Here is a 44030-nt window from a genome sequence, read left to right on the forward strand (position 1 = left end):
CAAGGGGAAAAGTGCTCAAGCGGTAAATAGGGAATGTTTCTAATGCCCGTGGAAAGAGGAAAAGCGCACTAACAGTAAATAGGAGAAGTTTCTAATGCCCGTGGCAAGGAAAAAAATCCCCGAGCGGGCAATAGGACAAATTTCTAAGTCCCGCTCTAAGAGAAAAAGAATTGCTATTTACTCATAATAACAATTTCTTCTATTATTTATAGCTTTAAAATGCTTCTTAAGAATTCTCCTAATTGTCTTTTTTGAAATTACACGACACCAGTCATATACAAGGTTGGTAGTGATTTTTATATCAGGAAAAAGAAGCTTAAGTTCCATCACGCTTCGTAAAACAGCAGATTCGATTTCTTCTTCAGCCCCACATTCATCACAAGTGGCATTCGGTTCACTGACAGAAACTTTCAAGGACCGGCAAGTACAACAATTGAGCCCTTTTTTCAGCTGCCCATATTCGTATTTCAGCAGTCTCGGATACGGGGAATCTACTTGATGCAAGGAATCTAATAGCTCAGCCAATTGCTTATGTCTATTAGTAAGATTCCTAGTAGGCGTATTTAATTTTTTTAATAAGGAATTCAGTTGTGTAGGAAAAATCAGGGGTTCATTTTTGGGTGCTTGATAAAGCATAAATTCGGGGTTAATAAAGACAACATTTGATTCTATAGGTATCCTGAAGCTATGTTTTTGCAGTAACTGGTGAAAAAGAGAGTCACAGCGTTTTAGCTGATCAAGTGAGTTCGTGATTTTCGTACCATTCTTGGAGTAAAACTCACCGTTTTCAAAATAATAATCGCCTTCATTATTTTTAACATCAAAAACGTACAAGGTATCTTTAATAATCAACGTATCAATTTGAAACTTATTATTATTAACCTCCAACAATAAGTCATTTAATATATAACAATTACTCTGAATTTTTTCGGTCAATAAATCAAACATCACTTCCCCTTCGTATCCTTTTTTTAGATTATAAAAGTTCCTCTTATCGACCTCTGGTAACTCCATTCGAGCATTTAAGCACCTTAAAATAATTAATTCCTGCCGTTCTGTACGAGGTTTAAAAGCCATAAAGCACTTCCCTTCATATTTTATCCAACTCTACTTTTATTTTAGTGAAAAATTCTCACTTGTTGGTAAAAAGTGTATGAACATTTCTTGAAGAATTTACAAGTTGTTTGTCGAAATAGGGTGGAAACGCTTGGAAAATATGTTACCCTTAAAGATAGAATAATAGATTGAGAGGAGAAGGGAATTGAAAAAAGTTTTATTCCGTAGTTTTGTAGTTGTATTTTTATTACTGGGTTTCTTTCATAGTAAGGCTTCAGCGGCAACTAATACTGCAACACAAATGAGTGTTATATCAATTAACGTACCTTTCTTTAAAGAGAATCCAAACTTGGTAAAATCAGAACAACTGGTAGATTTGTCTTTTAATGCTAAAGTTACTGTCCTAGAAGAGGTACGTAATGCAGCAAAAATTGAGTTAGAGGACGGCAAGGTTGGCTGGGTTTACAAAGAATATTTGAGTAACGATCTATCAAATCAAACATGGATTGTGAAAAAATGGAGGAATTTGAAGGACGCACCTGGTTTCTCTTCAAATGTTATTGGTCAAATTGATGATCACTCCAAGGTAACGGTCCTGGGCTATGATGCGACTACTCATTACTATAAAGTTCAAACGATGATAGACGGTAAGCTGCAGCAGGGCTGGATATATGGATGGTATATGGATATCAATGACCAGCCAAGAACCACGGATGGTGGTAGCAATGTCATCCCTTATGAATTTGAAAAAGAAGGAAAGGTTACTAACTCTATCTCCTTATTTACACCCTTAGACACTTTTTCAAATATAACGGCAAATGAAATTAACCGTTTTATTGATTATAAAACACAGGAACCGAGCAGCAAAATGAAAGGGATGGGTGCAGCCTACATTGAAGCACAAAATGTTACTGGTTTAAACGCTATCTATCTTTTAGCACATTCGGGTCTAGAGTCTAAATGGGGAAACTCTGATATAGTTGGTACCAAAAACAACTTTTATGGTATCGGAGCAGTGGATTTTGATCCCATGGCAAATGCACATAAGTTTGACACTCCAAGCAAAGGGATCATCAATGGAGCAAATTATATAAAAAATCATTATGTTAGCTGGGATAAGACCGTAGAAGACCCAACATATCCGTTTTATTCGCAGCCCACTCTTGATAATATGAGATTTAATAGCGGTTATCACCAATATGCAACCGATCCCGCCTGGGCTGGAAAAATTGCTAATATTGCAAAAGAATTTTATGAATTTACCTTTGCAAATGGTGAGAAAGTCAAAAAGAGCTGGTATAAAGAAGGACAGAATAGTTATTATTTTGATCAGAATGGAAAAATGCTAACTGGAAAGCAATCACTTGACGGTAAATTTTACTTTTTCAATGATAATGGATACCTCAAAACAGGTTGGCAAAATGTCGGAGGTAAGTGGTTTTATGTCTATGTCAATGTTAACGGTAATGGTACCTATAAAACAGGCTGGTTCCTCGACAAAGACAAAAAATGGTACTATTTAAACACCCAATCCGGTGCCATGTTAACCGGGTGGCAATATATTAATGGTAAATGGTATTATCTAAACGCGTCGGGAGATATGAAAACGGGCTGGTTATTTTCAGGAGGAAAATGGTATTTCCTTGACCAGAAAAATGGTGATATGAAAACCGGCTGGTTATACACAGGCGGTAAGTGGTATTACTTAAATAATAGTGGTGCCATGCAAACCGGTTGGATTAAGCTCGGTGGAAAATGGTACTATCTATACAAAGATGGCCATATGGCTGCAAACACAACCGTGGGCGGATATCGTCTAGGAAAAGACGGTGCTATGCTATAAACAGGGAGGAATCACCTTTAGGTGGTTCCTTTTTCGATTTTAATAAAATAAAACAGCGAGCAAAGTCAGAAATTCTGTTACATTTCTGCAAAAAAAGGATGGAAATCTGTCAAGGAGGTAAAGAATATTTGACAAACTTCGTACCTCCATCAAGAAAACTCTTACATACTATGGGGTAAAGGTCACGAAAAAAATATGCCCAAATACCCGTATTTTTACCATTTTTCAGAAAAATCTAACGAAATAGTCGAAAAAGGTCAGTTTTTGAAACATTCCTGTAATAATATTAAAAAATAACTGTAAATTAAAACTAGTAACTTTTATGAGATACTATAAATAACAAAAGAGAGAGAGAAAGAGAAACACGGAGGTTATCATGAAGAAATTAATAGTCAGTGGTCTACTATCATGTTCTTTACTCTTGGGCGGATTAATCAGTGGACAAAAAACAGAAGCAGCATCATTTGGAGATAAGGTTACGGATATTGCTCTTGATTATATTGGCGTTCCATATGTTTGGGGAGGCACAACTCCAAGTGGATTTGATTGCTCTGGATTTACAAGCTATTCTTACAAACAAGCAGGTGTTACTTTACCACGAACAGCTTCTGAACAATACACAAAAGGGCAAGCGATTTCAAAAAGCAATTTAGTTGAAGGCGATTTAGTATTTTTCAGTACATATAAGTCTGGGGCTTCGCATGTTGGAATCTACTTAGGAGATAACAAATTTGTGCATGCAGCATCTAGTGGTGTTAGAATTAGTTCTTTAACAGAATCATATTATTCTAGGACATATATTGGTTCGAAACGAATCGGTAACTATAACAACGGTTGGGTACTATCTGACAGAAATTGGTATTTCTATAAAAATGATGTAATGCTAAAAGGCTGGATCAAAGATGGCGGATCATGGTATTACTTAGAATCAAACGGGAAAATGAAAACCGGTTGGTTATTATGGAAAAATGATTGGTATTATTTAGCTTCAAGTGGTGCGATGTTAACTGGTTGGATTTATTCAGGAAGCCACTGGTATTATCTTAAATCAGATGGTGCTATGGCGAAAGATACAATCATTGATGGATATCGCATTGGCAATGACGGCGCTTGGATTGAATAACGAATATATACAAGAGAAAAGCGAAACCAAATCACAATTTTGGTTTCGCTTTTTTGTGTAGAAATTGATACTTTTACCTATTTGTATTTTTGTTAAAATATTCAAGATTCTACTATAATAAGGAAATAGTTTGATATATAATGAATCTAGCATAAAAAGGGGGTTTAATAGAGAGATGAATAAAATAAGTAAAGTAATGCTAGCTTCTGTTTTGACGCTTTCGTTCATGACACCATTAAATACGAAGGCAGCAGGACTTACTAGTTCGCTTTTACCAAGCAAGTCAGCTGGAGTTCAAAGTGTTAAGTTGTCTAAAGTATCAATAAAACAAAAGGCATTAAATGAATTGCTTGAATCAAAGACAACCGTTCAAATGCAAAAAACGGTACAGCAGGTGGCGTCTCCTAGTGCGATTACACAGGTGGCAAGTGATGTAGTTAAGTTTACCGATGCCAATTTGGCAAAGGCCGTACGCGAAGCATTAGGTTTAAAAGCTACCGATTCCATTACAGTGGGCAAACTAGCTAATCTTACTGATTTAGAAGCATCGGGTTTAAATATTACTGATTTAACAGGGATAGAAAACGCTGTTAACTTAACGTATTTGTATCTTTCAGATAATAATATTAGTAATCTCTCTAATTTAAATAAATTGACAAAATTAGAGTATGTAAGTTTAGATAATAACCAATTGGAAAACAGTAGTCTAGCAGCTCTTAATGGATTATCTTTGTTACAATATTTAGATCTTTCCGGAAATAATATTAGCAATCTGTCTGTTTTAAATAACCTACCAAAATTAGAGTTTCTTGGTTTAGCAAATATCCTGCTTGAAAACAGCACACTTAGCACTCTAAATGGACTACAATCATTACAGTATGTCGATCTTTCCGGAAATGTTATTAGCGACGTGTCTGGGTTAAGCGGACTATCACATTTACTAGGGTTAGGACTATCTGAAAGCAACTTCAGCAACCTCACGTCTCTTAGTGGTCTTACAAACCTACAATATGTGGATCTAACAAATAATAATATCATTGATATTACCCCATTAAGCAATCTAGTGAATTTGACTGACTTATCACTATGGGAGAATAGTATTGAAGATATTTCGCCATTATCGAATTTGAAATCCTTGGAAAGTTTGGATTTGGAATCTAATAATATTACGAACCTACAGCCGTTAAGCAGCCTTGCTAATTTATCTTACTTATATATTTCCTCTAATCCAGCATCTGACCTTACTCCTTTGCTGGATTTAGCAAGTTTGTCATTTATCATGTTAACTGATATGCCTAATCTTGACCTCACTGAGGGTTCGGCAGCTATGCAGGTAATTGAAGAATTGCAAGCTAAGGGTATTGACGTGAGTTATGATGGGAATTACGACCCAGGACTGGAATATGGCTGGACGACAGATGATGAAGGAAACCTTTATTATTATGATGAAGATGGTAATATGGCAACCGGCTGGTATGAAATTGACGATGTAAAATATTACTTTGACCTTGAGAGTGGTGTGTTAGCCATCAATAAATGGATTCAAGATGGTAAACAGAGGTATTATGCTGACTCAGACGGTATGATAGTTACAGGTGTTCAAAAAATCAACAATGTCTATTATTTCTTTGATCAAGCAGGAGTTATGAAAACCGGTTGGGTATATGATGGTTATCATTGGTATTATGCAGATAGCAAAGGCAATCTGAAAACGGGTTGGCTTTATCTAAAAGGCATATGGTACTATTTAAATCCAAATGTTAACTCCTATGGTCAAATGGCTACAGGTGTCCACATGGTGGGAAGCACACCATATTATTTTGATCGTAGTGGAGCAATGAAAGCAAATGGCTGGGTTTATGACGGTACTTATTGGCACTATGCTAAAAGCAGTGGTGCATTATACAATAAGACATGGTTTTTAAATGGTGGAAAATGGTACTATTTCAACAATTACGGTGACTCTGTTGTAGGAAGAAACTTGATTGGCAAGACATATTATTACTTTAATAAGAGTGGAGCCATGGTAACTGGTTGGGTCAAACAAGCGGGTACAGCTTATGACTATCGTTATTATAATAGCAATGGTGCTGAACTGCGTGGATGGTTAAAGTATAAAAACGCTTGGTACTATTTTACTAACAACGGATTAATGGTGCATGGAACATATCTAACTATTGGTAAGGAAGTCCATTATTTTAATCCTAACGGAACATGGGCAGGATCAAAGCCGATAAAGTAAACATATATTATGAGTGCCCATCCTTATAAAGAGAGGCTGAAACTACAGCCTCTCTTTTGGTATGTTCAGATTTTAATGGTTTCCATTTGAAGTTACATTTATGTGAACAATTGGGCATATAGGTCGAAATCCGACAACATTCGCCCCTCAGAGTTTCTTTTATAAAAGATTTTTGTTAAAATGAGTTGGATGAAAATTTATTACTCGTACTTTTTGGCGGCTAGATTGAGCCATTAAAGTAAAATATAAGCGTAGAGTACATTTAATGTTAGGTACGAAAGGAAGTCACTTCATGAATAAAATTTGTGTTATTGGTCTCGGCTATATTGGTCTCCCTACATCTGTTATGTTTGCTAACAACGGTATTCATGTTCACGGTGTGGACGTAAATGCTGTGGCCGTAGAAAAAATTAAAAATAAACAGCTGCATATTGAAGAAAATGGACTCGAAGAAAGGCTGATTGCTGCAATTGATAGTGGAAACTTAACCGTATCAACGACTCCTGAAAAATCAGATATCTTTATTATCGCCGTCCCTTCTCCAATTAATCCGGATAAAACTGCTGATATGAAATATGTTGAAGCAGCTACAAAGTCGATTGTACCGTATCTTGAAAAAGGAAATCTTGTCATCCTAGAATCAACTGTGCCGCCAAGGACGGTTGAGGATGTTATGATGCCAATTTTAAAAGAGAGCGGACTCGAAATGGGAACAGAACTTTTGATTTCCCACTCGCCAGAGCGGGTTATCCCTGGCCGCGTCTTCGAAGAGCTTGTTAACAACAGCCGAATTGTAGGTGGCATCAACCAAGAGTCTTCAGAAAAGACACGTGATTTATATCGTGCATTTGTAAAAGGAGAAATCTTCTTAACAGATGCAACAACAGCCGAAATGGTTAAAGTAATCGAGAACACGTATCGTGATGTAAATATTGCTTTTGCAAATGAGCTAGCACGGGTCAGTGAGAAACTTGGGGTCAATGTGTGGGAAGCTATTAAGCTAGCCAATCATCATCCTCGTGTAAATATTCACCTTCCAGGACCTGGTGTCGGTGGACACTGTATCGCTGTCGATCCATGGTTCCTTGTAGAGCAGGATCCGGAAAATGCTCAAATTATACATCTTGCTCGAAAAACGAATGACTCTATGCCGCTTTTTGTAGCGAATAAAGTAAAAACAATTGCTGAGCAGCAGCAAATTAAAAATCCTAAAGTGGCAGTATTGGGTCTATCTTTCAAGGCAAATATTGATGATATGCGTGAAAGTCCATCGGTTGAGGTGGTTCATTATTTAAATGAGATGAATCTTGAGCTTACTGCATTCGATCCGCATATTAAGGAGAAAAATCTACAGCAGCAATCTCTGCATCTAGAAGAAGCCTTGGAAAATGCAGATATCCTATTAATTTTAACGGATCATGAAGAATTTAAGATTTTAGATCCAAAGCAAACCGCCAATCTGGTTCGTTCCAAAATTGTCTTAGATACAAAAAATTGCCTACCACGTGAATCATGGGTTAAAGCAGGTTTTGATGTTCGCGTTTTAGGAGATTCTAAGCATAAATAATATAAAACATGAACTACGGCTTTAACTTTTAAGCCGTAGTTTATATATGTAGTCCAAATTTGATGGGTGGTACGTTATGAAAGAGAACTTTCTTGGGGTTGATGTTTGTAATTACGATTATGACAAGCTTGCCTCGTTATTAATGCAGGATATTGAAATGAAAAAAAAATCATTTATTGTGGCCATTAATCCGGAAAAAATAATGAAGTCACAAGAGGATGAGGAGCTAAAGAAGCTTTTAAACAGTGCAGACTATCAGATTCCAGATGGGATTGGAGTCATTTTAGCCTCCAAACTAAAGGGTGGACAGGTGAAAAGTCGTGTAACGGGAATTGACATGATGTTAAGACTTTGTCAAACTGCCGCAACACAGGGGAAACGGATTTTTCTATACGGTGGTAAGCCGGGAGTGGCTGAGGCAGCTAAGGCTAAGCTGGAACAACAATTTTCGGGTATCCAAATTGTGGGCACTCTCCATGGATATGAAAAAGACGAGCAAGTGATTTTTGATACAATTAATCGGCATAATCCGGAGATTATTTTTGTTGCTTTAGGCAGCCCGGCGCAAGAATATTGGATTGTTAATCACATGAATAAAGTTACTCCATACGTATTTCAAGGTGTCGGCGGCTCTTATGATGTCATTTCTGGGAATCTCAAACGTGCACCTGAGCTATTCCAAACCCTTGGCCTTGAATGGTTTTATCGTCTTGTGAAAGAGCCATGGCGCTGGAAAAGACAATTAATCCTACCAAAATTTTTATTAAAAACATTAAAAAAATAGCTTTTTATAAGCATTCCAAAAGAGAGGGCATCCTAATGACGGATACCCTCTCTTTTGAATTTTAGGCCGGTTTTCCAAATCGGCTTTTTACCTTATTTAAGAATAATGCAAGAACCTCGTCCTTTGTAAGGAATAATATAGCGGCATATACAGCAACACAAACGATTACGGTTACAATGAACAATGGAATATAGTGAGAAATAACCAACTTTAATAAATAGGCAACTGGTATAAAGGTTAATGAAAATAGAAAGTACTTGGTCTTGGTTAAGGTAAACAAGCTATAGTTTACCTTTAGATACTTCCTTATGAAAATATATTCCATTGCCACTAAGGTAAAATTAGAAATTGCAGTGGTAAAAATGGCTGTTGTAGGGTTGAAATGGTTCAACTTGATTAATGCAGTATTTAATAAAAGATTAAGAATCCCGCAAATAAACACTAGCCTAACAAGGATATTCTCTTTTTTCTTCACATAAATAATTTGATTTGAAAGAATGGACTCAGTTCCCAATGAGATCATATAGATAGCAAACACTTGAAGTGTGGTTTGCGCATGAACGTATTGATGACCTCCATATAAAAGAATGCCAGCCTGGGCTGTAACAAACAGTCCGATAGATGCCGGAAATAAGAAAGCAAAATAAACTTTCGAGATATTGTTTAACAGCTTAACATAGGAATCTTCATCTTCCGTTCCGGTTAAATAGGATAATCTTGGCACGGTTACTTGAATGATACTTAGCATTAATGTGTTAATGATGCCCATAATCTGCTGAGACATAACATAGAAGGAAACCGTTGCTTCATTAATAAATTCACCTAGCATAAACCGATCGAGCTGATTGTATAAAATATTAGCGTTTGAAAAAAAGACAACTAATAAAAGGGGTTTAATATGTTTTTTAATAGTGATATTCGAAAAATCAAGTTTAATTTTCCTCTTAATATAAATAAAGCTGACAATATTATTAAGGAACGTCGTTAGTATTAGTAGAAAAGCATAGTGTGTATAATCAGAAGAGCTTTTTACAAGAGTAAATAATAGTGAAATGTAGACGATTTTAATCAATATCGTCTTAATGGTGATGAAATTATACTTTTCACTCGCTTCATTCACCCATTCTACATAGAAAATATTCCCAATTAAATTCACCGAATAAATCATTAATACTGGAAAAATAGCTCGGTCGCTATATCCAATAAAACAAAATAGCAAGTAAGCGACTAAGGAAAGAATACTTGTTCCGATACTAATCGTAAGCATGCTAGTAAAGAATTGATTTACCTTTGTCTGATTATCTTTTATACGACTCATTTCTCGCAAGCCATAGTTATAAACTCCAAACACTGCAAAAATAAAGAAGTAGTTAAAAATGGTTTCCGACAACTGAACCTTTCCGATGGAGTCAGCTCCAAGCGTCCGGTATACATAGGGTCCTACTAAAATAGGTATAATGATATTAAAAATATTTAATAACATTTTATAAATAATGTTTTTAACCAAGGATGATTTTTGCATAAAAACACCAGCTTGCCCTTTCTTTTATGAAGACTCCGTTTGTTTATTCCTTACCCATTGTAAGATCAGCCATATGGCTTTGCCGTTTGCTTTCTTCTGGGATTTCCATGAAATCATCCCCATAAAGAGTTCTTAAATATTGACTAGGTTGGTGAGGAACTTTAAACCACTCGTTTTCAAAAACACCTTCTTTTAATGGGAAAATATCATGAATATTAAAATATGCACAACCGAAATAGGGTGTTTCAACCCCGTATGTCACATAGTCTGACTTTGTGTTAACACGGGAATACATATCTTGTATTTGCAACTTGTTAATAACTCTTCTCAGCTTATTTTTAATATTGTTCGCTTCTGAAGGGTATTTAATGCTGGCAATTCGATGAACTATTTTCTCTTTAACTGACGGTTTATTTGGTCCAGAAACAAAATCATAGGGAAAAATATCAATTGAAATACCTCTCCGTTGAATGCCATGCCAATCCACCCAATCGAAATCTTCAAGGTAAAGAATTTTCAACCAATTATGTTTGCCGTGTGTATGTACTGTTTCTGATTCTACTTTAAATTTTGAAGGTAGCTTAGCTTCGACGACTTGTTTAAATCTGTTATAGTCTTTTCTTAACATACCAATATCAGCATCGTCATCCCAAGGGATAAACCCTTTATGTCTTTCTGATCCGAGTAATGTACCATCTGTTATCCAGTATGGAATATTTTCTGTCTTACAAATATGATCAACTGCTACCAGCATTTCTAGCATTGTATGCTGTGCCCGTTTTAAAGGACTATTTTGTTCAGAATCAACTGCCAATTTTCATTCCCTCCTGCATTTCCATGAGATGAACTAGTTTACTCCTAACAGTTAATTTTACACAAGCAAGGCTGCCAAATCAACAGGGAGACTTTTCTCCCAAAAGTTTACTAGTTAATAATACTGAAATTTCTCTCAAAGCATATTTACGTATAAAGAGAAGTAGTGTAATGTAACTATTTGATGAATAGTATTCTATTAAAAATGTACAATTACAAGTAAATAGAAAAGGGAGAAACTATGTGGGGGAAAATTAAACAATCCATCCTTTCTTTTGTCATTACGGCTATCTATGTTTACCTAGTTATTTTTGTTGTCGAAGCGATTTATCGTGGCAACTTTCATGAATCATATATATGGATAAAAGGAAGAACCAAGCCTTTTACCTATAACTTTATTTATCTCTTTTTACTCTTTAGTATCTTAAGAGTATTTCGCAGAAAGTTATATATTCTATTTACCTTTTTAATGACCGTTCCCATAATTGTTCTAGCTGTTGCAAGCAGAATTAAGTTTGAAATCCGCGGAGAGCCTGTTTTACCACCTGACTTACTTCTTAGCTCAGAAGCGGTTAATATGGCAGAGTTTTTTTCAACAAGCTCGCTGACGTGGATTATTGTTGGACTGGCCGTCCTTATTGCTTTACTGGTATTTTTGATAATTAAAGTACCAAATGAGAAAAAGAAAAATTGGCTGCAAATTACCCTCTCAGTCATGGCGATTATTGCTTTAGTTAGCTTGTATCAATTCGAAGCGAAAGAGCAATCTACAACGATGAAATCAAAGCTCCATATCGCAAAATGGGTTTGGAATCAGAAACTCACAACGGCACAAAGCGGTGTCATAGCCGGGTTTATTCAAAACCTTGATTTAATGTCGATAGAAGCACCAAAAAACTATAAAAAAAAGACGATAGAAGACATTATTCATCAAACGAAAGTTCCGACTTATGCTGATTCGGAAAAACCGAATGTCATTGTTATTATGAGCGAAGCTTTCTGGGATCCCACTTTACTAACGAATGTAAAGTTCAATAAGGATCCACTCCCGTTTTTCCATAAAATGCAAGAGGAGCAATCAGGTGGAATGTTGTCTATTCCAGTGTTTGGAGGGTCAACAGCCAATACAGAATTTGAAGCATTAACCGGTGTATCCACACAATTCCTACCAGCTGGCTCGGTGCCTTATTTAAACTATGTTACAAAGCCAATTGCAGCATTACCTAATATTTTTCGTCAAAATGGATATGAAACAACAGCTATCCATTCCTTTCATAATTGGTTCTATCAACGGGGATTTGTATATAAATATCTTGGCTTTGATCGCTTTGTGAGTTTGGAATATATGAATAACCCAACACGGGATGGGAATTTCTATCATGACAAAGTGATGACTGATGAGATACTTAGAAAAATAAATATGGGGAATCAACCTAATTTTATTTTTGCTGTTACAACTCAAAATCACGGGCCTTACGCCTCAACTGGAAAAAAGACCTATGCAAATGTGGAAGCCGAACTAACTAATGGAAATAAGTTCTCGTCTGATACGGAAAATATCCTTGAGGTTTATTCAGACAACCTTACAGAAATTGACAAGCAGTTGGAAAGACTTATTACAGAGTTAAAAAAGACAAATAAGAAGACAGTTGTTGTGTTTTTTGGCGACCATCTACCATTACTAGGAACAGATTATAAAGTCTATCGTGAAGCAGGATACTATAAAGAAACGAATACCTATGATGAATATCAAAAAATGTATGCAACACCTCTGCTTGTTTGGGATAATTTTTCTGGGAAAAAAGAGGATTTACACATCGGTTCTTCCTTGTTAGGTTCCATCGTAATGGATCGTGCAGGAGTACAAGGGGATTACCTAACAAATTATTTATTGGAGAATTATAAAGAAGGAAGTTTAACTAAGATAGTTAGACCTGACTTCTTAGCCAATGAGGGCTTGAAGGATGATGTTGTTCGGAATATAAAATTATTACAGTATGATTTGCTTTTTGGGGAACAATATGGGGTAACCGATAAAAAGAAAATTCAACCGAATCCTCACTACCGTTTAGGATATAAGGATCCAGTAATAAAGAAGGTTTCAATCGAGTCAGTAGACGGAGTTAAGTTTCTTGTTATTCATGGTGACTATTTTACAGGTCTATCCTACGTCTATGTGAATGATGAAAATACTAGAAAAGAATCATTTGATGAGAATACCATTCGTGTGAGAATGCCTGAAAAAAATGAACATCTGAAAGTTCAAGTGAAGGTGCTCGATTCTAATTCTAAAATTCTTTCTGAGAGTAACACTTTTGTTGTGAAAAAATAGTTTGCAAAAACCCTGGTATTATTTAAAATTACTTAGGGTTTTTTTTTGGAAAAAAACAGAAATGACGAAAAGGGAATTTTTATTAGATTTCTTGTCGACAGCTTGGTATACTAATAAAATGAAAAATCCCTATCTCACAAAAATCGTTAAAATGAAATTAAAGGGCGTGTACGGATTGAACTTAAGTATTAATAAGAGACATTTGATGGAAAGAATGTTGATTATCTTTATTGCTTTACAACCGGTTTTAGATTTACTTACAAGCTTTTCACTCCATTATTTAAAAACCAGCTTAACGTTTGGTTTAATTGTTCGAACTCTAATGTTTGGGGTCACAGCCGTTTATATTTTTTATGTATCAATAAAAAATAATCATAAGAAAATTCTCATTTATTTCGTAGTTTTAGCTGTTGCACTTGTATTAAATTTATATGTTGGTTATCAATCAAAAACCACGTTTAATTTAGTTGAGGAAATAAAGTATATTACAAAGACCATTTATTTTATTCTCATGCTCTTCTCCTATTATTTTGTTTGGGATTATATCAAAAATAGAAAAACGGATATCCTTCTAAATAAAATAGTTGTGGGTATGTTAGTCGTAGGAATCGTGATGATTGTTTCTTTATTAACAGGTACAGCCATTAAAAGCTATACTTATGGTTTTGGATCAAAGGGATGGTTTTCTTCAGGAAATGAAATAAGTGCGATTATGGCGATTTGTTCACCTATGGTAATTATTTATTCCTTTAATCATACCGATACTTGGAAGGATTTTTATAAATGGTTACCATCTTTAGTATTACTGGCCTCTTCTTTGATTGTTGGAACAAAAGTTGGAATGATATCTTCCTTCTTCTTCATCACTGTTACTATTATCTTAATAGCATTGCAGTTATTTATAAATTCTACTAATAGAAAAAAACTAATTGTTAATGCGATATTATCCATTTTTGTATTAGCATCTTTAGCTACTCTGTCGCAAAATACTGGTGCAGTAGATAATTTAAAACAAAATAACCAACGACTTGAAGCAAAACAACAAGCAGAGGAAGCGGAAGCAGAAACTGGGGATGAACCACAGCAGGAAACTACTTCAACCGTAAAAACAAATAAGATTATCAGATTACTTTTAAGTAGTAGAGATATTTTCTTAGTGAAAAAGAATAACGAGTTCAAGCAGGCAAATGTAGGACAAAAATTATTTGGCCTGGGTTACTCTACAACAAATGAAAATGGTTATACAAAAATGATTGAAATGGACTTTTTTGATTTATTTTACTCCTTTGGGATCATTGGATTCTTAATATACTTAATTCCTATCTTATACTTTATGTACTCTTTTTTAATGGCTATTACAAAAAAAGGAAGATCGTTTTTTAGCTTTGAAAATATTTTAATGTTTTTAGGTCTTATAATCGGAATAGGGATTTCAGTTGTAGCAGGACATGTATTCTCTGCACCTGCGGTTAGCATCTATATTGCAATCATAATGGTCTATCTCTATAAAAATAATCAATATAAAACGTCAGTTTAAAACATACATGAGTTAGCTTGCAGGCTATGTCTTTAACGTAAGATGTCTGCAAGCTTTTCGTTTTGTAAGCAGAGAAGGCTTCTTGTTTAACAATTTATGTTATGAAATAATAAATAGTAAGATGAGAAAATGATAGAGAGAATGTAAAACCGACTATTAGTAAAGGAGAATGCTTACATGAATAGAGTAAGAAAAGCCATTATTCCTGCAGCTGGCTTAGGGACACGATTTTTGCCAGCGACAAAGGCGATGCCAAAGGAGATGCTTCCTATTGTCGATAAACCTACCATTCAATACATAGTGGAAGAAGCTATTGAATCAGGCATTGAAGATATTATTATTGTTACAGGTAAAGGAAAAAGAGCAATTGAAGATCATTTTGACCATGCTTTTGAATTAGAACAAACCTTGCTTGAAAAAGAAAAATTTGCACTCCTAGAAAAGGTACAAGCATCTTCAAATTTAGTTGATATTCACTATATTCGACAAAAAGAGCCAAGAGGTCTTGGACATGCTGTCTGGTGTGCAAGAAATTTTGTTGGTAATGAACCATTTGCTGTCCTTTTAGGTGATGATATTGTTCAAGCAGAAACACCATGCTTACGTCAGCTCATTAATGAATATGAAAAAACACTTTCATCTGTAATTGGTGTAATGAAAGTGGATGACGCAGAGACACACCGTTACGGGGTCATTGATCCATTGGCTCAGGATGAGAGAAGATATCAGGTCCGACAGTTTGTTGAAAAGCCAAAACCGGGAACATCCCCTTCTAACCTAGCTATCATTGGGAGATATATTTTAACCCCTGAGATTTTCATGTTCTTAGATAGACAGGAAATTGGTGCGGGTGGTGAAATCCAATTAACAGATGCCATTCAAAAGTTAAACGAAATCCAACGTGTTTTTGCTTACGAATTTGAAGGAAAACGGTATGATGTTGGTGAAAAGTTAGGTTTTATTGAAACAACTATTGAGTTTGCCCTGAAGAATGAAGAAATTAAGGATGGCTTACTAGAGTATATGGCTGAAAAGTTAAAAGAATATCGATTATAAAGCGTTCAGAAATAGCAATACCACGGGTATTAAAAGTAAAGAGGTAAAACAAATGAAAAAAATTAGAGTTCTACATGTTTGTGATGCACTAGATAAAGGTGGTTTAGAGGAAGTTATCTATAACCTTGTTAAAAATACAAATAGTCAGGAATTTGAAGTAGGTGTCGCCTACTTTAAAGGCGGGGTGGTTGCAGATAGACTGAAAGAAAAGGGCTTCAACTGTCAGGAAATTAATGAAACAAATAAATATTCTCGAATTCAACAGCTTAAAAACTATATAAAGGAAGGGAAGTTTGACATTGTTCAAGCTCATTTCTGCTTTCATGGGATTTTAGCTGCAAAACTAGCAGGAGTAAAAGTAATCGAGACAACCCATAATACGTACCACTTTTTCGAAAATCCGTGGGGGAGAACAAAGTATAGTTTTTATCTCAACCTAGTGAATTCTGTCGTTTCGGTTTCTAAGGCAGTAGAAAACTTTAACTTAACTAATTTCAAAGTGTTGAATAAAAAGAAATGTACAGTTATTAGAAACTCTATTGATTCCGAAAGGATTATTCCAACTGAACGGTCGAAAGAGGATTTGAAAAGAGAACTAGGGCTGCCTGAGAACGCGTTTGTCATTAGCACGCTATCACGTCTAGATGTTCAAAAGGGCATAGAATACTTTATTGAAGCCGCTAAAATGTTAAATCAAAAATATGAGAACCTCGTATTTTTAATACCAGGGGAAGGCGCGGAACCCTATAGCCAGACATTGAAAAAACAGGCTGAGGGCATAAATAATATTCGCTTCATTGGACATGTTTCTAAAGTGAACGAATTGTTTAAGGTGATGGATGTTTATGCGATGACGTCATTATGGGAAGGTGCCCCGCTTACGTTACTTGAAGCAATGGCGTATGGGAAACCTGTCGTGGTTACAAATGTAGGGAATACTGCCGAAGTGATTCAAGACAATATGAATGGATTTATTGTAGAGAAGAAGGATGTAAATGCATTTGTAGAGAGGCTAAGTAGATTCATCGAAGATCCTACAAAACGCTTCGAACTTGAACAGCAAGCGCAGAAAGACTTTAACGAAAAATTTAGTAATCACATTATGATTAGTAATTATAAACAGTTATATCTATCCTTACTAGAAGGATAGAAAAAAGAGGCTGACTCAAAAGCAAAGGTGTCAGACCCCACAATTCAATATCTAGTTAAAACCTAGTGAACTCTAGTCTAGATATTGTTTTTTTAGTGGTGTCAGACCCCTTATGAGTCAGCCTCTTTTTCTTAGGATGTTTTGGAGGTGAGTAAAGTTAAGATTTCTCTAAAACGCTCGTCCCATGTTGTTTTTGCTAAAAATGCATCTAAATCTTCGAATGGCAATTTTGACTGAAGTAATTGCTCGTAATCATGTAAGATGGTTTCTTTTACTTCAATTTCATTGTGGCAATGGGTAACTAAAGGGTAGGTCCCGATATGTTGAATACCGGTTGATACCGTCGGTAAACCAAAGTACAAATACTCATAAATCTTAATGGGATCAACTGCATCAGAGAGTTTACTTGGTTTAAATGGAATGATGCCAATATGCCATTTCTCCACGTATTTATTCAACTCACTAGGATGTACTTTTCCGTAGAATTCACAGTTAGAGAGGCCTTTGATTTTAGTTAATATATCATCTGGCGCACCGTGACCGATAAAATGAAAAAAGAAATTTTCATTTTTAGCTAGGTTAAAAATGAGGTCCCAATCAAACCATGAAGGGGTTAAGTGACCAAAATATCCAATATGAATTTTTTGGTCCGCACTTTTTTGTTTTAACGAGACATCTCTTTTACCAGATAAAGCCGCATTGTATCCATTACCAATGACATAAATGTCATTTTTAATAGAATAAAATTTGTCCTTCAACGGCTGTGAGACAACAGTTACTAAATCAGAACGTTGTACAAATGCCTCCTCGATACCACGGTTATACCATGGAGCATCCCCTGTTTTATAAAACTCTTCCCATTCATCCATTATGTCATAAATAATTTTATAACCAGATTGACTTAGTTGGTCGATGCAGCCGTAGAAAAGCTTTGCGGGGAAAGTCGTCAAATAAGTTTTATTAGTGATTTCATCTACCATCTTTAATTTTTCGATATCATATATGAAGTCGTAAACAGGTACTTCAAAGATATTCTTATAAACCATTTGATAGCTCTTTTCAAGCTTTTCCTGATCATCCCATTGCCATGCTACAAAAAGAACAGCAAACCCCTGGTCTGATAAATATTTTGCTAGGTTAATCGTGCGTTGGTTATACAATTCTTCAAATTCACGACCTGAAGTTACAATGAATAGACCTTTAATTTCTTTATTTTTGTGAAGATCTAAAACTTTTAAATACAGATCGTGAAGCTGAGCGTTATTACGTTTGAATACTTTGTTAACACCCATTTTAGTAAATAATCTTCTTTGTGCTTTTTTGAAGGTATTTTGCAACCCATTTTGTTGGAGGGATCTTAAACTCTTCCGGATGACATGTTTTACTGACATTTTCTTGCCCCTTTATATAATAGTGGTTCCATTATACCTCATTTACTGGGGATTTAAAATTGTGTAAGGTTATCCCAACTTCTTTCGGAGAATTCCAAGATAATACCAGTGTCCCTGTGCATTAACCCACCCAAAATTTAAACGTTCATTTCTTTGTGTAAGTGGAATTGTTACGGTCTTTATCCATGTTCCATCACTAAATTCTCTTGCTTTTATCTCTACTTTGTTATCATACACATTAACGAGATATCCTTGGGATTGAGTATAGTTTTCTTTGCCAGTAGGTGTATAGGTATAGGCAACCGAACTGGTATTTGCCATTGTAATCCCATCCTGATAAATGCTTTTAGGTTCATTAATTGGGTAATGAGAATGCCCTGTAAAAAGAATAACCTGTGGAAACTTCCTTAACAAGGCTAGGATTTTTTGGTCTTCAAGCCCAGCACTCCATTCGCTTCCATAGACTGTATTTGAGATTGGTTGGTGGAAGAAGACAAAGATGGGTTTGCTGCTCACTGCATTCATTGATAATGTAGTTTCTAACCATTGAAACTGTTGATCAGAAATATACGCAGAATCTCTTTCAGAGGCTCCGTATTCAGCGATCATCGTATTCTCTGATTTTTCACCAGCAATCGTAATAAAATGATACCCCTTTATCCATTTATCATAATAAAGATTTGATACGTTCATTTTACTTAGAAATCTTTTCTTTAGCACCTCATCTGATATGGAGGGGTGTAATTGAGACTCCAGCCATTCATGATTACCTATAACCATAAATTCCTCAGCCGTAGGTATTTTTTTAGCTTTTAATATAGAGTTAAACACATTATATTCATTTACCCTTCCGAAATCGGTCATATCTCCATTTACTGCAATAACGTCATAACTTGGTGCGACGGTTTTCAAATCATCCATTGCATTTTCAAATTTATTAGTAAATTTTGGAATATCTAAATCAATATGTGTGTCGCTAATGACAGCAACCTGTAAATTGGGTTTAGTGCTAGCTTGTACGTATTGACCTGTGGGTTCAATCATTCCAGCTAGGAATAACCCAGTGGATAATAAGATTTTAAACATAATCTTTACCTCACAACAAAATTTATTATTTATTATTTATGAATTATAAATTCCTATTCTTAACTAATTCTTAAGAGCGATTCGAATGAGTATTTATGATTCTCATAAATGAGCATATATAGGAGTAGCTTGTCCTTATAAGGAAAAAAGAACTAATTTTAGCCTAAGCCCTTACCAAATGCTCCTATTTTGCATAAATAAATAATAAAGGAGAGGATAAGCCATGAAGATTATTCAACGATTAATTCCTGCTTCCCATACTGAGACACGCCCAGGTATTAAAATGAATCCCAAATATATTACCGTTCATGAAACTGATAATACAAGCGTTGGCGCAGACGCAGAGGCACATGCTAGGTTGCAAGAAAGGGGAAATAGCCGAACCGCCTCATGGCATCTGCAGATTGATGAGAAGGAAATTATCCAGTCCATCCCATTTGATGAAGTAGCGTGGGCCGCCGGAGATGGTCATAATGGGCCTGGAAATAGAACTTCTATTCATATTGAAATGTGTGTGAATAAAGACGGCAATTATGAACAAACAGTCTCCAATACTGTAGAAGTGGTCAAATATTTAATGAATCGATTTAATATATCTATTAATCATGTCGTTCCTCATAAACACTGGACAGGTAAGAACTGTCCAAGAAATTTATTACCTAGATGGGATAGCTTTATTAAACGGTGCCAATCTACAACTAATGGTTGGGTAAAGCAAGGTGCCCAGTGGTCTTACTACAAAAATGGTGCTAATCAAACAGGCTGGGTAAATGATAAGAACAAGTGGTACTATCTTGATTCAAATGGAGTCATGAAAACAGGCTGGATATTGGATAAGAACAAGTGGTATTATTTAGATTCTGAAGGGGTCATGCAGACCGGTTGGAAGAAAGTAAAAGGAAAATGGTATTACCTTGCGTCTAATGGAGTTATGAAAACAGGCTGGGTAAAGGATGATAATAAATGGTACTACCTAAATTCTGATGGTGTGATGCAAACAGGATGGATTCAGGATAAAGAAAAGACCTATTATCTAAATAGTAAAGGAGAAATGGTTATAGGTAATCAAACGATAGAAGGAAAAGAATATACCTTTGAAGAGACAGGTGCGCTGGTTGAAGCAGCAGCTCCTATTCCTACCCCTACTCCTGCCCCTACCCCAACTAACGAGACCCCCAACCCAGATGAAGCAGAAGCTCCTGCTCCAACTAACGAGACCCCAGACCCAGATCAAGGAGAGCAAACCTCAGTAGGTGGGGATGCAGGGGAAGCAACAGATGGTCCAGCTGGAGCTAGTGCTGAAGCATCTACTGGTCCCAAAGGTCCAAATGTAGTAAATACAAGCAATAATTCAACCGCATAAAAATAATTGAAGGCTGACCAGAAAAGGTCAGCCTCCAATTTGTTTTTACAAGTACAAAGATGAAATTAATTTTCTAAAGAGTATTGCTCTTTAAATGTACTCTCTTGCTTTAATTGTTTGACATTAAAATGGGTAATTTGATTTTCAAAGTTACGAAGCTTTAGTGCGTAATCTTTTTCCGATTGAACAGGCTTATGTTTTGCCATATAATCAATAATCCAATTATTAATAAAGTTATAATAATGAACCTGATCACCTTGGTAATTAGCAAAATTAAACGTTACTTCTTTCATATCTTGAAAATCATATATTTCTACATTAGGATAGCTTTCAACAAGTTTAAATACTTCCTTCTTAAACTTTAATCTTTCTTTAAGGTAATTGGCATTCGTTTTGTAAAAGCTCACATGATTATAGATTGGATATGGTGCATAGAACAATGTAAATTTTGTGTTTGGGTGTGCTTTTACAAGTGAAATGACATTTTGCTTAAAGGACTCAATTTGTACCGATGAATATTCGTAACTAGGTAACTCTTCTATGGGCTGTACATATTTTAATCTAGTTTTAATATGGTCAAACGTTTCTATTGGAGCAACCTGGCCAAATTTATAAAGAGGCTCAATTTCCCTCCGGCGCTCGTCCCCTACTTTATTGGCGAGTAAATTGTTATACAATATTTTGATTGGATACGAACTTATTAAGTAACGGATATCATTGAATTTCCATTTATCGTACATATAAGTTGGGAAATCACTTGGCGGTCCAGTAACCCAATCTGGTTCCCCTGCAAAGGAGTAATAATTAAGCTCCCAGATGACACGTTTTAAATCGGGTTTATGTCGAAACGCTGCTTCAGCAACCATTGATTGTTCCTTAGCAGTAGATGCTGGTAAAGAGGCATTGAAGGATTGAACGCCAAGTATATCATCTACATAACTCTCGCGGAAATTCCGCCCCATCGACGTTGCCGTAATTAAAGTATTGTAATCTTGATTTCTTAATAAACCTGGCATTTGGTAACGTTCGGTTGCAATATACTGCGGACGGTAAAGAGCTGTTTTTCGATAATAAAATAGCGGATCAATGATATACATAATGACAGAAACAAAAAGTATGAAAACAGAAGCCATTAAAGCAACTGTAACAAGGAATTTCTTGTATGACATGGTGTAAACTCCTTAAAATTTGAAATATAAAAATTCGCTTACTCTGCTCAAATATAGCAGTGAAATCACAGTAATAAGGCTAAGAAACACAGCTGTTCGGTAATTAAGTTTAAATGAGTTTAAGCGTTCAATAGAGTTTTTAGCAAATATAACAATAGCTAATACAAAAGCAAATAGGATCACCAATTTTAAATTAAAATAATAAGTTCTCGGAACAAAATGAGTCCCCACTGTAGCATTTAATATTGATGTGATTCGTGCTGGAAAATGGAACGTTGCCAAACTAAACATCTTTGTTAACATTAGTTTGGCCGTAGTTAAATCTGGTGAACGAAAGAATACCCATGCGATGTGGACAAACATAAACGTAATAAACCACGATATGAACTTAGGAAGCGTAATATTAAAGGTTTTCCAAAAGCGGAAAATAACACTGGCGATTCCATGCATTATCCCCCAAATGACAAAGTTCCAGCCTGCTCCATGCCAAATACCGCTAACAAAAAAGATAATAAAAAGGTTAATATAGGTCCTGGCATTTCCTTTTTTGCTGCCACCTAAAGGAATATAGAGATAATGAGTAAAGAATCGTCCTAAGGTCATATGCCATCTGCGCCAAAACTCTTGAATATCAAGTGACTTATATGGTGAATTAAAGTTAACAGGCAATTTTATATTGAAAAATAAGCCTAAACCAATGGCCATGTCACAATAACCGCTAAAGTCAAAATACAATTGAAATGTATAGGCTAAAGTTGTAACCCAGCTGTCATACAGTGTTAATTGTGCAATGTTGTTATATCCGGTATTTGCCCATTCTGCAAATGTATCCGCAATGATCACTTTTTTGAATAGACCAATTGAGAAAATATATAAACCTGATGTAATATTGTTCAATTTGATTTTATAATTTGTTCCATCTCTTAGCTGATCAATGATTTCCCGGTGATGGACAATGGGTCCTGCAATTAAATGTGGAAAGAAGGTAACAAAGAAAACATAATCGAGTAGGGAATACTCTTTTGTTCCCTCTCTGTAGGTATCAACAAGATATGCAATCTGCTGAAAGGTAAAAAAACTTATTGCTAACGGTAGTGCCAAATTTAAAAGTGAAATGTTCGTGCTAAAAACAGTATTAATGTTGGACATGAAGAAATCGTAATACTTGTAGTATCCAAGCAAACCGATATTAAACAAAATACCAAGTGTTAAGATTGTCTTTTTCAGAGCTTGCCCTTGAATTTTGTTCAAAATAGTTGCTAATGTAAAATTTACTGCAATGGATGAGACAATAATAGGTAAATACTTTACATTCCAATAGCTATAAAAATAAAGATTCGCAATGACGAAAAAAATTTTTGCGATATTTTTGTTTTTTAAGTTCAAAAGCAAGTAATACGAAACGAATACTATTGGAAAGAAGACCAATATGAATATGTAGGAATTAAATAACAAATTTTGAACCTCCTAATGATAAAATTAGACAATGACGATATTATATCACAGAGGGGGAAGTACTTGCATACTGTCGAAATATCAGATATTTTGACGACTAAACAGAAAAAACAACATTTATGTAACCTTTGCCTTGTGTTTTTCGTCATATTTCATGGTATATTAATAAGAACGGATTGTGCAGTCAAGCAAAAAGATTTAGGAGAACGTATGAAAAATAAAGTAACTGTCATCTCAAATATGTATCCGTCAAAAGAGCATAAGAGCTGGGGCATTTTTGTGAAGAACCAAGTGGAGGCATTGCGGAACAAGGGATTATCTGTTGATGTCATTGCCATCGACAATCCTAATAAGGGTAAACTGAATTTGCTAAAGAAATATGGGAAATGGTTTCTAACGTTTGCCTTTCATTTACTTTTTAAAGGAAGCAGAACTTCTGTTGTTCATGCACACTATGTGTTTCCAAGCGGCTGGCTGGCAAAATGGTACAAAAAGTGGTTTGGAGCTCGTATGATTGTCACTGCGCATGGTGGAGATATTGATAAAATGGTAAAGAAAAACCGGCGTATCTATCAAATGACGAAAAGTATTCTTGTCGATGCCGATCAGGTAATCGCTGTTGGTGAGGAACTGTATGCGACATTAGAGGAGGACTTTGGTGTTCCAAAAGAAAAGCTTTCTCTTATCAATATGGGTGTGAATTTAGATGTCTTTAAACCATTCAACAAAGCAGAAGCACGTGAACGCTGTGGAATGAAAGAGAATCAAACACCACTCTTATTTGTTGGTAATATTATTGAACAAAAAGGTTTGAATGAGCTTGTCAAAGCATTCGCCAAATTAAAAGAAGATAATTCAGATTATGCACTATACATAATTGGATCCAATAAGGACCAAAATTATTTCCACAAATTACAGGCAACTATTAAACAAATGGGTATAACAGAAAGTGTTCATTTTCTTGGTACTAAAAGCCAAGCTGAGGTTGCTTGTTGGATGGCTGCTGCTGAGGTATTCATTCTTCCTTCACACATCGAAGGATTTGGACTTGTAGCAGTAGAAGCGATGGCTTGTGGCACACCAGTGGTTGGAACGAATGTAGGTGGACTGAAGTACTTGCTTGACAACGGAAATGGAGTTCTTGTTGAGGTGAACAATGCGGATTCCTTGAAAAAGGGAATTGAATCCATTTTAGAGACAGAGGAGCTTAAGGAAAAGCTAGTTCGTAATGGACTTGAAAAAGCAAAAGAAAATGACCAAAACCTCATGACAGAGCGTATAATAAACCTCTATCTGATGGAAAGGCAAATGGGCTGATGGGCATGCCCTTTTGTCATTTTCTACTATTAAAATAGTAAATTATAGGTTGGAAGAATTGGTGGAATATTTAGTAAGTTGCTTGAATCATAAAATCTATTTAAAATATATTTTAGCTATGTTATAATCCACATGGTACGATTGAAGCTATGCATGTAAATATGATTGTTAAATAGATAACTAACTTTCAAGAAACCAAGATGGTTGCGAAATTTTGCCTGTTTCATGGTGGAAGAGATAGGCTAAACAGTTCCGAGGAGGATCATGATGATCTACATCACCTTAATAGTATGCTTTTTTAGTTCCATACTTCTTACGCCTTTAGTAAAGAAACTTGCGTTTAAAATTGGGGCAACAGACCGCCCAAATCATAGAAAAGTTCATCAGAAAATTATGCCCCGACTTGGGGGTCTTGCGATATATTTAAGTTTCATTGTTGGTTTGCTAGTACTTCGTCCAGGTGGACCATATGCAACTCCTATTATTATCGGAAGTATCATTATTATTGTTACTGGAATCCTAGATGATATTATGGAGCTTTCAGCAAAGGTGAAGTTTATTGCGCAAATTGCTGCTGCAGGAATCGTTGTTATATGGGGCGGTGTCCATGTTCAATTTATCAACCTTCCGTTTGGCGGACAAGTTGAATTTGGTTACTTCAGCATCCCGTTAACAATTATCTGGATAGTTGGGATTACCAATGCCATTAACCTGATTGATGGATTGGATGGCCTTGCTGCAGGTGTTTCTTCTATTGCACTCATAACAATATCAGGAATGGCTATTATTATGGGTGATGGATATGTAACAGCTGTTGCTTCTATCGTACTTGCAAGTACATTAGGATTCTTAATTTACAACTTCCATCCTGCAAAAATCTTTATGGGTGATACAGGAGCCTTATTCTTAGGATATATGATTTCTGTATTGTCATTATTAGGATTTAAGAACGTTACTTTGATTTCTTTTATCGTTCCAATTATTATTCTTGGAGTTCCGATTTCTGATACATTCTTTGCGATTATTCGCCGTATTGTGAATAAAAAACCGTTATCTGCTCCAGATAAGTCACACTTACATCACTGTCTCCTACGTGCAGGATTTACACACAGACAGACGGTATTGATGATATATGCAATGGCTGCATTTTTTGGCTTAGCGGCAATCATCTTCTCTCAAGCAAAACTACTAGGTGGCTTCTTCTTCATCGTCATTCTCTTGATTATGATTGAGTTGTTCGCTGAAATGATAGGACTTGTGGGTAAAAACTATCGTCCATTGATCAAAATGATGCGGGTTCTACTAGTAACAACCGTTCGAAATAGATAAATAGAAACCTAAAGCCTGACCGATTATGGTCAGGCTTTTTTTAAAGGTAAGAAAGTAAAAAATTTGTCACAGCCTCAGTCCTTGATAGTGTGTCTGTGACAAGCGAAAGAGTGCACGACCGGTAAATAGGGGAAGTTTCTAATGCCCCTTGCAAGGGAAAAAGTGCTCAAGCGGTAAATAGGGAATGTTTCTAATGCCCGTGGCAAATCGAAAAATGCTCGACCGGTAAATAGGGAATGCTTCTAATGCCCGTGGCAAGGGGAAAAGTGCACGACCGGTAAATAGGGAATGCTTCTAATGCCCGTGGCAAGGGGAAAAGTGCACGACCGGTAAATAGGGGAAGTTTCTAATGCCCCTTGCAAGGGAAAAAGTGCTCAAGCGGTAAATAGGGAATGTTTCTAATGCCCGTGGCAAATCGAAAAATGCTTGACCGGTAAATAGGGGATGTTTCTAATGCCCAAGGCAAGGGAAAAAGTGCTCAAGCGGTAAATAGGGAATGTTTCTAATGCCCGTGGCAAATCGAAAAATGCTCAAGCGGTAAATAGGGAATTCTTCTAATGCCCAAGGCAAGGGGAAAAGTGCACGACCGGTAAATAGGGGATGCTTCTAATGCCCAAGGCAAGGGGAAAAGTGCATGACCGGTAAATAGGGGAAGTTTCTAATGCCCCTTGCAAGGGAAAAAGTGCTCAAGCGGTAAATAGGGAATGTTTCTACTGCCCGTGACAAATCGAAAAATGCTTGACCGGTAAATAGGGGAAGTTTCTAATGCCCAAGACAAGGGGAAAAGTGCACGACCGGTAAATAGGGAATGTTTCTAATGCCCGTGGCAAATCGAAAAATGCATGACCGGTAAATAGGGGAAGTTTCTAATGCCCAAGTCAAGGTTGCCTGGCTACTAAAAAATATGGACTTTTGTACACTTAAGTGGGACTAGGTCTCTGTCGGAGCTCTGCTAGATCGACAAGTCATTTTAATCGGGGCTCATCAAGGCGCTTGCGCTTTTTTTATATTAAAAAATGTGTGCATGACACCCAAAACACCATAAAAAAACCGTATCACCTATGTGATACGGCCTGAATTTACATTTAATTATTGTCAGATGAACTATCATCTGTGTTATCAGTATCAGTGCTTTCACTTTCCAAACTTGTTGATTCAGTATTGCTAGAATCAGTACCAAGATGTGCCTTTAAAATTGACTTTGTTTGTTCTAAATTCTCATCATCAAGCTTATAATAGTAAACTCTGTTAATATAGGTATCTTCACCTTTTAAATTTAACGTATCAATCGTTAACCCGCTACCTGCTAAACCATAGTCTATTAAAGATTTCATATCCTTAAAGGACATGTTGGTTTGCATATTATCGCCGACAGCTTCGATCATGTCGGTATGTTTCGAAAAGGATTTAATCGATAAAGCTTTTTTAACAATTGCTTTAATAATCTCCTGCTGTCTCATACCACGCATAATATCTGTATCCTTATGACGAGTTCTTGCAAGTGCAAGTGCTTGCTCACCCGTTAATGTTTGGAATCCTGGCTTTAGGCGAATCGCATTATGATGGTCCTCAGAATCTTTCTCTGAAATAGCATATGGGACTTCAACATCAATACCGTCTAAAGCATTAACTACGTCAATGAATGCATAAAAGTTTACTTTTACATAATAATCGATTGGTATATCAAGCATTTCTTGGACGGTCTCTATCGTCATTTTTGGCCCGCCGTATGCGTGGGCATGTGTGATTTTATCAAATTTGTCTTTTCCAGGAATATACACATACGAATCACGAGGAATACTCAACAGTTTTACAGATTTCTCTTTTTTGTTTAAGGTTGCAACCAAAAGAGCATCAGAGCGAACGGCATCTCCATATTGTTTTTGACGGCTTTTACTTTCGTCAACACCGATTAGTAAAATGGAAATATTATCCTCGCTTGGATTAACTGCTGAGGTCCTTTTAGAAACAGTTTTAACTGGCTTATAGGACTTATTAACTACTGACTCAGCTTTTTTCAATAAGAATGTCGCATATCCAGCTCCTCCAAGAGCAACGATTAACAGTGGGACAATAATCCACATAAATATGCGCTTTTTTCTGCTCTTTTTCTTCTTTTGACTCATTCGCTGAGTACGTTGAAATTCAGGCATCACATTTCTCCTTTGTTATATGTCATTATCATAATTTGTAAGTTTAGTTTAGACCAAATTCCATTTTACAGGTTTTTAGTCACTACGTAAATTGAAACTTTTTGTCGAAAATTGAAAAATGATTCTTCTATTATGATACAAACTTTGCATAACCTACTCTTGATAGACGTATGTGAACTTGTATTAGTTACATGTTATATCAGTAAAGAAATTATTGATTAAAATAAGATAAAATAATATGATTCTAAAAATTTAGTAGATAGCAAATTTACAAACTAGCAACAAATATTTTACAAAAAGGACTATCAATCTTTTCGAAAAATTAGTAGAATAGTCTTGCAATACAAATATTTTTGTCGAAGGGCGGAAAAAGTGTGAAGAGAAAGATCAAACGAAGCATGAAAAGAAGAATGCTTAATAGTTCTCTAGCTGTTGCACTAGCACTTACTACAGTTCCACTGAATATATTCCCACAATCAGCAAAAGCAGCTGGAACAACTGGTAATACTGCAACACTACGTATCTTAGAAACAACTGACCTTCATGATGCTGTCATGGCTTATGATTATTACCAAGATACTGATAAGGGTGTCAATTACGGTTTAGCTAAAACTGCAAGTTTAATTGCACAAGCTAGATCTGAGGTTGATGCAAGTAACTCTATGTTGTTCGACGCTGGTGATTTGTTACAAGGGAACCCGATGGCAGATTATGTTGCAAAAGTAAAGCCTTTAACTGAATCAGAAGTACACCCAATGTTCAAGGCTATGGATATTTTAAACTATGATGGTGGTATCGTTGGAAACCACGAGTTCAACTATGGACTAGGCTACTTAAACACTGCATTAAAGAATGCCCCGTATCCGGTTGTAAACGCTAACATCTTTGTGGATGACCATGACAGTGATCCAACAAATGACAAAAACTATTTCACACCATACCAAATCATTCCTAAAAAGATTAAGGATAAAAATGGTGTTGAACAAACAATTAATGTTGGTGTAGTTGGTTTTGCTCCACCACAAATCCTTCAGTGGGATAAAGATAACCTAGAAGGCAAAGTTATCGTAAAAGATATCGTTAAGACAGCTAATAAATATGTAGCAGAAATGAAATCTAAGGGAGCAGATGTAATCGTTGCAATTGCTCACTCAGGCTGCGATGTTACAAACGATGGTCAAGAAGAAGCAGAAAATGCTGTGTTCTCACTAAGTAAAGTATCTGGCATTGATGCCCTTCTATTCGGACATGCACACTATGCATTCCCAGGTGGTAAAGAGTTCCACGTAGGTGGAAAACTTGATCAACCAGATTTACCAGGACTAGATAACACTCAAGGTACAATCAACGGTACGCCTGCAGTTGAAGCAGGATTCTGGGGTAATAACCTAGGTGTTCTTGACCTAGAATTAGTTCAGCAAGAAGATGGAACATGGACAGCAGATCGTACAAAATCTAAATCTGTAACTAAGCCTGTAACTGCTACAACTGTAGCTGATGAAACAATTGTAAATGCGGTTAAAACTGAGCATGAAGCAACACTTGCTTATGTACGTGGAAAAATTGGTGAAACTACTTCACAAATGCACAGCTATTTCTCACGTGTAATGGATGATCCAACTATCCAAATCGTAAACAATGCTCAAACCGACTATGTAAAAAATTGGATTAAAACGAATAAACCAGAATTAGCAGACGTTCCTGTTATTTCTGCTGGTGCACCTTTCAAAGCTGGACGTCAAGGTGCAACTGATTATACAAATATTCTAAAAGGCGATCTTTCAATTAAGAGTGCTAATGACCTTTACTTGTATAACAACACGTTAAAAGCAGTTGAGTTAACTGGAGCTGAAGTTAAAGAATGGTTAGAAATGTCAGCATCACAGTTCAACCAAATTGATCCTAACAATGCAGACGCACAAGAACTAATCAATTACAGCTTCCAACCATATAACTTTGATGTAATTGATGGTGTTAAATACCAAGTGGATGTAACAAAGCCAGCTCGTTACAATTTCACAACTGGTGATGTTGTAAGTGCTGATTCACATCGTATCATCAACTTTACTGATATGAATGGAAACCCAATTGATCCTGCTCAAAAATTCATTGTTGCAACGAACAACTATCGTGCAACTGGCGGTGGTAACTTCCCGGGAACAAAGGGTGGAAATGCAACAATCGTTGTTGATTCTCCATATGAAAACCGTCAAATTTTGATGGATTACATTAAAGAACAAAAAGTTGTTAACCCTGTAGCAGATAACAACTGGAAAATTGCTCCTGTTGGGGGAGTTGCAAAAACATTAACATTTAAATCTTCTCCAGCTGCTAAAGATGTTCTAACATCAGCTCCAAACGTAAAAGATGTTGCTCCATTATCTGATGGTTCTGGTTTTGAACAGTACTCTTTAGACCAAAACGTACACGTTCAATTATTAGGAATCAATGACTACCACGGTCAGCTTGATACTTGGAGATCTATTAAAGACTCAACGGGTAAAGTAGTAGATTACTCTGGTGGTATTGAATGGTTAGCCGCTTACCTTAAAGAAAGAGAAGCTGCGAACCCAGCTAATACACTAATGCTTCAAGCCGGTGACCTTGTTGGAGCGAGCCCGCCAGTATCTGCATTACTACAAGACGAACCAACAATTCGTTTCATGAACGAACTTGGTTTTGATGTAGGTACAATTGGTAACCACGAATTCGATGAAGGCGTAGCAGAAATGAAGCGTCTAATCAATGGTGGAGATAATCCAAAAACTGCAAAATATGAAGAAAAATATGGTAAGTTCACTGGTTCAACGATGGATTACGTTGTAGCAAACGTAGTTGACGAGAAAACAAACGAACCAATTTTACCTCCATATACAGTAAAAGAAGTAGATGGCGTTAAAATCGGCTTTATCGGTGTAGTAACAAAGGATACACCATTAATCGTAACTCCAGCAGGTGTTGCAGGAGTTAAATTCACTGATGAAGTAACTGCAATCAATAAGTATGCGAAAGAATTAACAGATAAGGGCGTTAAAACAATCGTTGTTCTTGCCCATAACCCTGGAACTTCGAAAACTGATGGTACAGCAGCAACTGGACAAGTTGTTGATATGGCAAAAGCTATTGATTCATCAGTTGACGTAATTTATGGTGCTCATGACCATAAATACCTAAACACAAATGTTGAAGGAAAAGTATTAGTCCAATCTTGGTCTTACGGTACTGCCTTCTCTGATATTGATTTAACAATTGACCCTGCTACTGGGGATGTAATGAAGGATCAAACTAAGGCTGAAGTGGTAGACACACTTCACAGCAAGATTACTGCTGATCCAAAAATCAAAGCAGAGCTTGATGGCTACCAAGAAGATATTAAGCCAGTCGTTAGTCAAGTAGTTGGTTCTACATCTGCTGCAATCACTAATGTGCAAAATGCATCTGGTGAATCTGCACTTGGTAACTTAATTGCTGATGGTATGCGTGCAGTAACAGGCACTGATTTTGGATTTATGAACGCTGGCGGTATCCGTAACCCACTTCCAGCTGGAACGATTACTTGGGGCGATTTATTCAAGGTTCAACCGTTTGGTAACGACCTTGTAACAATGACTGTCACTGGCGATCAAATTAGAACGTTACTAAATCAACAATTCCAAGCACCACCAAGCTATAACAAGATCATGTCAATTTCTGGTCTTCACTATACTTGGACGGATTCACAGCCTTATGGCAGCAAAGTTCTTGATATCTACACTGAAGATGGTTCATTAATTGATCCACAAGCAGAGTATACAATTACAGTTAACAACTTCATGGCTGACGGTGGAGACGGCTTTGCAGTCCTTAAGTCTGGTAAAGATCGTGTAACAAACATGGTTGACCTAGATGGATTTGTTCAGTATTTCAAATCTCTACCACAACCGGTTTCAGCAGAAATTGAAGGTCGTATCCAAATTGATAACTTTGTTGAACAACCAGATGTTTATGTAACAAATTATGACCAGTATGTATATGGTTACACTGAGCCTCTTGCAAAGGTTGTTGCAAACGTTGGTGGAAAAGAGATTGGTCAAGTAACTGCAGATGACGAAGGTTACTTCGAAATCGAGTTAGACGCTCCATTAGCTAAAGGTACTGTAATTCGCTTAGATATTACAGACAGAACTGGAAACTTGGCTCCATTTGATGTTACAGTTGATGCTGCAACTGGATGGATCTGGGTTGGAGATGAAGAAGAAGGTCACTGGATTTATGTAGATCCTCAAACAGAAGAAGCTTATGCAAATAAATGGCTTCAAGATGAAGATGGTCTATGGTATCACTTCGACAAAAACGGTTTCATGGAAACTGGCTGGGTTAAAGTGAACAAAAAATGGTACTTCTTAGACGAAGACGGTGCAATGCTAACTGGCTGGTACAAAGAAGATGGCAAGTGGTACTACTTAGATAAAGTTAACGGAGACATGAAGGTTAACTGGTATCAAGTTAAGGGTAAATGGTACTTCTTTGATGCTACCGGTGTTATGAAAACCAGCTGGGCTTTAGTTGGCGGCAAATGGTACTTCCTAGATCAAACTAACGGTGATATGAAAACTGGTTGGGTATACACCGGTAAGAAGTGGTACTACCTTGCTTCTAGCGGTGCAATGCAAACTGGCTGGGTATCCACTGGTGGTAAGTGGTATTACCTATACAAAGATGGTAGCATGGCTGCAAACACAACAGTAGGTGGATATAAAGTAGGTAAAGATGGAGCATGGATTAAGTAATCTATGTAACACTGAAAGAGGTAATTCCTTTGGGGATTGCCTCTTTTTTTGCAAAAATATACTCAACAGTGCTTTCTGAATATATTTGAATTTTTTCCGTTTATTACTATCCTTTATTTGTTTTCGTTTTACTAATAATGGACAAACTGAAAAACAAGGAGGATGTTTAATGCTGTATCTTACCTTTATAGTATGCTTTTTTGTCTCCATCCTTATTACTCCACTTATTAAAAAACTCGCCTTTCGCATTGGCGCGACTGATCGTCCAAATCATCGGAAAGTTCATCAGTCGATTATGCCAAGGCTAGGTGGCTTAGCCATATTTATTAGTTTTATGGTAGGTATTTTCCTAATAAAACCGGATAACCCTTACTCTATTGGCATCTTTATCGGCTGTTTGATCATCGTGATCACCGGTTTTTGTGATGATTTGTTTGAATTGCCGGCAAAGTATAAACTTCTAGGTCAATTAGCAGCAGCGTTCTCGGTTGTTTTTTTAGGCGATTTGCAAATGGTGTTCATTAACCTTCCATTTGGCGGTCAGCTTCAATTTGGTTTTTTAAGTATTCCTTTTACGATTCTTTGGATTGTTGGGATAACGAACGCCATTAACTTAATTGATGGACTCGATGGGCTCGCGGCAGGGGTTTCATCTATTGCCCTAATTACCATTTCGGGAATGGCGATTATTCAAGGGAATTTATACGTAGTGGCAATGGGGTCGATCGTTCTTGCAAGCACGCTAGGTTTTTTAATTTACAACTTTCATCCTGCCAGTATTTTTATGGGGGATACAGGGGCACTTTTTCTAGGGTTCATCATTTCTGTTCTATCACTTCTTGGTTTTAAGAATGTAACTTTTATTTCCTTTGTTATTCCAGTTATTATTCTTGGCGTACCCATATCGGATACTTTTTTTGCGATTATCAGGAGAATCATTAATAAACAGCCATTATCAGCACCTGATAAATCTCATCTTCATCACTGCATGCTGCGAATGGGCTATTCCCACCGTCAAACAGTGTTACTTATTTATGCCATGGCCGCATTTTTTGGACTAATCGCAGTCATTTACTCCCAGGCGAGAATTGGTGGGGCTCTTTTCTTAATTGGAATTGTCGTCCTAACTATTGAGATTATCGCTGAAAAAATTGGCTTAATGGGGAAGGACCATCGTCCATTACTGAATATGGTTCGTACATTAAAAATGAGTACGGCAAAAGACCGGTCATAGTAAAAAGGGACTCAATATTGAGCCCTTTTTAATTTTTTTCCCAATTGCCTTCTTTCTTAAGACCTACTATAATCCTGAGTAAGACATACCTGTTTTATCTTTTGAAATCTTCTTCTAGATAAATTGTATCACCTTTGGTTAATGTGCATTGGCCGTTCGTTAGTTCTACCATCCAATCCATAAAGGTTTGGACTTGACTCTCATCTACGAACGTTTCAACTTCAACCACATCCAAATAGTGAATTTCTTTTATTTTGAATTTGGAGGCACGCAATTCCTTTTCAATTTTTCCAAGCCAGGTATAGTCAATTTTCACATGGATAATCTGTGAAAGTCTTCTTTCGACAATACCAACTGCGTCTAGGCCTTCCGATGTCGCCTTTCCGTAAGCGCGGATAAGTCCACCTGCACCTAATTTAATACCACCAAAATAGCGGGTGATGACAACAACGGTGTCTTTCAACTTTCTTTTTTTCAAAACTTCAAGAATAGGTACCCCAGCTGTTCCACTTGGCTCACCATCATCATTGGCTTTTTGAATGTGATCATGCTCACCGATGAGGTAGGCTGAACAATTATGAGTGGCATCCCAATGTTGTTTCTTAATCGCCTGAATGAAATCCTGTGCTTCCGACTCCGTTTCAGCTCTGTTAATATGTGCAATAAAACGGGACTTTTGAATGTTGATTTCATGTTCTCCTAATGTTTTAACAGTATAATATCGTAACAGCATGTAAGGCTCCTTTCCTTAAAAGAAAAAAATATAAAATATTGCTGTAATATACCTTTAATATGGTAGTAAAGTTCGAATGTTATAATAGGCCTAGTGGGTGTAATGCTTTTCTATTTTATTAAAGTATAGTTTAATAGGAATAAAGCAGTAAAATAATATTATTATACTACTTTTAGACTCATAATGAGGTTTCTAGAAAAGTTTTTTAATGGTTTATTCCACAATGTTAAATAAAATGTAAGGCCTAAAGGGAAAAAATCCCCGGAGGAATGTGATGAAAATTAAGCAAATTGATATGAAATCGATTGATGAAATTCGGGAAGAAATGATTGAAACCGTCACCTGTAGTAAAAGTGATATTTTTCGTATTGGTGAGAAATGCCGTCATGACTATGAGAGCATGACAAATGAATTAGCTAATATTAAGCAAATGATGGTTAAGCTGATTGAAGAGGGAGACCAACTGGAAGAACAGGTCAAAGAGGCACGTTTGACCCTTTCAGAAGTCAGTATGAATTTTAAAAATTATACTGAGGAAGAGGTTCGTGAAGCCTACGAAAAAGCACATCAGTTACAAATGGATCTATCGATTAACTGGCAGTACAAGAAACAACTGCTTGATAAAAGAGATGATCTTGAACGAAGACTCATTGGTTTAAATGATACGATTGATCGTGCTGAACAGCTTATTTCACAAATTTCTGTTGTTATGAATTATTTAACGAGTGATTTAAAACAAGTTGGTGAAGTATTAGAAGATGCTAAAGCCAAGCAAGACTTCGGCTTGAAAATTATTGAAGCGCAAGAGGAAGAGAGAAAGCGATTGTCACGGGAAATTCATGACGGTCCAGCCCAGATGCTTGCCAATGTCATCATGCGTTCGGATTTAATTGAGCGTGTCTATCGTGAAAGAGGCCCAGATGAGGCTTTCTCTGAAGTTAATAGCTTCAAAAAAATGGTGCGTTCAGCACTTTATGAGGTACGAAGGATTATTTATGACCTACGTCCAATGGCACTGGATGATTTAGGTTTGGTTCCTACCCTCAGAAAATATCTACAAACAATCGAAGAATATCATAACAATTCCAAAATAACATTTATGAATTTGGGCCTAGAGCGCAGACTTCCGACTAAGTACGAAGTCGCATTGTTTCGAATGATTCAAGAATCCGTTCAAAATGCGCTGAAGCACGCGAATGCCTGTGAAATCAAGGTGAAACTAGAAATAACTAACAATGATATCACTGTTCTCATTAAGGACAATGGGGGAGGCTTTGACACCTCTATTAAGAAACCTGAGTCTTTTGGAATGATTGGCATGAGAGAGCGGGTAGACTTGCTTGATGGGGATATTACCTTTGATTCAAAAATAGGAAAAGGGACAGCTGTCTGGATTCGAGTTCCATTGACCAATTAAAAGGCTGTGCTAGAGAACATTGTTGATTTATTTTTATAACCTGTTGATTGGAGCGGAAATCAACAGACAAGTTTAAGAAAGCCAATTAAAAATTCGTTGACTGAAAAAATATTAATACTGAGAAGGATTAGGGGGAAATGAGAATGTCTACTAAAATTGTCATTATTGATGATCACCAACTATTCAGAGAAGGCGTTAAAAGAATACTTGAGTTTGAAAAATCATTCCAGGTTGTAGCAGAGGGCGATGATGGCAGTGAAGCATTAGGTCTTGTGCAAGAATACCAACCAGATGTGGTAATTATGGATATTAACATGCCGCAAATGAATGGGGTTGAAGCAACCCGAGAGCTAGTGGAAAAATACCCAGAAACAAAAGTTATCATTTTATCCATTCATGATGATGAAAATTATGTCACACATGCATTAAAAACAGGTGCATGTGGCTACTTATTAAAAGAAATGGATGCTGATGCCTTGATTGAGGCTGTTCGAGTAGTGGCAGATGGTGGTTCATACTTACATCCAAAGGTTACTCACAATCTAGTGAACGAATATCGCAGATTGGCAGCTGGTGTTTCCGGTAGTGGTGGTGGCTATGTACCAGCACATGAAATCCGCCGTCCATTGCACCTGTTAACTCGCAGAGAGTGCGAAGTGTTGCAAATGCTTGCTGATGGTAAAAGTAACCGTGGAATCGGTGAAGCCTTATTTATCAGTGAAAAAACAGTTAAAAACCATGTGAGTAATATTTTACAAAAAATGAACGTTAATGATCGTACTCAAGCAGTAGTCGTTGCTATTAAAAATGGCTGGGTGGAAGTAAGATAATTGATAGATGGTTTGAAAGTTAGTAGGGTATGCTTCGAAAGCATGCCCTATTTTTGATTTATAGCTCCTTTTTATATAATGCATTTTCTTACGCTTTCATATAAAATAGACATTATGTAAGAAATGAATATTCGTTCATATTGTAGTTCATGGAGAGCGCATTAGGTAGGTTCGGAATATTTGTGTAAAATTTCCGAGCAGTTTAAAAAGACAAGGATGGTAATTAATATATGAAAACGGCAGTTGTCACGGATAGCACCGCCTACATACCAAAGGAATTACGTGAGAAATTTGATATACATATGATCCCGTTAAATGTCATATTTGGAAATGAAGTTTACCGGGAAGAGGTTGATATCCATGCTAGCGAATTTTACGAAGAGGTAAAGACGAAAGAGTTACCAACTACCTCCCAACCACCAATTGGTCAGTTTGTGGAATTGTTCGAACGACTAGCCAAGAAGTACGATGCGGTTATTAGCATCCATCTATCAAGTGGAATAAGCGGTACGTACCAAGGGGCTGTAACGGCCAGTACGATGGTTGAGGGCATTGAGGTATATCCGTTCGATTCGGAAATTAGCTGTATGGTACAAGGTTTTTATGCCATTGAAGCTGCAGAGTGGGCAGCACGCGGTAGAGATGCTGGGGCCATTATGAAAAGGCTAGAAGAAATGAAAAAATCGGCTCGTGCCTATTTTATGGTAGATGACCTCTCGCATCTTCAAAGAGGTGGGCGTCTTTCAAGTGCACAGGCATTTATCGGAAGTTTGCTGCAGGTAAAGCCGCTGCTACATTTTGAGAACAAGGTGATTGTTCCGTTTGAAAAAATCCGAACCCGCAAGAAAGCCTTGAAACGAATGGTGGACCTGCTAGGTGAAGATGCGTTGCAAGGTGGAAATTATCAAGCCGTTATTATCCAGGCCAATCGTGAGGAAGAAGCTAAGGAGTGGCGGACAGAATTAGCCGCCATGTATCCCAACGTAGATTTTTCTATTGGTTATTTTGGTGCAGTCATCGGTACCCATCTAGGAGAAGGCTCCATGGGAATGGGCTGGATGAAAAAATAAAAATCTTCAATATGCTGCCGTTCCGGCCTCTAGCCGGAATGGTTTTTATTTTTTTATAAAAGGTAATATAAAAAGGGGGTTGGCGGAATTATTGGGAAAGTTGGCGGAAATACGCTATGAGTTGGCGGAATACCTCAGAAAACTGGCGGAATAAGACAACAGGTTGGCGGAATACCAGTTCAAACGCGCGGAATTCCCATGCTAGGATGCAGCAGCAAACACAATCATGGGTCACTATATTGAGGCTTGGCGGATTAACAAGGAAAGTTGGCGGAAATACGCTATGAGTTGGCGGAATCCAACGGAAAACTGGCGGAATAAAACAGCAAGTTGGCGGAATCCACTCGACCAAGCCAACTAGTTCAAATAAAAATATAAAACTTTCGACAATAAAGAAGGAATTTTTCCAGCAATTGTAGAAATTTATCAAAAAAGAAAAGGAGTGATGATAAAATTGGTTTTAAAAGAACTTCCTTTACCGCTGAGACTTATATTGACAAACATAGTAAAGAAACGGTTAATAAAAGGTCACAGCAAACATTCAATTATAGAAAAAGATCTGGCCAAAAGATGGGCTGGATACTGGGGAGAAGTTGCCCTAGCTAATTACCTCAAAGAGCTCCCTCAAGAAAAGTACTTCATTTTTTATGACCTCCAATTAGTACACAATGGTGTCCACTTCCAAATCGATGCTTTACTAATCGCTCAAACACATATCCTAATTATTGAAGCAAAAAATATTATTGGTATATTACAATTTGACAATGTCTTCAAACAGCTAATTCGAGTCAACAATGATGGCAGCGAAGAGTCCTTTGAGGATCCGCGTGTCCAAGGTCAACGCCTTCAATCTCTTTTAAGAGGCTGGATGAGATCTAATGGCTGCGATTTGCTGCCGGTTGATTACCTCGTTTTTTTCAAGAGTGCGACCAATACCATTTTAAAAACCACCTCCAACGATAAAACGGATTTAAATAAAATATGCAAAGGTAGAGACCTATTTAATAAAATTAACGCACTGGAGCAAAGATTTAAGAAAGAACTGATTGATATGGAGACACTTAACCATATAGGAAAATTACTCTTAAGCCATCATAGTCCAAAGGAAATAAAAATATTGGAAGAGTACAAGCTTACAGGAAAAGAGATCCTTAGTGGAGTTTGTTGTCCTAATGAAAAATGCCTTCATACACCTATGGAATATAAAAAAGGAAAATGGGTTTGTTCGAAATGCCTCCTAACCTCGAAGGATGCCCACATAGACGCACTTAGTGATTACTATTACTTAATTAAGCCGACCATTACTAACTCAGAATGTCGGACCTTTCTACATCTCCCTACAAGTGATATTGCTCAAAAAATTCTTCTTAGATTAAAATTACAAGTGACAGGTAAAACGAGAGATCGAATCTATCACCTACGGCCCAATGAGGTGACCCTATGCGTTTTATAGTAAAGGATGGACAATTACTCCCAGACCTCACACACGCTGATTCCCTTCCCATCTCTCACATTCCAACGATCCCACAACCGCCGCCTAATCCACTATTCACCTATAATCCCGATCTACAGATGTTACTAAGTGGTAAACAACTTCTCCTGGATGATATACCATTCCCTCTTGCTGAAATTCAAACTCATTATCAAAAAGGCTATATCACTTACAGGAAGGGTATCTCCAAAAATGGGAATAAGCTCATTTGCACCCGGTGTGGAAATAAAGACCCGCAGAAGTTTGCCTCTTTTTTTTGTTCAAGGTGCGGTGAACAGTGTCATTATTGCCGTCACTGTCTCATGATGGGAAGAATTAGCGAGTGTACACCACTTATCGGCTGGAATGGCACTGTACCTGTCACTCAACTTCCTGGTAACATCATGGCTTGGGAAGGAACCCTTTCAGAAGGGCAATTGATCGCTTCCTTGCACGTGGTAGAGGCCATCATGCAAAATCGAGAACACCTAATTTGGGCAGTGTGTGGGGCTGGAAAAACAGAGGTATTATTTGCTGGAATAGAGGCAGCTATAAAGGCTAGAAAAAGAATCTGTATTGCTACACCTAGGACAGACGTTGTACTAGAACTCACTCCCAGATTAAAGGCAGCCTTTCCTGAACTGACGATTGCCTCCCTGTATGGTGGAAGTGAAGACCGCCACTTATTTGCCTCCCTTACCATTGCGACCACACATCAACTGCTTCGTTTTTACGATGCTTTTGATGCCATTATTTTAGATGAAGTCGACGCGTTCCCTTATACAGTGGAGGACTCCCTTCAGTATGCTGCGGTTCAGGCTCGGAAACCCACTTCAGCGATGATTTACCTGACTGCTACACCAAGTGAAAAATGGCAAAGAGAATGTCGCACTGGTAAACGAACATTTACGACCATTCCAGCTAGATTTCATCGTCATCCCCTTCCAGTTCCTGAATTTACCTGGTGTGGCAACTGGCAAAAGCGACTAAAAAAAGACAAACTGCCAACAAATGTGCTCCGCTGGGTTCTTGAACGTATCCAAGCTAGCAAACAGGTATTACTCTTTTTTCCTCACATCCCTTTAATGGAAAAAGCACTAGAAATTCTGCGCCACATTAACCCTGAAATGGAGACGGTACATGCCGAAGACCCAGACAGGAAAAATAAGGTTCAACGAATGCGAGATAAAAAAATTCCAGTACTGTTGACGACCACGATTCTAGAAAGGGGAGTCACTTTTCCAAATATTGATGTAGCAGTTGTTGGGGCAGAAGATCCTATTTTTACAGAAAGCGCCCTTGTACAAATTGCCGGAAGAGCGGGAAGGAGCAAGGCTCATCCTGATGGAGTAGTCACCTTTTTTCATTACGGAAAAACAGAAGAAATGCAAAAGGCTAGGAGGCAAATTGTCTCCATGAATCGAGAGGGAATTAAAAAAGGTTTGCTAGATTCATAAAGGGGTATACAAAAGAAAGGGAGTAAGTTATGTATCCATTCCAATCTGAATATTGTCTCATTTGTCATGCAGTGATTATGCCAATCATTGGGTGGAGAGCTATCTTCTCCATGGAAAAAGAAAAATACATTTGCTCTACATGTGAAGGAAAACTTGAAAAACTGGAAGGAGAAACATGCCGTATCTGCTGCCGTCCCTTTCATCTGTTAGAGGAGAAATTTCAGATAGGTGATCTGTGTTATGATTGCCTTCGCTGGGAGGAAGATTCAGAGTGGAAAAATCTTCTCGAAAAAAATCACTCCCTTTTTTACTATAACGAGTTTTTAAAAGAAGTCATTGCCCAGTTTAAATTCCGCGGAGATTATGTGCTGGCGAAGATATTTGTTGAGTTTTTTAAAGAGGAACTTTCGAAAATGGATGTAGATGTTCTTGTCCCTATTCCATTAAGTGAAGAGCGGCTTTATGAACGTGGGTTTAACCAGGCAAAATCTGTACTAGTAGAATCAGGCTTTACCCCAAATGAACTGCTCACCAGAGTTCACTCTGAAAAACAATCGAAAAAGTCAAGGGTGGAACGGATTCATGTACCTCAAGTTTTTAGGATTGAACCAGAAACTGATTTATCAGGTAAACGAGTTGTATTAATTGATGATGTTTATACAACAGGATCTACCCTCCGACATGCAGCAAAGCTTCTAAAGGGTGCAGGAGCAGAAAGTATTCAATCATTAACTCTGGCAAGGTAACTAAATGAGCATACTCAAACCCATCTTCTAAGCGTATTGGTAGCAAAATTTACTTAGAAGTAATATAATAAAAATGAATAATCATTCATTTTAGAAAAAAATACCAACTAAGTCAAATGTGATTTGAACCATTGTCACTATTTGATTGTTGTTTTTGTCAATAATTCGACAAAATTATTGTTCTGATTTAGCAGGATTATCATAGGGTAAAATAGAAATGTTAATACATAGCCTTAACTAAAGGAGGAGTCCACATGAACTATAACGTACGTGGCGAAAACATTGAGGTAACTCCAGCAATTAGAGAGTATGTAGAAAAGAAAATTGCTAAATTGGAACGTTATTTTACAGAGGCACCAGATGCAAAGGTTAACGTGAATCTAAGATTCAATCAAGATAAAACTTCTAAAGTAGAGGTAACAATTCCACTACAACAATTAGTTTTACGTGCAGAAGAAACAAATGTTGATATGTATGCAGCTATTGACTTGATTACCGATAAGCTTGAGCGTCAAATTCGCAAACATAAAACAAAGGTCAATCGTAAATTCCGCGAAAAAGGGGACTTCCCAATTACATTCGCAACCGCTGAAAACACAGAAGTAACTGATTTAGACGAAGATGATCTTGAATTAGTTCGTACAAAACGTTTTGATTTAAAACCAATGGATAGTGAAGAAGCAATCCTGCAAATGAATTTGCTTGGTCATAGCTTCTATGTATTCACAAATTCAGATACTAACCGTACAAACGTTGTTTACAAGCGTAAAGACGGCCGATACGGATTAATTGAAACACATTAATGATAAAGAGAACGCTGTCTCCACTTGTTGGGGGCAGCGTTTTTCATTTGAAAGACTTTGAGAACTTTTGGATAAAAAACTTTTTCCATGCACACCCATAAAAATAGTAGTGCCAGACGAACTCTCTAGTATCAAATAAATAGGGGGCAATTTTCGACATGAAATCTAAAAAGGTTGCACATTTCGTAACAAGTGGTATGCTCGCTTCAACAATTATTTTCTCATTTGGCACAGGCTCAGCTTTTGCAAATGGGGATGGAACTGAAACAAATGATTCAGCAGTAACAACTGAAACAGGTACAGAATCAGTTGAAAATACAACAGTTGATTCTGGGGTAACAACTGACGATACCGTTAATGAAGATACAACATCCGATGCTGTTGAAACAGAAACAACTACAGACGATTCAAGTGCAACAACTGAGGAAGAAGCAACTGAACAATCAGATGAAGCGACAACAGAAGATACAGAAGTAGCAGATCAAGAAGAAGCAGAAGCTCCTTCATTAATTCCTGGAGATTTCTTTTATTTTGTAAAATTAATGGCTGAAAAGGTTCGCCTTGCCTTCACATTTGACGATTATAAAGAAGCACAGCTTCTAGCAGATTTTACGGCTGAGCGTATTGCAGAAGCAAATGCATTATTTGCTGAAGGTAAAACAGATGAAGCAGCAGAACTATTAAAAGAAGCAATTGCAACACAAGAACAAGCTAGCGACAAAGTGTCTGAAGAAGCAACTGGGGAAGATACTGTAAGTGATACTGAAGGTGAAGTTTCAGATCAAGCAGAAGCTACAGATGAAACGGAAGCTACAGATGATACTGAGGTCAAAGTAAAAAGTAAACTTGCTCATAACATTGATGCTTTATTAATGGCTCTTGAACATGTTGAAAACCCTAAAGCTCAACAATCACTAATGAAAAACATCCAAAAATCTTTTGCTAAGTTAGAGAAAAAGGCGGCTAAGCTTGAAAAGAAAAATGCTAAGTTTGCTAAGAAGATGAAAAAGCTTGAAGATCAAGTGAACGGCGATGAATCTTCTGATGATGAAGTGGCAACTGATGAATCTACTACTGAAGAAACTTCAACCGAAGTGGAACAAGAAACAACTGAAGCAAAAACAGCTACAACTGAACAAAGGTCTGAAAACACAGAAGCAGCAAGAAAAGATGTAGAAAAGCAACAAGCAGCAGCTAAAAAAGCTCAAGAGA

At 36.9% G+C, this 44030-nt stretch carries 31 protein-coding genes; 22 read left to right on the forward strand and 9 right to left on the reverse strand.

The features are described 5' to 3' along the window. Positions 1–177: 177 nt before the first annotated feature. Positions 178–1077, reverse strand: a complete 900-nt coding sequence (locus ABES03_RS19095; protein WP_430119635.1) for a nuclease-related domain-containing protein — start codon at positions 1075–1077, stop codon at positions 178–180. A gap of 184 nt (positions 1078–1261) precedes the next feature. Between ABES03_RS19095 and ABES03_RS19100 the strand changes: the two genes are divergently transcribed. The 5 genes from ABES03_RS19100 to ABES03_RS19120 all read left to right on the forward strand — a co-directional run bounded on the left by ABES03_RS19100 (position 1262) and on the right by ABES03_RS19120 (position 8615). Next, the gene (locus tag ABES03_RS19100; protein ID WP_430119637.1) at positions 1262–2899 is read left to right on the forward strand and encodes a glucosaminidase domain-containing protein; all 1638 of its coding nucleotides are present in this window, start codon (positions 1262–1264) and stop codon (positions 2897–2899) included. 376 nt (positions 2900–3275) lie between these two features. Beyond that, positions 3276–4022 carry an NlpC/P60 family protein gene (locus tag ABES03_RS19105; RefSeq protein WP_430119639.1) on the forward strand — a complete coding sequence of 249 codons (747 nt, stop codon included), beginning with the start codon at positions 3276–3278 and terminating at the stop codon, positions 4020–4022. 175 nt (positions 4023–4197) lie between these two features. After that, positions 4198–6264, forward strand: coding sequence for a leucine-rich repeat domain-containing protein (locus tag ABES03_RS19110; protein ID WP_430119641.1), 2067 nt, complete (start codon positions 4198–4200; stop codon positions 6262–6264). Positions 6265–6556: 292 nt separating this feature from the next. Then, positions 6557–7831, forward strand: a complete 1275-nt coding sequence (locus ABES03_RS19115; RefSeq protein WP_430119643.1) for a nucleotide sugar dehydrogenase — start codon at positions 6557–6559, stop codon at positions 7829–7831. Positions 7832–7907: 76 nt separating this feature from the next. Next, positions 7908–8615: a WecB/TagA/CpsF family glycosyltransferase gene (locus ABES03_RS19120; protein ID WP_430119645.1), complete on the forward strand. Its 708-nt coding sequence runs from the start codon at positions 7908–7910 to the stop codon at positions 8613–8615. A gap of 61 nt (positions 8616–8676) precedes the next feature. On the opposite strand, the gene ABES03_RS19125 is transcribed toward ABES03_RS19120, so the two are convergent. Further along, positions 8677–10137, reverse strand: a complete 1461-nt coding sequence (locus tag ABES03_RS19125) for an oligosaccharide flippase family protein (RefSeq protein WP_430119647.1) — start codon at positions 10135–10137, stop codon at positions 8677–8679. 43 nt (positions 10138–10180) lie between these two features. Then, on the reverse strand, positions 10181–10951 hold the full coding sequence (locus ABES03_RS19130) for a LicD family protein (RefSeq protein ID WP_430119649.1): 771 nt from the start codon (positions 10949–10951) through the stop codon (positions 10181–10183). 240 nt (positions 10952–11191) lie between these two features. On the opposite strand from ABES03_RS19130, the gene ABES03_RS19135 reads away from it, so the two are divergent. The 4 genes from ABES03_RS19135 to ABES03_RS19150 all read left to right on the forward strand — a co-directional run bounded on the left by ABES03_RS19135 (position 11192) and on the right by ABES03_RS19150 (position 17025). After that, positions 11192–13282: an LTA synthase family protein gene (locus tag ABES03_RS19135; protein WP_430119651.1), complete on the forward strand. Its 2091-nt coding sequence runs from the start codon at positions 11192–11194 to the stop codon at positions 13280–13282. A 61-nt stretch (positions 13283–13343) separates the two neighbouring features. Further along, the gene (locus ABES03_RS19140) at positions 13344–14819 is read left to right on the forward strand and encodes an O-antigen ligase family protein (protein WP_430119653.1); all 1476 of its coding nucleotides are present in this window, start codon (positions 13344–13346) and stop codon (positions 14817–14819) included. Between the two features lie 177 nt (positions 14820–14996). Beyond that, positions 14997–15875, forward strand: coding sequence for a UTP--glucose-1-phosphate uridylyltransferase GalU (gene galU / locus ABES03_RS19145; protein WP_430119655.1), 879 nt, complete (start codon positions 14997–14999; stop codon positions 15873–15875). 52 nt (positions 15876–15927) lie between these two features. Further along, positions 15928–17025, forward strand: a complete 1098-nt coding sequence (locus tag ABES03_RS19150; RefSeq protein WP_430119657.1) for a glycosyltransferase family 4 protein — start codon at positions 15928–15930, stop codon at positions 17023–17025. 131 nt (positions 17026–17156) lie between these two features. Here ABES03_RS19150 and ABES03_RS19155 read toward each other — a convergent pair whose 3' ends face one another. Beyond that, positions 17157–18416 carry a glycosyltransferase gene (locus ABES03_RS19155; protein WP_430119659.1) on the reverse strand — a complete coding sequence of 420 codons (1260 nt, stop codon included), beginning with the start codon at positions 18414–18416 and terminating at the stop codon, positions 17157–17159. 69 nt (positions 18417–18485) lie between these two features. Next, positions 18486–19502, reverse strand: a complete 1017-nt coding sequence (locus tag ABES03_RS19160) for a metallophosphoesterase family protein (protein ID WP_430119661.1) — start codon at positions 19500–19502, stop codon at positions 18486–18488. A 223-nt stretch (positions 19503–19725) separates the two neighbouring features. Between ABES03_RS19160 and ABES03_RS19165 the strand changes: the two genes are divergently transcribed. Beyond that, complete coding sequence (locus ABES03_RS19165; protein ID WP_430119663.1) at positions 19726–20865, forward strand: N-acetylmuramoyl-L-alanine amidase; 1140 nt, start codon at positions 19726–19728, stop codon at positions 20863–20865. A gap of 65 nt (positions 20866–20930) precedes the next feature. Here ABES03_RS19165 and ABES03_RS19170 read toward each other — a convergent pair whose 3' ends face one another. Both ABES03_RS19170 and ABES03_RS19175 read right to left on the reverse strand, forming a co-directional pair. Continuing rightward, positions 20931–22034, reverse strand: coding sequence for a hypothetical protein (locus ABES03_RS19170; RefSeq protein WP_430119665.1), 1104 nt, complete (start codon positions 22032–22034; stop codon positions 20931–20933). 12 nt (positions 22035–22046) lie between these two features. Further along, entirely contained in the window at positions 22047–23489 is a 1443-nt protein-coding gene (locus ABES03_RS19175; RefSeq protein WP_430119667.1) for an MBOAT family O-acyltransferase, read from the reverse strand. Between the two features lie 210 nt (positions 23490–23699). Between ABES03_RS19175 and ABES03_RS19180 the strand changes: the two genes are divergently transcribed. Next, positions 23700–24806, forward strand: a complete 1107-nt coding sequence (locus ABES03_RS19180; RefSeq protein WP_430119669.1) for a glycosyltransferase family 4 protein — start codon at positions 23700–23702, stop codon at positions 24804–24806. 267 nt (positions 24807–25073) lie between these two features. After that, a complete protein-coding gene (locus ABES03_RS19185; RefSeq protein WP_430119695.1) occupies positions 25074–26135 on the forward strand; it encodes a glycosyltransferase family 4 protein in 1062 nt (353 codons plus the stop codon). Between the two features lie 1085 nt (positions 26136–27220). Here the strand turns inward: ABES03_RS19185 and ABES03_RS19190 are convergent. Beyond that, complete coding sequence (locus tag ABES03_RS19190; protein WP_430119671.1) at positions 27221–28288, reverse strand: LCP family protein; 1068 nt, start codon at positions 28286–28288, stop codon at positions 27221–27223. A 374-nt stretch (positions 28289–28662) separates the two neighbouring features. On the opposite strand from ABES03_RS19190, the gene ABES03_RS19195 reads away from it, so the two are divergent. Then, positions 28663–33057, forward strand: a complete 4395-nt coding sequence (locus ABES03_RS19195) for a bifunctional 2',3'-cyclic-nucleotide 2'-phosphodiesterase/3'-nucleotidase (RefSeq protein ID WP_430119673.1) — start codon at positions 28663–28665, stop codon at positions 33055–33057. A 169-nt stretch (positions 33058–33226) separates the two neighbouring features. After that, entirely contained in the window at positions 33227–34291 is a 1065-nt protein-coding gene (locus ABES03_RS19200) for a glycosyltransferase family 4 protein (RefSeq protein ID WP_430119675.1), read from the forward strand. A gap of 94 nt (positions 34292–34385) precedes the next feature. On the opposite strand, the gene ABES03_RS19205 is transcribed toward ABES03_RS19200, so the two are convergent. Continuing rightward, positions 34386–35024: a YigZ family protein gene (locus ABES03_RS19205; protein ID WP_430119677.1), complete on the reverse strand. Its 639-nt coding sequence runs from the start codon at positions 35022–35024 to the stop codon at positions 34386–34388. A gap of 274 nt (positions 35025–35298) precedes the next feature. Between ABES03_RS19205 and ABES03_RS19210 the strand changes: the two genes are divergently transcribed. From ABES03_RS19210 to ABES03_RS19245, 8 genes are all read left to right on the forward strand, one after another. Next, complete coding sequence (locus ABES03_RS19210; RefSeq protein WP_430119679.1) at positions 35299–36441, forward strand: sensor histidine kinase; 1143 nt, start codon at positions 35299–35301, stop codon at positions 36439–36441. A gap of 143 nt (positions 36442–36584) precedes the next feature. Then, the gene (locus tag ABES03_RS19215; RefSeq protein ID WP_430119681.1) at positions 36585–37271 is read left to right on the forward strand and encodes a response regulator; all 687 of its coding nucleotides are present in this window, start codon (positions 36585–36587) and stop codon (positions 37269–37271) included. 230 nt (positions 37272–37501) lie between these two features. Further along, positions 37502–38341 (forward strand): DegV family protein, encoded by an 840-nt coding sequence (locus ABES03_RS19220; protein ID WP_430119683.1) that lies wholly within the window; start codon positions 37502–37504, stop codon positions 38339–38341. A gap of 445 nt (positions 38342–38786) precedes the next feature. Further along, positions 38787–39794 carry a nuclease-related domain-containing protein gene (locus ABES03_RS19225; protein ID WP_430119685.1) on the forward strand — a complete coding sequence of 336 codons (1008 nt, stop codon included), beginning with the start codon at positions 38787–38789 and terminating at the stop codon, positions 39792–39794. Continuing rightward, on the forward strand, positions 39782–41269 hold the full coding sequence (locus ABES03_RS19230) for a DEAD/DEAH box helicase (RefSeq protein WP_430119687.1): 1488 nt from the start codon (positions 39782–39784) through the stop codon (positions 41267–41269). The genes ABES03_RS19225 and ABES03_RS19230 overlap by 13 nt, the downstream gene beginning before the upstream one ends. A 29-nt stretch (positions 41270–41298) precedes the next feature. After that, positions 41299–42015, forward strand: coding sequence for a ComF family protein (locus ABES03_RS19235; RefSeq protein WP_430119689.1), 717 nt, complete (start codon positions 41299–41301; stop codon positions 42013–42015). Positions 42016–42269: 254 nt separating this feature from the next. After that, positions 42270–42818 carry a ribosome hibernation-promoting factor, HPF/YfiA family gene (gene hpf, locus ABES03_RS19240; RefSeq protein ID WP_430119691.1) on the forward strand — a complete coding sequence of 183 codons (549 nt, stop codon included), beginning with the start codon at positions 42270–42272 and terminating at the stop codon, positions 42816–42818. 158 nt (positions 42819–42976) lie between these two features. Then, positions 42977–44030, forward strand: a 1054-nt coding sequence (locus ABES03_RS19245) for a DUF5667 domain-containing protein (protein ID WP_430119693.1), incomplete at its 3' end; no start/stop codon positions are given.

Source organism: Neobacillus rhizosphaerae, assembly GCF_050477885.1.
Taxonomy (GTDB): Bacteria; Bacillota; Bacilli; order Bacillales; family Cytobacillaceae; genus Neobacillus; species Neobacillus rhizosphaerae_A.

Bases quoted from the DNA above. Each gene is read 5' to 3' on its own strand.
- ABES03_RS19095 (WP_430119635.1), bottom strand. From the start codon at position 1,077: ATGGCTTTTAAACCTCGTACAGAACGGCAGGAATTAATTATTTTAAGG.
- ABES03_RS19105 (WP_430119639.1), top strand. From the start codon at position 3,276: ATGAAGAAATTAATAGTCAGTGGTCTACTATCATGTTCTTTACTCTTG.
- ABES03_RS19110 (WP_430119641.1), top strand. From the start codon at position 4,198: ATGAATAAAATAAGTAAAGTAATGCTAGCTTCTGTTTTGACGCTTTCG.
- ABES03_RS19115 (WP_430119643.1), top strand. From the start codon at position 6,557: ATGAATAAAATTTGTGTTATTGGTCTCGGCTATATTGGTCTCCCTACA.
- ABES03_RS19120 (WP_430119645.1), top strand. From the start codon at position 7,908: ATGAAAGAGAACTTTCTTGGGGTTGATGTTTGTAATTACGATTATGAC.
- ABES03_RS19125 (WP_430119647.1), bottom strand. From the start codon at position 10,137: ATGCAAAAATCATCCTTGGTTAAAAACATTATTTATAAAATGTTATTA.
- ABES03_RS19135 (WP_430119651.1), top strand. From the start codon at position 11,192: ATGTGGGGGAAAATTAAACAATCCATCCTTTCTTTTGTCATTACGGCT.
- ABES03_RS19140 (WP_430119653.1), top strand. From the start codon at position 13,344: ATGACGAAAAGGGAATTTTTATTAGATTTCTTGTCGACAGCTTGGTAT.
- galU (WP_430119655.1), top strand. From the start codon at position 14,997: ATGAATAGAGTAAGAAAAGCCATTATTCCTGCAGCTGGCTTAGGGACA.
- ABES03_RS19150 (WP_430119657.1), top strand. From the start codon at position 15,928: ATGAAAAAAATTAGAGTTCTACATGTTTGTGATGCACTAGATAAAGGT.
- ABES03_RS19155 (WP_430119659.1), bottom strand. From the start codon at position 18,416: ATGTCAGTAAAACATGTCATCCGGAAGAGTTTAAGATCCCTCCAACAA.
- ABES03_RS19160 (WP_430119661.1), bottom strand. From the start codon at position 19,502: ATGTTTAAAATCTTATTATCCACTGGGTTATTCCTAGCTGGAATGATT.
- ABES03_RS19165 (WP_430119663.1), top strand. From the start codon at position 19,726: ATGAAGATTATTCAACGATTAATTCCTGCTTCCCATACTGAGACACGC.
- ABES03_RS19170 (WP_430119665.1), bottom strand. From the start codon at position 22,034: ATGTCATACAAGAAATTCCTTGTTACAGTTGCTTTAATGGCTTCTGTT.
- ABES03_RS19180 (WP_430119669.1), top strand. From the start codon at position 23,700: ATGAAAAATAAAGTAACTGTCATCTCAAATATGTATCCGTCAAAAGAG.
- ABES03_RS19185 (WP_430119695.1), top strand. From the start codon at position 25,074: ATGATCTACATCACCTTAATAGTATGCTTTTTTAGTTCCATACTTCTT.
- ABES03_RS19190 (WP_430119671.1), bottom strand. From the start codon at position 28,288: ATGCCTGAATTTCAACGTACTCAGCGAATGAGTCAAAAGAAGAAAAAG.
- ABES03_RS19200 (WP_430119675.1), top strand. From the start codon at position 33,227: ATGCTGTATCTTACCTTTATAGTATGCTTTTTTGTCTCCATCCTTATT.
- ABES03_RS19205 (WP_430119677.1), bottom strand. From the start codon at position 35,024: ATGCTGTTACGATATTATACTGTTAAAACATTAGGAGAACATGAAATC.
- ABES03_RS19210 (WP_430119679.1), top strand. From the start codon at position 35,299: ATGAAAATTAAGCAAATTGATATGAAATCGATTGATGAAATTCGGGAA.
- ABES03_RS19215 (WP_430119681.1), top strand. From the start codon at position 36,585: ATGTCTACTAAAATTGTCATTATTGATGATCACCAACTATTCAGAGAA.
- ABES03_RS19220 (WP_430119683.1), top strand. From the start codon at position 37,502: ATGAAAACGGCAGTTGTCACGGATAGCACCGCCTACATACCAAAGGAA.
- ABES03_RS19225 (WP_430119685.1), top strand. From the start codon at position 38,787: ATGATAAAATTGGTTTTAAAAGAACTTCCTTTACCGCTGAGACTTATA.
- ABES03_RS19230 (WP_430119687.1), top strand. From the start codon at position 39,782: ATGCGTTTTATAGTAAAGGATGGACAATTACTCCCAGACCTCACACAC.
- ABES03_RS19235 (WP_430119689.1), top strand. From the start codon at position 41,299: ATGTATCCATTCCAATCTGAATATTGTCTCATTTGTCATGCAGTGATT.
- hpf (WP_430119691.1), top strand. From the start codon at position 42,270: ATGAACTATAACGTACGTGGCGAAAACATTGAGGTAACTCCAGCAATT.